Source organism: Streptomyces sp. NPDC000880, assembly GCF_053599675.1.
Window position 1 is genome coordinate 1 of the sequence record NZ_JBSFMS010000016.1, and the last position, 56201, is coordinate 56201.

At 71.3% G+C, this 56201-nt stretch carries 51 protein-coding genes and 2 pseudogenes (1 of these 53 running past the window's edge); 32 read left to right on the forward strand and 21 right to left on the reverse strand.

The features are described from left to right. Window positions 1-120: 120 nt before the first annotated feature. The gene (locus ACWDO5_RS07905; protein ID WP_450529350.1) at window positions 121-960 is read right to left on the reverse strand and encodes a TetR family transcriptional regulator; all 840 of its coding nucleotides are present in this window, start codon (window positions 958-960) and stop codon (window positions 121-123) included. 118 nt (window positions 961-1078) lie between these two features. Continuing rightward, window positions 1079-2860 (reverse strand): 3-hydroxyacyl-CoA dehydrogenase family protein, encoded by a 1782-nt coding sequence (locus tag ACWDO5_RS07910; protein WP_450529351.1) that lies wholly within the window; start codon window positions 2858-2860, stop codon window positions 1079-1081. A gap of 323 nt (window positions 2861-3183) precedes the next feature. On the opposite strand from ACWDO5_RS07910, the gene ACWDO5_RS07915 reads away from it, so the two are divergent. Next, a complete protein-coding gene (locus tag ACWDO5_RS07915; protein ID WP_450529352.1) occupies window positions 3184-3750 on the forward strand; it encodes an adenylosuccinate lyase in 567 nt (188 codons plus the stop codon). Window positions 3751-3790: 40 nt separating this feature from the next. Here the strand turns inward: ACWDO5_RS07915 and ACWDO5_RS07920 are convergent, their stop codons facing one another. Genes ACWDO5_RS07920 through ACWDO5_RS07930 form a run of 3 tightly spaced genes read right to left on the reverse strand, consistent with a single transcriptional unit; the run spans window position 3791 to window position 5801 of the window. Further along, window positions 3791-4312 (reverse strand): N-acetyltransferase family protein, encoded by a 522-nt coding sequence (locus tag ACWDO5_RS07920; protein ID WP_450529353.1) that lies wholly within the window; start codon window positions 4310-4312, stop codon window positions 3791-3793. Between the two features lie 3 nt (window positions 4313-4315). Beyond that, window positions 4316-4723, reverse strand: coding sequence for a RidA family protein (locus tag ACWDO5_RS07925; RefSeq protein ID WP_450529354.1), 408 nt, complete (start codon window positions 4721-4723; stop codon window positions 4316-4318). A gap of 43 nt (window positions 4724-4766) precedes the next feature. Further along, complete coding sequence (locus ACWDO5_RS07930) at window positions 4767-5801, reverse strand: Rv2578c family radical SAM protein (protein WP_450529356.1); 1035 nt, start codon at window positions 5799-5801, stop codon at window positions 4767-4769. A 134-nt stretch (window positions 5802-5935) separates the two neighbouring features. Here ACWDO5_RS07930 and ACWDO5_RS07935 point away from each other — a divergent pair, with 134 nt between their 5' ends. From ACWDO5_RS07935 to ACWDO5_RS07980, 10 genes and pseudogenes are all read left to right on the forward strand, one after another. Next, window positions 5936-6379 (forward strand): SRPBCC family protein, encoded by a 444-nt coding sequence (locus tag ACWDO5_RS07935; protein ID WP_450529358.1) that lies wholly within the window; start codon window positions 5936-5938, stop codon window positions 6377-6379. A gap of 189 nt (window positions 6380-6568) precedes the next feature. Next, window positions 6569-8947, forward strand: a complete 2379-nt coding sequence (locus ACWDO5_RS07940; protein ID WP_450529465.1) for an MFS transporter — start codon at window positions 6569-6571, stop codon at window positions 8945-8947. 121 nt (window positions 8948-9068) lie between these two features. Then, window positions 9069-11468: an ATP-binding SpoIIE family protein phosphatase gene (locus tag ACWDO5_RS07945; protein WP_450529360.1), complete on the forward strand. Its 2400-nt coding sequence runs from the start codon at window positions 9069-9071 to the stop codon at window positions 11466-11468. A 143-nt stretch (window positions 11469-11611) separates the two neighbouring features. Beyond that, complete coding sequence (locus ACWDO5_RS07950; RefSeq protein ID WP_450529361.1) at window positions 11612-12337, forward strand: class I SAM-dependent methyltransferase; 726 nt, start codon at window positions 11612-11614, stop codon at window positions 12335-12337. 75 nt (window positions 12338-12412) lie between these two features. After that, window positions 12413-13246 carry a M55 family metallopeptidase gene (locus tag ACWDO5_RS07955; RefSeq protein ID WP_450529363.1) on the forward strand — a complete coding sequence of 278 codons (834 nt, stop codon included), beginning with the start codon at window positions 12413-12415 and terminating at the stop codon, window positions 13244-13246. Beyond that, window positions 13239-14573: a M20/M25/M40 family metallo-hydrolase gene (locus tag ACWDO5_RS07960; protein ID WP_450529365.1), complete on the forward strand. Its 1335-nt coding sequence runs from the start codon at window positions 13239-13241 to the stop codon at window positions 14571-14573. The genes ACWDO5_RS07955 and ACWDO5_RS07960 overlap by 8 nt, the downstream gene beginning before the upstream one ends. A gap of 12 nt (window positions 14574-14585) precedes the next feature. Next, window positions 14586-16613, forward strand: coding sequence for a S9 family peptidase (locus ACWDO5_RS07965; RefSeq protein ID WP_450529367.1), 2028 nt, complete (start codon window positions 14586-14588; stop codon window positions 16611-16613). Further along, window positions 16610-17551 (forward strand): S66 peptidase family protein, encoded by a 942-nt coding sequence (locus ACWDO5_RS07970; protein WP_450529368.1) that lies wholly within the window; start codon window positions 16610-16612, stop codon window positions 17549-17551. Before ACWDO5_RS07965 ends, ACWDO5_RS07970 begins: the two co-directional genes overlap by 4 nt. 130 nt (window positions 17552-17681) lie before the next feature. After that, a pseudogene (locus ACWDO5_RS07975) lies at window positions 17682-17954 on the forward strand (GNAT family N-acetyltransferase); the annotation flags it as partial. A gap of 149 nt (window positions 17955-18103) precedes the next feature. Beyond that, complete coding sequence (locus ACWDO5_RS07980) at window positions 18104-20074, forward strand: DUF5107 domain-containing protein (RefSeq protein WP_450529369.1); 1971 nt, start codon at window positions 18104-18106, stop codon at window positions 20072-20074. Between the two features lie 227 nt (window positions 20075-20301). On the opposite strand, the gene ACWDO5_RS07985 is transcribed toward ACWDO5_RS07980, so the two are convergent. Continuing rightward, entirely contained in the window at window positions 20302-20655 is a 354-nt protein-coding gene (locus tag ACWDO5_RS07985; protein ID WP_450529371.1) for a VOC family protein, read from the reverse strand. 128 nt (window positions 20656-20783) lie between these two features. Between ACWDO5_RS07985 and ACWDO5_RS07990 the strand changes: the two genes are divergently transcribed. Beyond that, complete coding sequence (locus tag ACWDO5_RS07990; protein ID WP_450529373.1) at window positions 20784-21461, forward strand: class I SAM-dependent methyltransferase; 678 nt, start codon at window positions 20784-20786, stop codon at window positions 21459-21461. Between the two features lie 33 nt (window positions 21462-21494). Here ACWDO5_RS07990 and ACWDO5_RS07995 read toward each other — a convergent pair whose 3' ends face one another. The 3 genes from ACWDO5_RS07995 to ACWDO5_RS08005 form a co-directional block, all read right to left on the reverse strand. Beyond that, window positions 21495-22304 carry a class I SAM-dependent methyltransferase gene (locus tag ACWDO5_RS07995; protein WP_450529375.1) on the reverse strand — a complete coding sequence of 270 codons (810 nt, stop codon included), beginning with the start codon at window positions 22302-22304 and terminating at the stop codon, window positions 21495-21497. Between the two features lie 195 nt (window positions 22305-22499). Continuing rightward, window positions 22500-22667, reverse strand: a complete 168-nt coding sequence (locus tag ACWDO5_RS08000) for a hypothetical protein (protein WP_450529377.1) — start codon at window positions 22665-22667, stop codon at window positions 22500-22502. Window positions 22668-22742: 75 nt separating this feature from the next. Next, the gene (locus tag ACWDO5_RS08005; RefSeq protein ID WP_450529379.1) at window positions 22743-24266 is read right to left on the reverse strand and encodes a phosphatase PAP2 family protein; all 1524 of its coding nucleotides are present in this window, start codon (window positions 24264-24266) and stop codon (window positions 22743-22745) included. 278 nt (window positions 24267-24544) lie between these two features. Here ACWDO5_RS08005 and ACWDO5_RS08010 point away from each other — a divergent pair, with 278 nt between their 5' ends. The 3 genes from ACWDO5_RS08010 (at window position 24545) to ACWDO5_RS08020 (ending at window position 28106) form a co-directional block, all read left to right on the forward strand. Further along, entirely contained in the window at window positions 24545-25735 is a 1191-nt protein-coding gene (locus tag ACWDO5_RS08010; protein WP_450529380.1) for a sulfite oxidase, read from the forward strand. A 106-nt stretch (window positions 25736-25841) separates the two neighbouring features. Then, window positions 25842-27059: an aminotransferase class I/II-fold pyridoxal phosphate-dependent enzyme gene (locus ACWDO5_RS08015; protein ID WP_450529381.1), complete on the forward strand. Its 1218-nt coding sequence runs from the start codon at window positions 25842-25844 to the stop codon at window positions 27057-27059. Between the two features lie 12 nt (window positions 27060-27071). Then, complete coding sequence (locus ACWDO5_RS08020) at window positions 27072-28106, forward strand: MBL fold metallo-hydrolase (RefSeq protein ID WP_450529383.1); 1035 nt, start codon at window positions 27072-27074, stop codon at window positions 28104-28106. Here ACWDO5_RS08020 and ACWDO5_RS08025 read toward each other — a convergent pair. Both ACWDO5_RS08025 and ACWDO5_RS08030 read right to left on the reverse strand, forming a co-directional pair. Continuing rightward, entirely contained in the window at window positions 28086-28733 is a 648-nt protein-coding gene (locus ACWDO5_RS08025) for a DedA family protein (RefSeq protein WP_450529468.1), read from the reverse strand. The genes ACWDO5_RS08020 and ACWDO5_RS08025 overlap by 21 nt on opposite strands. A gap of 5 nt (window positions 28734-28738) precedes the next feature. Further along, window positions 28739-29521 carry an MBL fold metallo-hydrolase gene (locus tag ACWDO5_RS08030; protein WP_450529384.1) on the reverse strand — a complete coding sequence of 261 codons (783 nt, stop codon included), beginning with the start codon at window positions 29519-29521 and terminating at the stop codon, window positions 28739-28741. A gap of 117 nt (window positions 29522-29638) precedes the next feature. Here ACWDO5_RS08030 and ACWDO5_RS08035 point away from each other — a divergent pair, with 117 nt between their 5' ends. The 5 genes from ACWDO5_RS08035 to ACWDO5_RS08055 all read left to right on the forward strand — a co-directional run bounded on the left by ACWDO5_RS08035 (window position 29639) and on the right by ACWDO5_RS08055 (window position 34048). Then, window positions 29639-30043, forward strand: a complete 405-nt coding sequence (locus ACWDO5_RS08035; protein ID WP_450529385.1) for a hypothetical protein — start codon at window positions 29639-29641, stop codon at window positions 30041-30043. An 83-nt stretch (window positions 30044-30126) separates the two neighbouring features. Next, complete coding sequence (locus ACWDO5_RS08040) at window positions 30127-32226, forward strand: phage holin family protein (protein ID WP_450529387.1); 2100 nt, start codon at window positions 30127-30129, stop codon at window positions 32224-32226. A 70-nt stretch (window positions 32227-32296) separates the two neighbouring features. Further along, window positions 32297-33349 (forward strand): zinc-dependent alcohol dehydrogenase family protein, encoded by a 1053-nt coding sequence (locus ACWDO5_RS08045; protein ID WP_450529389.1) that lies wholly within the window; start codon window positions 32297-32299, stop codon window positions 33347-33349. Window positions 33350-33451: 102 nt separating this feature from the next. Beyond that, on the forward strand, window positions 33452-33829 hold the full coding sequence (locus ACWDO5_RS08050) for a hypothetical protein (protein ID WP_450529390.1): 378 nt from the start codon (window positions 33452-33454) through the stop codon (window positions 33827-33829). A 57-nt stretch (window positions 33830-33886) separates the two neighbouring features. Further along, window positions 33887-34048 carry a hypothetical protein gene (locus ACWDO5_RS08055; RefSeq protein ID WP_450529392.1) on the forward strand — a complete coding sequence of 54 codons (162 nt, stop codon included), beginning with the start codon at window positions 33887-33889 and terminating at the stop codon, window positions 34046-34048. A gap of 550 nt (window positions 34049-34598) precedes the next feature. Here the strand turns inward: ACWDO5_RS08055 and ACWDO5_RS08060 are convergent. Together ACWDO5_RS08060 and ACWDO5_RS08065 are read right to left on the reverse strand one after the other, a co-directional pair. Next, a complete protein-coding gene (locus ACWDO5_RS08060; protein WP_450529394.1) occupies window positions 34599-36011 on the reverse strand; it encodes a tannase/feruloyl esterase family alpha/beta hydrolase in 1413 nt (470 codons plus the stop codon). 34 nt (window positions 36012-36045) lie between these two features. Next, window positions 36046-37464, reverse strand: a complete 1419-nt coding sequence (locus ACWDO5_RS08065; protein WP_450529469.1) for an extracellular catalytic domain type 1 short-chain-length polyhydroxyalkanoate depolymerase — start codon at window positions 37462-37464, stop codon at window positions 36046-36048. A 367-nt stretch (window positions 37465-37831) separates the two neighbouring features. On the opposite strand from ACWDO5_RS08065, the gene ACWDO5_RS08070 reads away from it, so the two are divergent. Further along, on the forward strand, window positions 37832-38251 hold the full coding sequence (locus ACWDO5_RS08070; protein ID WP_450529396.1) for a hypothetical protein: 420 nt from the start codon (window positions 37832-37834) through the stop codon (window positions 38249-38251). On the opposite strand, the gene ACWDO5_RS08075 is transcribed toward ACWDO5_RS08070, so the two are convergent. Continuing rightward, window positions 38241-39068 carry a helix-turn-helix domain-containing protein gene (locus ACWDO5_RS08075; RefSeq protein WP_450529397.1) on the reverse strand — a complete coding sequence of 276 codons (828 nt, stop codon included), beginning with the start codon at window positions 39066-39068 and terminating at the stop codon, window positions 38241-38243. The two genes, ACWDO5_RS08070 and ACWDO5_RS08075, sit on opposite strands and share 11 nt — an antisense overlap. A 712-nt stretch (window positions 39069-39780) precedes the next feature. Here ACWDO5_RS08075 and ACWDO5_RS08080 point away from each other — a divergent pair. Next, the gene (locus ACWDO5_RS08080) at window positions 39781-41319 is read left to right on the forward strand and encodes an ATP-dependent DNA ligase (protein WP_450529399.1); all 1539 of its coding nucleotides are present in this window, start codon (window positions 39781-39783) and stop codon (window positions 41317-41319) included. Between the two features lie 16 nt (window positions 41320-41335). On the opposite strand, the gene ACWDO5_RS08085 is transcribed toward ACWDO5_RS08080, so the two are convergent. Further along, window positions 41336-41842: an FBP domain-containing protein gene (locus ACWDO5_RS08085; protein ID WP_450529401.1), complete on the reverse strand. Its 507-nt coding sequence runs from the start codon at window positions 41840-41842 to the stop codon at window positions 41336-41338. An 86-nt stretch (window positions 41843-41928) separates the two neighbouring features. Between ACWDO5_RS08085 and ACWDO5_RS08090 the strand changes: the two genes are divergently transcribed. The 3 genes from ACWDO5_RS08090 (at window position 41929) to ACWDO5_RS08100 (ending at window position 43790) form a co-directional block, all read left to right on the forward strand. Continuing rightward, window positions 41929-42234: a 4a-hydroxytetrahydrobiopterin dehydratase gene (locus tag ACWDO5_RS08090; RefSeq protein ID WP_450529402.1), complete on the forward strand. Its 306-nt coding sequence runs from the start codon at window positions 41929-41931 to the stop codon at window positions 42232-42234. Between the two features lie 279 nt (window positions 42235-42513). Beyond that, window positions 42514-43377, forward strand: a complete 864-nt coding sequence (locus ACWDO5_RS08095; RefSeq protein ID WP_450529403.1) for a class I SAM-dependent methyltransferase — start codon at window positions 42514-42516, stop codon at window positions 43375-43377. Between the two features lie 20 nt (window positions 43378-43397). Continuing rightward, window positions 43398-43790: a hypothetical protein gene (locus ACWDO5_RS08100; RefSeq protein ID WP_450529405.1), complete on the forward strand. Its 393-nt coding sequence runs from the start codon at window positions 43398-43400 to the stop codon at window positions 43788-43790. Here the strand turns inward: ACWDO5_RS08100 and ACWDO5_RS08105 are convergent. From ACWDO5_RS08105 to ACWDO5_RS08120, 4 genes and pseudogenes are all read right to left on the reverse strand, one after another. Further along, window positions 43749-43913: pseudogene (locus ACWDO5_RS08105) on the reverse strand (RICIN domain-containing protein); the annotation flags it as partial. The gene ACWDO5_RS08100 and the pseudogene ACWDO5_RS08105 sit on opposite strands and share 42 nt — an antisense overlap. Window positions 43914-44026: 113 nt before the next feature. Continuing rightward, entirely contained in the window at window positions 44027-44863 is an 837-nt protein-coding gene (locus ACWDO5_RS08110; RefSeq protein WP_450529406.1) for an aldo/keto reductase, read from the reverse strand. Between the two features lie 241 nt (window positions 44864-45104). Then, entirely contained in the window at window positions 45105-46904 is a 1800-nt protein-coding gene (locus tag ACWDO5_RS08115) for an AMP-dependent synthetase/ligase (RefSeq protein ID WP_450529407.1), read from the reverse strand. 323 nt (window positions 46905-47227) lie between these two features. Further along, complete coding sequence (locus ACWDO5_RS08120; protein WP_450529409.1) at window positions 47228-48100, reverse strand: LysR substrate-binding domain-containing protein; 873 nt, start codon at window positions 48098-48100, stop codon at window positions 47228-47230. Window positions 48101-48224: 124 nt separating this feature from the next. Here ACWDO5_RS08120 and ACWDO5_RS08125 point away from each other — a divergent pair, with 124 nt between their 5' ends. From ACWDO5_RS08125 to ACWDO5_RS08135, 3 genes are read left to right on the forward strand one after another with little or no spacing between them, the layout of a single operon-like run. Next, complete coding sequence (locus ACWDO5_RS08125) at window positions 48225-49319, forward strand: bile acid:sodium symporter family protein (RefSeq protein WP_450529411.1); 1095 nt, start codon at window positions 48225-48227, stop codon at window positions 49317-49319. A 56-nt stretch (window positions 49320-49375) separates the two neighbouring features. Then, window positions 49376-49780, forward strand: coding sequence for a (2Fe-2S) ferredoxin domain-containing protein (locus ACWDO5_RS08130; protein ID WP_450529413.1), 405 nt, complete (start codon window positions 49376-49378; stop codon window positions 49778-49780). Between the two features lie 42 nt (window positions 49781-49822). Continuing rightward, the gene (locus ACWDO5_RS08135; protein ID WP_450529415.1) at window positions 49823-49951 is read left to right on the forward strand and encodes a hypothetical protein; all 129 of its coding nucleotides are present in this window, start codon (window positions 49823-49825) and stop codon (window positions 49949-49951) included. Window positions 49952-50029: 78 nt separating this feature from the next. On the opposite strand, the gene fdhD is transcribed toward ACWDO5_RS08135, so the two are convergent. Next, complete coding sequence (gene fdhD / locus ACWDO5_RS08140; protein WP_450529416.1) at window positions 50030-50869, reverse strand: formate dehydrogenase accessory sulfurtransferase FdhD; 840 nt, start codon at window positions 50867-50869, stop codon at window positions 50030-50032. An 82-nt stretch (window positions 50870-50951) separates the two neighbouring features. Then, the gene (locus tag ACWDO5_RS08145; RefSeq protein ID WP_450529418.1) at window positions 50952-51947 is read right to left on the reverse strand and encodes a 2-dehydropantoate 2-reductase; all 996 of its coding nucleotides are present in this window, start codon (window positions 51945-51947) and stop codon (window positions 50952-50954) included. A 236-nt stretch (window positions 51948-52183) separates the two neighbouring features. Between ACWDO5_RS08145 and ACWDO5_RS08150 the strand changes: the two genes are divergently transcribed. From ACWDO5_RS08150 to ACWDO5_RS08165, 4 genes are all read left to right on the forward strand, one after another. Then, a complete protein-coding gene (locus tag ACWDO5_RS08150; RefSeq protein ID WP_450529420.1) occupies window positions 52184-53131 on the forward strand; it encodes a beta-ketoacyl-ACP synthase III in 948 nt (315 codons plus the stop codon). 39 nt (window positions 53132-53170) lie between these two features. Next, entirely contained in the window at window positions 53171-53641 is a 471-nt protein-coding gene (locus tag ACWDO5_RS08155) for an NUDIX domain-containing protein (RefSeq protein ID WP_450529421.1), read from the forward strand. Window positions 53642-53739: 98 nt separating this feature from the next. After that, on the forward strand, window positions 53740-54417 hold the full coding sequence (locus ACWDO5_RS08160) for a GntR family transcriptional regulator (RefSeq protein WP_450529470.1): 678 nt from the start codon (window positions 53740-53742) through the stop codon (window positions 54415-54417). A 700-nt stretch (window positions 54418-55117) separates the two neighbouring features. Then, window positions 55118-56201, forward strand: the 5' portion of a protein-coding gene (locus ACWDO5_RS08165) for an ROK family protein (RefSeq protein ID WP_450529422.1). 98 nt of this gene lie beyond the right edge of the window; the window shows 1084 of its 1182 coding nt (coding positions 1-1084); the start codon lies at window positions 55118-55120; the stop codon falls past the right edge of the window.

The window sequence follows — 56201 nt, forward strand, 5'->3', positions numbered from 1 at the left end:
TCCTACCGCGGTCTGATCGAGATCGGCGAGGGCGCGCCGGGCGCGAAGTCCAATGTGCTCTGTGACGCGCTGCTGGTCGACACGATCTCGCGGTCCGGGGCCGGGGCCGGAGCCCCGGGGTCAGCCCCTGCGGTCGCCCAGCGCCCGCTCGATGGTGCGCATGACCTCGGCGAGAGGAGCGTCGGTCCGGGCCACCGTCACCAGCACGTCGCCGCCGGCGCGCGTTGACACCGCCGCCGGACCGGACCGCTCGGTCCATTCGGTCCGCTCGCTCTGCGGGGCGCGGCCCGCGCCGATCCCGGTGCCGAACGTGTCGCGGACGATCGCGAACGCATGGTCCAGCTGGGACTCCACATCGCCCTGGCCGCCCGCCCGCAGCCAGCGGCGCAGGACATGGTTGTGCGCGGTGACGACCGCGGACGCGGCCACCTCGGCCAGTAGCGGGTCGTCGTTGCCGTCGTGGTGGTCGCGCTCGTCGAAATGGCCCAGCAGATAGCGCGTGAACAGGCGCTCGTAACGGGCCACCGAGGCGATCTCCCGCTCCCGCAGGGTGGGCACCTCACGGGTCAGGCGGTAGCGCTCCACGGAGACCGCTGGGGAGGCCGCGTACATCCGCATGACCTCCTTGATGCCCCGGCACACGGTGTCCAGCGGGTGCTCGTGGGCCGGGGCGGCGTTCAGCACCGCCTCGGCGCGTACGAGCGTGTCGTCGTGGTCCGGGAAGATCGCCTCTTCCTTGGAGCGGAAGTGGCGGAAGAAGGTCCGGCGGGCGACCCCGGCCGCGGCGGCGATCTCGTCGACAGTCGTCGCCTCGTACCCCTTGGTCGCGAACAGTTCCATCGCCGCGGCAGCCAACTCGCGCCGCATTTTGAGGCGTTGGGCCGCGGCGCGACTGCCTGCGGCACTTTCCGGAGCGTCCGGCGTGGCTTTGGCACGGGTGGGCTTGGCGGGCTGGGGCATGAGCTGAACGTACTGCATTCGTGCAGCGGAGTGCGCCTGCGGGTCGGGGACGCCCCCACCCGGGGCGGGGGGCGGACCGTCCGGAGGATCGAGCAGCCCGCCCCAGCCCGCGGTGCCATCAGCGCCGGGCATATTCGCGGAAGCCACGCCCCGTCTTCCGGCCGAGGCAGCCCGCGGCCACCAGGTGCTCGAGCAGCGGCGCGGGAGCCAGGCCCGGGTCGCGGAACTCGCGGTGCAGAACCTTCTCGATGGCGAGCGAGACATCGAGCCCGACCACGTCGAGGAGTTCGAAGGGCCCCATCGGATAACCGCCGCCCAGCTTCATCGCGGCGTCGATGTCGTCCAGCGTCGCGTAGTGCTCCTGGACCATCTTGATCGCATTGTTGAGGTACGGGAAGAGCAGGGCGTTCACGATGAAGCCGGCCCGGTCGCCGCAGTCCACCGGGTGCTTCTTGATCTTCGTTGTCACCGCGCGGACGGTGGCGTGGACCTGGTCGGAGGTCAGGACCGTACGGACCACCTCGACCAGCTTCATCGCCGGCGCGGGGTTGAAGAAGTGCATGCCGATGACGTCCTGCGGCCGCGAGGTGGCGCGGGCGCAGGCGACGACGGGCAGCGAGGAAGTGGTGGTGGCGAGCACCGCGCCCGGCTTGCAGATCTTGTCGAGGGTGGCGAAGAGCTGCTGCTTGATCTCCAGGTCCTCGGCCACCGCCTCCACCGCGAGGTCGACCTCGGCGAATGCGTCGAGCGAGCCGGCCGGGGCGACGCGGGCCAGCGTCGCCTCGCGGGCCTCGGCCGTCATCCTGCCCTTGTCGACCGAGCGGGAAAGGGACTTGGCGATACGGGACTTCGCCGTCTCCGCCTTCTCCAGGCTGCGGGCGGCGAGCACCACGTCGTAACCGGCCTTGGCGAAGACCTCCGCGATGCCGCTCGCCATCGTGCCGGAGCCGGCGACGCCGACCGAGCGGACCTCGTGGCCGGCCACCGCCTCGGCCGCCGACTGCGGGGTGAGGGCGTCCGGGAGCGGGTCCGAGGTGCCGGGGGCGGCGTAGGTGTAGAAGCCGCGGCCCGACTTGCGGCCGGTCAGGCCCGCCTCGCTGAGCTGCTTGAGGATGGGGGCCGGGGCGTGCAGCCGGTCGCGGGACTCCGCGTACATCGCGTCCAGGACGGTACGCGCGGTGTCGATGCCGATCAGGTCGAGCAGCGCGAGCGGGCCCATCGGCAGCCCGCAGCCCAGCTTCATCGCGGCGTCGATGTCCTCGCGGGAGGCGTACTTCGCCTCGTACATCGCGGCGGCCTGATTGAGATAGCCGAAGAGCAGCCCGTCAGCGACGAAACCGGGACGGTCACCGACCGCGACCGGCTCCTTGCCGAGCTCGCGGGCGAGCGCGGTGACGGCCGCGACGGCGTGCGGCGAGGTCAGCACCGAGGAGACGACCTCGACCAGCTTCATCGCCGGCGCCGGGTTGAAGAAGTGCAGGCCGAGCACGCGCTCGGGGTGGGCGGAGTCCGCGGCCAGCCGGGTCACCGACAGGGCGTTGGTGCCGGTGGCGAGGATGGTGCCGGGGCGCACGATGGAGTCCAGCGCGCGGAAGACCTGCTGTTTGGCCTCGTACGACTCGGACACGACCTCGATCACGAGATCGGCGTCCGCGGCGGCCTGCAGATCGGAGAAGGTGCGGAAGCGGGCGAGGGTGTTGCGCCGCTCCTCCTCGGTGATCCGCTCGCGCGCGACGGCGCGGGCGGTGGAGGCTTCGAGCGCGGTGACGGCCTGGCGGGCGGCGGCGTCGCTGATGTCGATGCCGATGACCTCACGGCCGGCGCGGGCGAGCACTTCGGCGATGCCGGTGCCCATGGTGCCCAGGCCGACGACGGCAATGGTGTGGAGAGGGGTGTCCATCGGGGGACTCCAGGGATGAGTGACGACTGATGAGGGGCGCGGGCGGCCGAGAACGCCAAGGGGGGCGGGGCGCACGCCAATTGCGTGTCGTGGGTGCGGGGCCGACGGACTCTGTCCCAAAGTCGAGTCGTACTCACGCATGTGCGGAACTCATGTGCAGAACTACCGAACCGACAAGCACTCGCGGCGGCTGCGTCACCAGGCCACCGTGAGCTGTGCGGGGGGTTACCCGCTCACTTGAGGTTAACCCGCGAGTAACGAGCGCGCCAGACTTGGGCGAGTGTGATCTGGATCGCCGCGGCGTCGCCGATACGCTGGCCGCCATGGATGAGGAGTTACGGTCGCTGGCGCGGCGACTGCGGGGCGAGTCGGGCGGCTCGGTGGCCTACGAACGGCTGCTGGCCACGGAGGACCGGGAGGAGCTCGTCGGAGTCCTCACCGAACATGAACGGCCCCTGTGGGCACGGGAGATGGCGGCATTCCGGCTCGGTTGCACGGGGGACCGGCGGGCCTTCGAGGCGCTGGTGCTGCTCCTGAACCACCGCGACCCGGAACGCTGCGTCTCGGCGGCCCACGCCCTGTCCCGCCTGGCGGACCCCCGCACCCCCCGCGCGGCGGCGGCGCTCGCCACGAATGAGCTGCGCGCCGCCTACGCCCTGGTCCCGGTCCGGCTGCTCACCCGCCTGCGTGCCCCGGAGTCGGTCCCAGCACTGATCACGGTCCTCCGCCGCCGGCTGACCCCGGGCGACCCCCACTGGCGCCTGGCCCTGGCCTGCGTCGAGGGTCTGGGCGCACTGGGCGACAAACGAGCGGGGGACGTGCTGAGACTGGCACGCACGCACCCCAGACTGACGGCAGCGGCGGAGGCGTCGCTGGCCCGCCTCGACTGACGGGGGTCCGGGGGCGTGAGTTCGGCCCATGCCGTCGCGGCTACGCGGTCAGCGCGCGGGCGTACCGCACCTCCGGTACGGCGACCCCGTCCACCTCGAACGTCTCCTCCGCGCCGTCCGGTGCGAAGCCCGCCTTTTCGTAGAAGCGGCGGGCGCGGTGGTTCTCCTTCAGGACCCAGAGCAGCATCCCCGGGAACCCGTCAGCCACGGCCCGCCCCATCAGCTCCTCCATCAGCGCCCGCCCCACCCCCGTGGAGACCTGCTCGGGCAGCACATATATCGCGTACAGCTCGCACTGGCCGACCGTCGCGTCCTCGTCCCGGCTCGGTCCGCAGCAACCCCACCCGACCACCTCGCCGTCCCGCTCGGCCACCGCATTGGTCACCCGGCCACTGCCCTTCGCAAGGAAGTCACGACGCCTTGCCGCGTCCTCTTCCACGCTCATGGCGTCCAGGTACGACTGCGGCATCAGCCCCGCGTACGCGTACTGCCAGCCCCGCACCCGGACCGTGGCGACCGCCTCGCAGTCGTCCGCGGTCATCTCCCGGACCCGTACGTCCATCGGTTACCCCTCCTCCCCGAGCAGCGCGAACGCCTCTATCTCGACGAGCAGTTCGGGCCGGAACAGCGCGGCGACCTGGACAGCCGAACTCGCCGGGAGCCGTCCGGCGTCGATCACCTCGTCGCGCGCGGCGCGGACCGCCGGGAGGTGTGTCACATCGGTGACGAAGTACGTCAGCTTGACCACGTCATCGAAAGTCGCGCCCGCCGCCGCCAGACAGCGGCGGAGGTTCTCGAAGACCTGCCGCGCCTGCGCCGCAGGGTCGCCCTCGCCCACCACCTTGCCGTCCTCGTCGAAGGCGCACTGCCCCGATATCGCGACGAACCGCCCGGTACCCCATACGACATGGCTGTAGCCGGTGCCGGCGGCGACGCCTTCGGGGGCCTTCAGATGGGTGAGCTGTGTGGTCATGCGGCCATCCTTGCGCACGCCACTGACAATCCGGCTGCCAGGCTCAGAGCAGGGTGAGCTGGGTGGGTTCAGATCCCACCGGGTCCGGCTCCGGCGGCATCGGGATACGCCGAGGCACACCCCGGTCCGCCGGGCCTATCCCGAACTCCGCGGCCAGTTCGTGGACATGGCGGGTGATCCGGCGCTGGTACCACTTCGGCGGGTACGCCCCCTCCGCGTACAGCCGCTCGTACCGCCGCACCAGATGCGGATGGTGCTGCGCGAGCCATGCCATGAACCACTCACGCGCGCCGGGCCGCAGATGCAGCACCAGCGGGGTCACCGACGTCGCCCCGGACGCGGCGATCGCGCGTACCGTCGCGCGCAGCTGGTCAGGATGGTCGCCGAGGAAGGGGATGACCGGCGCCATCAGTACCCCGCAGCCGATGCCGTGATCGGTGAGGGTGCGTACGACATCGAGGCGGCGCTCGGGCGACGGCGTGCCTGGCTCGACCGTGCGCCACAGCTCGGGGTCCGTGAAGCCGACCGAGACCGAGATCCCGACCTCCGTCACCTGTGCCGCCTGCCGCAGCAGATCCAGATCGCGCAGGATCAACGTGCCCTTGGTGAGGATGGAGAACGGATTCGCGTGGTCGCGCAGGGCCGAGATGATGCCCGGCATCAGTCGGTAGCGTCCCTCTGCCCGCTGATAGCAGTCGACATTCGTCCCCATCGCGATATGCGCGCCCTGCCACTGCCGCGAGGCCAGCTGCCGGCGCAGCAGCTCCGGCGCGTTGATCTTCACGACGATCTGGGAGTCGAAGCCGAGCCCCGTGTCGAGGTCCAGATAGCTGTGTGTCTTGCGGGCGAAGCAGTACACACACGCGTGCGTACAGCCCCGGTAGGGGTTGACGGTCCACTCGAACGGCATCCGTGAGGCGCCCGGCACCCGGTTCAGGATCGAACGGGCGCGGACCTCGTGGAAGGTGATGCCGCGGAATTCGGGCGTGTCGAAGGTCCGGGTCCTCACCGCTGACGTACCGAAAAGCGCGGTGTCCCCGGCCGTGGTGGGGTTCTCGACCAGATTGTCCCAGCGCATGGCGCCTCCTGAGTAGCAGTGACCACAGAATAGAACACATGTTCCCTTGATCGCTGCTACCCCGGTTTCTGCCGGCCGCACCCGAGGTGGTTGGCTAGCCGCACCCGAAGACCCCGAGTGCTGGAGGAACAGGAATGGCGCAGGTCGAGGCCACCACGGAACGGATCATCGCGGCGGACGCGGAGAAGGTGTTCGACGCGCTGGCCGACTACGAGAGCACCCGCGCGAAGCTCCTGCCCGAGCACTTCAGTGAGTACGAGGTCCGGGAGGGCGGCGACGGCGAGGGCACCCTCGTCCACTGGAAGCTCCAGGCCACCAGCAAGCGCATCCGCGACTGCCTGCTCGAAGTGGCCGAGCCGACCGAGGGCCAACTGGTCGAGAAGGACCGCAACTCCTCCATGGTCACCACCTGGACCGTCACCCCGGCCGGCGAGGGTAAGTCCAAAGCTGTCGTCACCACCGTCTGGAACGGCGCAGGCGGCATCGGCGGATTCTTCGAGAAGGCCTTCGCCCCCAAGGGACTTGGGCGGATCTACGACGAGTTGCTCGCCAAGCTCGCCGCCGAAGTCGAGAAGTAGCCCGCAGGGGTTATTCTCCCGCTCACCGTTTCGAGTGGTTTTCCGTACGGGTCTGTTGTACGCCGTAGGGGCTCCGACCGGCGCTTAAGCCGCTCACCCGCACCTCCCCAGTAACTCGTCGCGCTTGCTCGCAGTTGTTGCGTAATGCGAGAAATGAGCCCGCGCAGGCGCGACGAGGGGAGCAGGGACGTGGGCGGGATCACTCTGGTGAAGGACGAGCCGACGGCTCCGGCCGCTCCCTCGCCGCCTGCGCATACCGATCCGGCCGAGGCCACCGCGCTCAGCCCGCGCCGCGTACGCCTCGTCTTCTTCGGCCTGATGCTCGCGCTGCTTCTCGCCGCGCTCGAGCAGATGATCGTCGCCACCGCCCTCCCGAGGATCGTCGGCGAGCTCCAGGGCCTGGACCGGATGCCCTGGGCGATCACCGCCTATCTCCTCACCGCCACCATCGGCCTGCCGATCTACGGCAAACTCGGCGACCTCTTCGGCCGCAAGGGCGTCTTCCAGTTCGCGATCGTCGTCTTCGTCATCGGCTCCGCGCTTGCGGGCTGGTCACGCAGCATGGACGAGCTCATCGCCTTCCGCGCCATCCAGGGCATCGGCGCCGGCGGTCTCCTGATCGGTGTGCAGGCGATCATCGCCGACATCGTCCCGGCCCGGGAGCGCGGCCGGTTCATGGGACTCATCGGTGCGGCCTTCGGACTCGCATCCGTCGCGGGCCCGCTGCTCGGCGGCTTCTTCACCGACCATGTCTCCTGGCGCTGGTGCTTCTACTTCAACGTCCCCTTCGGCGTGGTGACCCTGATCGTCGTCACCGTTGTGCTCAAGCTCCCCAAGCCCGCCGCGCGCGCCCGGCTCGACGTCCTCGGCGCGCTGTTCCTCGCCGCCGCCTCCACCTGCCTGGTGCTGCTGACCAGTTGGGGCGGCACGGAGTACGCCTGGGGCTCGCGAGTCATCCTGGGACTGGCGGCCGGGGCGGCGGGAACCATCCTGCTCTTCACGGTCGTTGAGCACTTCGCGCCCGAACCGATCATCCCGCTGCGGCTGTTCCGCGACTCGATCTTCAACATCACCAGCCTCGTCGGCGCGGTCGTCGGCGTCGCACTCTTCGGCGTGGCCGGCTATCTGCCGACCTTCCTGCAGATGGTCGACGGCGCCGGCGCCACCGAGTCCGGGCTGCTGATGCTCCCGATGATGGGCGGCATCGTCGCCGCCTCGATCGTCTCCGGCCGGCTGATCAGCCGTACCGGCCGCTACAAGATCTATCCCGTAATCGGCAGCGCGTTCTCGGTGGCCGGCATGTGGCTGCTGTCGCGGCTCGAGGCCGACACGCCGCGGCTCGAATACGGCATCTGGCAGGCCGTGCTCGGCGTCGGTATCGGACTGGTGATGCCCGTCCTCATCCTCGCCGTGCAAAACGCCGTGCCGCCCGCCGACGTCGGCGTCGCCACCAGCGCCAACAATTACTTCCGGCAGATCGGCGGCAGCGTCGGCGCCGCTGTCTTCGGCACACTCCTCACCGACCGCCTCACCGACGCACTCGCCGACCGCATCCCGGCCGGGGCGGGCCTGCCCGACCCAGAATCCATCACTCCGCAACTGGTCCATGCCATGCCGCCCGCCCTGCGCGACGGCTACATCCAGGCGTACGCAGACGCGATGCCGCGGATCTTCCTCTATCTGGTGCCGGTGCTCGCGCTCGGCCTCTTCATCGCCTTCTTCCTCAAGGAGAAACCGCTGGTGTCCTACAACGCATCCGCCGCAGAGACCACGTCAGTACCGCAGGCCCGCAGCGCACCCGCGTACACCTCGGGCGTCCCGGTCTGCGGCATCGTCCAGCACCACGACGGCAGCACAGTCCCGCGCGCCGCCCTCACCCTCATCGACGTACAGGGACACCAGATCGGACGCGGCGCGAGCGGCGAGGACGGGCGGTACGCGCTGAGCGTGCCCGGAGCCGGCTCGTACGTCATGATCGCGGCGGCCGGCGGGCATCAGCCACAGGCAGTCACCGTCACCGTCGGAGAGCGGCCGGTCGAGCTCGATGTGGTCCTCGGCGGCGCGGGCCGGCTCGCCGGGTCCGTTCTGACGGCGGACGGCTCGCCCGTGCGGGACGCGGCTGTGACCCTCACCGACGTACGCGGCGATGTCGTCGCCACCGCCCGCAGCGGCCGCGAAGGCGGGTATGTGATCACGGAGTTGGTGGCGGGGGAGTACACCCTCGCCGCGAGCGCCCCCGCCTTCAGGCCCGCCGCGCTCCCGGTGAGCGTGCAGGCGTCGCGCGAGACCCGGCAGGACGTCGAGCTGGCAGGCGGAGCGGTGCTGCGGGGCACGGTGCGGGCCGGCGGCGGCCGCCCTGTCGAGGAGGCGCGTGTCACGCTGCTCGACGCGGCCGGCAATGTGGTGGACACCCTCACCACGGGCCCCGACGGCACCTTCCGGTTCGTCGACCTGTCATCGGGGGAGTACACGGTGATCGCGGCGGGCTATCCGCCGGTGGCGACAGTCCTGCAGGTCGCCGGCGGCGGACGCACCGAACGCGATCTCCAGCTGGGTCACGAGGACTGACTGCCGGTCAGTTGGGGCGGACACACGACCTATTCCGCTGTTGCCCCGCGCGCTGCCCGCACAGCGCCGTACCGTGGTGACAGGCCGCAGATGCCGGCGGCGGGGAAGGAGCCTGGCGCCCATGGACAGTGATGTTCCGCCGACACCGCCACAGCAGTACGCCGTGGCCGGCCGGATTCCGCTTGCCGTGGTCGTCGTGGACGGCGACGGCCGGGTGTCGCACTGGTCGACGGGCGCGCGGCGGCTCTTCGGCCCCACCCGGGACGAGGCGGTGGGCCGGCCCGCGGTGGACCTGCTCCCGGTCACCGGAGCGCTGGCGGCCGAGGGCGAGTACGACTCGTACGACGGATACAGCGGTCTTGGCCCCGGACTCGACGCCTCGCTGAACGGTCTGACCTCCTATCCGGCGGCCGGCCGGGCTCGGCTGTCGGAGCCCGGCCGCGACCGGGCCGATGTGCTCTGGTGGGCCTACCCCATGGTCGGGCCCGGCGAGGAGCGGCTGCTCGTACTGGCCGCGGACGCAGCCCTGTTCGGCGGCCAGGACGAGAGCGTCGAGCGGATGGCTCCGGGCTTCGCCCTGCACACCGAGTTCCCGGGCTTCGACGAACTGGCGCGCAGACTCCCCGAGATCCTGCCGAGCATGAGCGTCCACGAGTCGACGCGGATCGTCTCCCAGGTCCTCGACCTGGGCTATCCGGTGCTGGAGTTCAGCCATCACGACCGGGTGCCTGTCACGCCCGACTGGGGTGTGCCACGGCGCGCGGAGCGCAAGGCGCGACAGTGCGCCGCCGAGGCCGCGGCAGCCGCCGGACTGGCGGTGGACGAGGCCGATCTCGAACAGGACCTCGAGTACGCGGCGGTGCGCGAGCGGCTCGAATTCCTCAACGAGGTCAGCGGCCGCATCGGTTCTTCGCTCGACCTCTCCCGTACGATCCAGGAAGTCAGCGCGGCCGTCGTGCCGCGCTTCACCGATGTCGCGGGCACCTATCTGCGTGAACAGGTCATCGCGGGCGAGGGCTTCCCGGACGGACCGCCGGACGCGACCACCATGTGGCACCGCGTTGCCGTCGAGCATGTGGACGAGCCGGGACGCTGGGACGATGTGGTGCCGGTCGGCGAATCCATGCCGTTCCCCGAGCACACGCCGTTCTTCCAGTGCATGACCACCGGCGACCCGGTGCTGGTGCCGCGGATCAGCGAGCAGATGGGCACCGCCATCGCCTCGCAGTTCGAGAAGCGTGACATCCGTCCCCTCATCAGCGGACGCTCGATGCTCGTCGTGCCCCTCAAGGCGCGCAATGTGGTGCTGGGATTCATGATCCTGCTGCGCCACCCGGAGCGCGCCCTGTTCAACGACATGGACCGGGTCACCGGGGCCGAACTGGCCGCCCGCGCGGGTCTCGTCCTCGACAACGCCCGTATGTACACCTACCAGGAGAACGTCGCCGAGACTCTGCAGGACTCGATGCTGCCGCAGGTCACCCCGCGGATGGTCGGCTGCGACACGGCCACCCGCTATCTGCCGGGCACCCTCCTCGGCCGGGTGGGCGGCGACTGGTTCGACTCCGTCAAGCTGCCGGGATCGCGCACCGCGCTGGTGGTGGGCGATGTGATGGGGCACGGCCTGAACTCCGCGGCGATGATGGGCCAGTTGCGTACGGCCGTACAGACCATGGCCGCGCTCGATCTGCCGCCCGAGCAGCTGCTGCGCAACCTCGACGACCTCGCCCAGCGCCTCGGCGAGCACTACCTCGCGACGTGTCTGTACGCGGTGTACGACCCGATCCGGGGTGAACTGCAGATGGCGAACGCCGGCCATGTGCCCCCGGTGATCGTCCGCGCGGCCGACGGGCGCAGCGATCTGCTCGACCTGCCGACAGGCGCGCCGATAGGCGTCGGCGGGGTGCCCTTCGAGAGCGTACGAGTGCCCGTGGCGCCCGGCGATCGCCTGGTGATGTGCACGGACGGCCTGGTGGAGGTGCGGGGCGAGGACATCGGCGTCGGACTTGCGACGCTGTGCGAATCCGCCGCGCACCCCGCGGCGTCCATGGACGACGCCTGCGACACCATCATCCGCGCGCTGAACACTCGTGGCGGCCGCAAAGACGACGTCGCCCTGCTGATGGCCCGGTTGAACGGCATCGACGCCGAGTCGGTGGCGTCCTGGGAGCTGTCGCTGGAACCGCGCGAGGCGGCCAGGGCGCGTCGGCTGGTCCGTGGACAGCTGCGGTCCTGGGGCCTCGCCGGGCTGACCGAGACCGTGGAGCTGCTGGCCGGCGAGGTGGTCACCAATGCGGTGCGGCATGCGAGCGGCCGTCGCGCGGAGCTCCGGCTGGTTCGGGCAGGGTCGCTGCTGTGCGAGGTGGCGGACGAGGACCACACCCTGCCGACGCTGCTCGACGCGCGACCGGGCGACGAGCTCGGGCGCGGACTGCGGGTGCTGAGCACCCTGGCGCGGCAGTGGGGCACCAGCCGTACGGCGGACGGCAAGACCGTCTGGTTCGAGCTGGCGCTGCCGTAGGGAGTGTCTTTCGGATCTCGCCGGGCGCGTGCCGAAGTGCCGAGGATCGAACGCCACGTGAAGGAATGCGCCGGGCGCTTGTCGGGGTAACCCAGGAGCGATAGACCGATCTTGACGTTGTGTCACATCCTGGGGAGCTGGTCATGAGCGTGACGAGTCGGTACAAAGAGGCCTGGGAAGGCTTCTGGAGCGAGGCCTCCGACGAGCCCGGAGCGGTCCTCTGGGACGCGGAGCCGGCACTCACCGCGGGAATCCATCTCGCGCTCTACGAACCGCATGTGACGGACCCCGAACTGACCCTGGTGGATCTGGGCTGCGGCAATGGCACACAGACGCATTTCCTCGCCGACCGCTTCCCGCATGTCCTCGGGGTGGACCTGTCGGCGGCCGCGATCGAACTCGCCAGAAGGCGGGAAGGAGTGGGGGAGGCGCGGTTCCGGGAGATCGACGCGGTGGACGGGGCGGCGGTGGCGCAGCTGCACGCCGAACTGGGCGACGCCAATGTCTATATGCGCGGAGTGCTCCACCAGTGCGACCCCGAGGACCGGCAGGGGCTGGCCGACACCATCGCCACCCTGCTGGGGGAGCGCGGGCGGGCCCTTGTGGTCGAGCTGTCGGAGGCCGCCGGGCAGAAGCTGATGGGCCTGGCGAAGTCGCCGTCGGGGCCGCCGCCGAAGCTTCAGCCGATCTTCCGGCACGGCATCGTGCCGGGGGCGGTGGCCGACGCGGAGTTGGTGGAATTCTTCCGCTCAGCCGGGCTCGGCGTGCTCGCGAGCGGTGAACTGCCGCTGACGACAACGGAGTACGCGGCGGACGGATCACGCGTCGAGCTGCCATCGAAATGGCTGGTCATTGGCCGGAACGGGTGACGCCGGAGGTCTGGCCGTCGGGTAGTTGTCCACAGGGCTGGCCGGGCCGTCGGGCGGCGCGTACGGTTTCCAGGCATGAAGATCCTCATCAGCGCCGACATGGAAGGCGCCACCGGTGTGACCTGGCCCGCCGACGTGCTGCCCGGCACTCCCCAGTGGGAGCGCTGCCGGACCATGTTCACCTCCGATGTGAACGCAGCGGCTCTCGGCTTCTTCGACGGCGGCGCCGATGACGTGCTCATCAACGAAGCGCACTGGACCATGCGCAATTTGCTGCTGGAGCGGCTCGACGAGCGGGTGGAGATGCTCACCGGCAAGCACAAGTCGCTGTCGATGGTGGAGGGCGTGCAGCACGGCGACGTGGACGGCATCGCGTTCGTCGGCTACCACACGGGGGCGGGCGCGGAGGGGGTGCTCGCCCACACCTACCTCGCCAACTCGATCACGGGGGTCTGGCTGGACGGCGTCCGGGCGAGCGAGGGCCTGCTCAACGCCCATGTGGTCGCGGAGTACGGCGTGCCGGTGGTGCTGGTGACCGGTGACAACCTGACCTGCGTGGACGCCGACGGCTATGCGCCTTCGGCCCGCAAGGTCGCGGTGAAGGACTACGTCTCGCGGTACGCGGCGGTGTGCCGCACCCCGGGCCGTACCGCGTCCGACATCCGCGGCGCCGCGAAGGAGGCGGTGGCTCTCGCCGTGCGGCACGAGCCGGTGCGGGGCGGCCCGTTCACCGTGGAGCTGGAGTTCGACGCGGAGCATCTCGCGGCGGCGGCCACCGTAGTGCCGGGCGTGGCGGGCAGCGGCGAGCGGCGCGTCGCGTACACCAGCGGGACCATGTATGAGGGCATTCGCACCTTCAAAGCGGTCACGACGATCGTGTCGGCGGCAGTGGAGGAGCAGTATGGCTGACGTGACAACGCACATCGACGGCCAGGCGCTCGACGAGGTCGTGACCTTCACCTCCGAGCTGATCCGTATCGACACCACCAACCGCGGCGGTGGCGACTGCCAGGAGCGGCCCGCCGCCGAGTACGCCGCCGAGCGGCTGGCAGGCGCCGGCATTGAACCCACCCTGCTGGAGCGCACCCCGGGGCGTACCAATGTCGTCGCAAGAATCGAGGGCACCGACCCGTCCGCCGATGCCCTGCTCGTCCACGGCCATCTGGACGTGGTGCCCGCAGAGCCCGCCGACTGGTCCGTGCACCCCTTCTCCGGGGAGGTCCGGGACGGGGTGGTGTGGGGCCGTGGCGCGGTCGACATGAAGAACATGGACGCGATGGTCCTCGCCGTCGTCCGGGCCTGGGCACGCGCCGGCATCAGGCCCCGGCGCGACATCGTGATCGCGTACACCGCCGACGAGGAGGCGAGTGCCGCCGACGGCGCGGGCTTCCTCGCCGACCATCACCCCGGCCTCTTCGAGGGGTGTACGGAAGGGATCAGCGAGTCCGGGGCCTTCACTTTCCACGCCGGACCCGAGATGGCGCTCTACCCGATCGCGGCCGGGGAGCGCGGCACAGCCTGGCTCAAGCTCACCGCGCACGGCAGGGCCGGACACGGCTCCAAGGTCAACCGGGCCAACGCCGTGAGCCGGCTCGCCGCTGCCGTCGCCCGGATCGGCGAGCACCAGTGGCCGGTGCGGCTCACGCCGACCGTGCGGGCCGCGCTGGCCAAGCTCGCCGTGCTGCACGGCATCGAGACCGATGTGGAAGCGGACGACTTCGACGTGGACGCTCTGATGGCGAAGCTCGGGCCGGCCGCCGCGCTGGTCGAGCCGACCGTGCGCAACAGCGCCAACCCGACCATGCTGGAAGCCGGTTACAAGATCAATGTGATTCCGGGGCATGCCACCGCGTACGTCGACGGGCGGATGCTGCCCGGCGGCGAGGCCGAGTTCCACGAAACGCTGGACCGGCTGACAGGACCGGACGTCGAGTGGGAGTTCCAGCATCGCGAGGTGGCCCTGCAGGCTCCCGTCGACTCCCCGACATTCGCCAAGCTGCGCGCGGCTGTCGAGCGTTTCGACCCGGCCGGGCACGTCGTGCCGTTCTGCATGCCGGGCGGCACCGACGCCAAGCAGTTCTCCCGGCTCGGCATCACGGGCTACGGCTTCTCGCCGCTGAAGCTACCTGTCGGCTTCGACTACGCGGCGCTGTTCCACGGGGTCGACGAGCGCGTTCCGGTCGAGGCGCTGCACTTCGGCGTGAAGGTTCTCGACCACTATCTGCGGTCCGCATAGGGGGAGTCGGTAATGGTACCCACGGGAGCCTACGGAACCTGGCCGTCACCCATCGACGCGGCGCTCGCCGCCTCGCGCGACGGGCGCCCGGAGTTCCTCGGCATGGTCGCCGACGAGGTGTGGTGGACCGCGCCACGCCCCACCGAGGGTGGCAGACGAGCCCTGATTCGCCGGCGGGCCGACCGCGGCGAGGAGTCGGTGCTCCCCGCCCCGTGGAATGTTCGCAGCAGAGTCATCGAGTACGGCGGGCACCCCTGGGCCGGGGCGGGCCGCGCACACGGCGGCCCGCTCGTCGTCTTCGTCCACTTCCCCGACCAGCGGCTGTACGCCTATGAGCCCGACGTGCCCGACGCCGCGCCGCGTCCGCTCACCCCGGTGTCCGCGGTCGGCGGCGGGCTGCGCTGGGCCGACCCGCAGCTCCGGCTGGAGCGCGGCGAAGTCTGGTGCGTACTGGAGGAGTTCACCGGCGAGGCACCCACGGACGTACGCCGGTTGATCGCGGCCGTGCCGCTGGACGGCTCGGCGGCCGAGGACCGAGGAGCGGTGCGGGAGCTCTCCGACGACCGGCACCGCTTCGTCACCGGGCCCCGGCTCTCGCCGGACGGGCGGCACGCCGCCTGGATCGCCTGGGACCATCCGCAGATGCCCTGGGACAGCACGGTCGTGATGCTCGGCGAGGTGACGGCGGGCGGCCCGTTCAGTGGCGTGCGGCCGGTTGTCGGGGACACGGACGAGTCGGTTGCCCAGGTCGACTGGGCTCCGGACGGCTCGCTGCTTTTCGTCTCCGACCTCGGCAACTGGTGGGAGCTGCAGCGGATCCGGTTGGAGGCGCTGGTTCCCGGCGTCGTGCGCGAAGTGGCGCCCGGCGTCGTGCCGAGCACTGGCCTCTGCCCCGGCCGCGGCGAGGAGTTCGGCGGGCCGCTGTGGAAGCTCGGCCTCAAGTGGTTCCACCCGCTGGACAACGGACTGATCGCCGTCATCCACGGCAAGGGCGCCACTGCCCTGGGGATACTCGACCCGGAGACCGGCGAACTCGTAGACGCCGCGGGGCCCTGGACCGAGTGGGCGTCCACCCTCGCCGTGCACGGCGACCGGGTCATCGGGGTCGCGGCAAGCCCCCGCAGCGCGTACGAGGTCGTCGAGCTCGACACTGCCACCGGGCGGACCCGCGTCATCGGTTCGGCACACGACGACCCGGTGGACCCGGTGTACTACCCGGAGCCGCAGATCCGCACCTTCACCGGCCCCGACAACCGGGAGATCCACGCTCATATCTATCCGCCCCACAGCCCCGACCGCATCGCGCCCGACGAGGAGCTGCCGCCCTTCGTGGTTTGGGCCCACGGCGGCCCCACCAGCCGTGCCCCGCTCGTCCTCGACCTGGAGATCGCCTACTTCACCTCGCGCGGCATCGGCGTCGCCGAGGTCAACTACGGCGGCTCCACCGGGTATGGCAGGGAGTACCGCGACAGGCTGCGTGAGCAGTGGGGCGTCGTCGACGTCGAGGACTGCGCGGCCGTCGCCGAGGCGCTGGCCGCCGAGGGCACGGCCGACCCGGCGCGGCTCGCCATCCGCGGCGGCAGTGCGGGCGGCTGGACCGCCGCCGCCTCCCTCACCACCACCGATGTCTACGCCTGCGGCACCATCATCTATCCCGTCCTCGACCTGGTGAGCTGGGCCGGCGGCGAGACTCATGACTTCGAGTCGCAGTATCTTCAGTCGCTGATAGGTCCGCTCGCCGAAGTCCCGGGACGCTACCGCGAGCGCTCGCCGCTGCAGCACAGCGACCGGATCAGCACACCGTTCCTGCTGCTCCAGGGCCTGGACGATGTGATCTGCCCGCCCGTGCAGTGCGAGCGGTTCCTGGCGCGGATGGCGGGGCGCGGCATCCCGCACGCGTACATCGCTTTCGAGGGCGAGGGCCACGGCTTCCGCAGAGCCGAGACCGTGATCCGCGCACTCGAGTCCGAACTGTCCCTGTACGCCCAGATTTTCGGCATCACCCGCCCCGACGTTCCCCAACTGGAGCTCAAGAAGTGACCCGCACGCCTCTGACGCCCTTGACCCGCCCGGCGCGACTGCGGCCCGGGGCCAAGGTCGCCGTCGTGGCGCCCAGCGGCCCCGTACCGGGCGAACGGCTCGACGCGGGCCTGGAGATCCTGCGCGGCTGGGACCTGGACCCGGTCGTGCTGCCCCACGTCCGCGACCAGCACCCCGAGTTCTGGTATCTCGCGGGGGCCGACCGGGACCGCGCCCGCGATCTGACGGAGGCATGGTGCGACCCGTCGGTCGCCGCCGTCATCTGCGCCCGCGGCGGCTATGGCACCCAGCGCATGGTCGACCTGCTCGACTGGACGGCGATACGCGCGGCCGGCCCCAAGGTCTTCGTCGGCTACAGCGATGTCACCGCCCTCCACGAGGCCTTCGCCGTCCGGACGGGCCTGGCCACCTTGCACGGCCCCATGGTCGGCGCCGCCACTTTCCTCAAGGACGCCCCCACCCAGGAGTCGCTGCGGGCCACGCTCTTCGAGCCCGAGTCGGTGCGGACCCTCGGCCTGGACACGGCCCGCACGATGGTGCCGGGACGCGCCCGGGGCATCACACTCGGCGGCTGCGTCAGCCTGCTCGCCGCCGATCTGGGCACCCCGCACGCCAGGCCATCCGCCCGCGGCGGCCTGCTGCTGATCGAGGACGTGGGCGAGGAGGACTATCGCCTCGACCGCATCCTCACCCAACTCCTGCGCTCCGGCTGGCTGGAGGGGGTCACCGGCATCGCGCTCGGGTCCTGGGCCGAGTGCGGACCGTACGAACGGGTGCGCGCGGTGCTGCTCGACCGGCTCGGCGGACTGGGCGTACCGGTGGTCGAGGAGCTGGGGTTCGGGCACGGTGAGACGGCACTGACGATGCCGCTGGGGGCTCTGGCGGTGCTGGACGCGGAGGCGAGGACGCTGACGCTGGACGAGCCCGCGCTGCTCTGAGGCGTTCCCTTGCCCCAACTCCCCTGTGGCAAAGGCGAGGTGATCCGCTGGACGTGATGACACCATGGGATGCATGAGGGGGCCGGTGGGGGAGTGGGCGTGCGCACAGCGATCGCCGAGCAGGACGGTCCGCAGCGGGGCCCTCGGATACGGCGCCTTCGCGCACGCCGTCGGCCGTGGCCTGATGAGCGAGGGGCTCGGCCTGGTCATGCGGTACGCCTTCGGCCCGCTGCGCCTGCACCGGCTGGAAGCCAACATCCAGCCGGGGAACGCCGCGTCGATCGGACTCGTAAGCCGTGCGGGTTTCCGGCTCGAAGGCTTCTCGCCCGACTTCCTCCTCATCGACGGGACCTGGCGCGACCACGAACGCTGGGCGATCACGGCGGAGATGCTCGACCGCTGATCGGCCCGGTCCTCGGCGATCGGTGGCCGCCTTTGCCGAAGACTGACCCACGGAGCCCCTGGTCAGGCCGGAGCCCACCGTGTTCCATGGTCACCGGGGGGCGTCGGCCAAAGGAGCTGCCGACGGCCCGTGCGAGGAGCGAGGTTGCCTTGGCCACAACCGTGCGGCGAACCGTACTGACCCTGCCCGCAGCCCCGGTGGGGCCGCCGAACCCGCTGCCCGCCCTGCGGCCGCTGGACGAGATGCACTCGCTCGATGAGCGCGCCGAGCGTGAACTGCCGCGCGAGATGGCACGGCAGATCGGATACGAGCCGCTGCGCACGTTGCTGCCGGTGCGGGTGCTCGACGGCTACGGCCGCGAGCGCAACGAGACCGGTCTCGACGCGATCGTGATCGAGAACGAACGGCTGCGGGTCACCGTGCTGCCGGGCCTCGGCGGCCGCATCCACTCGCTGCACCACAAGCCCACCGGGCGTGAACTCCTCTACCGCAACCCGGTGTTCCAGCCCGCCGACTTCGCGCTCAACGGCGCCTGGTACTCCGGCGGCATCGAGTGGAACATCGGCGCGACCGGCCACACCACCCTGTCCTGCGCCCCCCTGCACGCCGCCCTCGTGCCCGCGCCCGACGGCGGCGAGATGGTCAGGCTCTGGGAGTGGGAGCGGCTGCGCGATCTGCCGTTCCAGGTGGACCTGTGGCTGCCCGCCGACTCCGACTTCCTCCATGTCGGCGTACGGATTCGCAATCCGCACGAGCGGCCCGCGCCGGTCTACTGGTGGTCCAACATCGCCGTCGAAGAGCATGAGACGACCCGCGTGCTCGCACCGGCCGAGGAAGCCTGGCACTTCGGCTACGAGCGGAGCCTGCGCCGGGTGCCCGTGCCGGAGTTCCGCGGCGCGGACCGTACGTACCCGCTGCGCAGCGAGTACCCCGCCGACTACTTCTATGAGCTGCCGGCCGAGGCACGTAAGTGGATCGCCTCGCTGGACGCGGACGGACAGGGTCTCGTACAGACCTCGACCGATGTGCTGCGCGGCCGCAAGCTCTTCCTCTGGGGCTCGGGGCGCGGCGGGCAGCGCTGGCAGGAGTGGCTGACCGAGCCGGGTACGGGCGGTTACGCCGAGATCCAGGCGGGGCTGGCGCGCACGCAACTGGAGCACGTACGGCTGGAGGGGGGCGGGGAGTTCAGCTGGCTGGAGTCGTACGGACCGCTCGCCGCCGACCCCGCGGCGGTGCACGGTGACGACTGGGGCGCGGCGCGCGCCGAGGCCGAGGCGCGGCTGGCGGACGCCCTGCCGCGGGCGGCGGTGGACGCCGCGTACGAGGCATGGCGGCCCTGCGCCGACGCCGAACCGGGAGAGTTGCTCGCCACCGGATCCGGGTGGGGCGCGCTGGAGGTGCTGCGCGGCGGACACAAGCTGCCCGGCACGCCCTTCCACGAGGCGACGCTCGGCGAAGAGCAGGAGCCATGGCGGGAGTTGCTGCAGACCGGTGTCTTCCCCGCGCCCCGCAAGGTAATCCCGCCCGGCCCCTCGCTCGTCGCGCCGCACTGGCGCGACATGCTGGAGACCGCCCCCGCCGAACCGCTCACCGAGTACCACCTAGGCGTCGCCCAGTGGCACGCGGGCGACCTCGCCCAGGCGGTACGCAGCTGGGAGCGCGGCCTCGGGCTCGCCCCCTCCCGCTGGCCGTTGCTGCGCTGCCTCGCCCTCGCCGACCAGGAGGGCGGCAATGCCCAGCGCGCCGCCGAACGCTACGCCGAGGCCTTCGACGACCTGTGCCAGGAGCGCCGTGACGACGGCGAGACCTGGACGTCGGCCATGGCCGCCCTCGGCCGCGAGGCGATCGACGCCCTGCTCGCCGTGCACCGCACCGTGGACGCCCGCGCGGTCTGGGACCGGCTCGGCCCGGCGGTCCAGCAGCGCGGCCGCTTCCGCCTGATCGACGCCCGACTGCTCATCGCCGAAGGCCGCTCGGAGCAGGCCCGCGCCGTCTTCGACGCGGGCTTCGAGGTGGCGGACCTGCGCGAGGGCGCGGAAATCCTCGGCGAGGTGTGGTCGCAGCTCACCGAGGAGCCGCTGCCCGACGCGTACGACTACCGGATGCGGCCTCAGGGTTGAGGCTCCGAGGCGAGGCTCATGGGGCAGGATCCGAGCTGAGACCCAGGGGCGAGGCTCAAGCTCGGGGTTCAGGGCTGAGGCTCAGGACTGGGGCTCAGGACTGGGGCTCAAGGCTGAGGCTCAAGTCTGGGGCTCAAGTCTGGGGCTCAAGTCTGGGGCTCAAGGCTGAGGCTCAAGTCTGGGGCTCAAGGCTGGGGCTCAAGGCTGGGCAGAAGCGACCAGGGAGGTCAGGCGGCCGCATTTCGGTCGACGTACTCGAAGACCGACCCGTCCGGGTGGACGGCGATCAGATTGCGGCCCACCGGGGTCGGCACCGGGCCCGCGATGATTCTCGCGCCGACCTCGGAGAGCGTGGCGTATGCCTCGTCCACGTCCTTCACGGCGATCGTCGCCGTCACCTTGCGCAGCACCTCCAGCTCCGACTCCGGCCCGCTCATCAGCAGGAAGCAGCCGACCGCGGCGACCGAGACCCCGCCGCGCTCGAAGCGCAGTGGTGTGGCGCCGGTGAGGCGTTCGTAGAACGCTGCCGCGGCCTCCAGGTCGTCGACGCAGATGCGGAGCGTGGTTCCGAGGATCTCCATACGGGCGAGCCTAGTTCGCGGCGGCGAGAGGTGAAATCAGTTGCCCGATTGTGGGTGGCTCCGCCCCCCGCGCAGTAGGGTGCCGGACCGCGTGGGTGGCTCCGCCCCCGCGCAGTAGGTGCCGGACCGTGACCGAACCGGACTTCCTGCGCACCACCCGGGCGTCCTACGACGCCGTGGCCGCCGACTGCGCCGAACGCTTCCGCGAGGAGCTGGCGGCCAAGCCGCTCGACCGGGCGATGCTCACCGGGTTCGCCGAACTCGTGCGGGCCGCCGGTGCCGGCGCGGTCGCCGACCTCGGTTGCGGTACCGGCCGAGTGACGGCACATCTGGACGGCCTGGGGTTGTCCGTGTTCGGGGTCGATCTGTCGCCGCAGATGGTTGCGGTGGCCCGGCAGGCGCACCCGGGCCTGCGGTTCGACGCGGGTTCGATGCCGGCCCTGGATCTGCCGGACGGCGCTCTCCTCGGCATCATGGCCTGGTACTCGATCATCCACATCCCACAGGAACAACTGCCGGAGGTCTTCGAGTTCCACCGGGTGCTGGCTCCGGGCGGCCACCTGCTGCTCGCGTTCCAGGCCGGCGACGAGCCGTTGCACCTGACGGAGGCGTTCGGTCACGCGATCTCGCTCGACTTTCACCGGCGGCAGCCGGACAGTGTCGCCGAGCTGCTGAGCCAGGCCGGGCTGGTCATGCGCGCCCGGCTGCTGCGCGAGCGCGACGACGACGGCGACTTCACCGAGAAGACGCAGCAGGCCTTCCTGCTGGCCCGCAAACCGGCCGACGTCAGCGGCCATGACGCCTAGCGGTCCCCACGCGGCACGTCGTCGACGCGTTGGTCATGCGCGGCAGAGCACTTCGCCGTGCGGAACCATGAACCATGCGTCGGCCCGGCCGCCCCACTCCCGCCAGCCGTCGGCGATCGCCGCCAGCTGCCCGGCAGTGGCATGGCCGCCGTCGACAGCGAGCTTCGCGTACACCGACGCGGTTGTACGGTCCGCCCACAGATCGCTCCACCACGCGCGCTCGTCCGGCGTGGCGAAACACCAGGCGGCGGCGGTGGCGGTGATGTTGGTGAAGCCCGCGGCGCGGGCCCAGGACAGCAGCCGGCGACCGGCGTCCGGCTCACCGCCGTTCCCCCGGGCAACCCGGTGGTAGAGCTCCTGCCACTCGTCCAGCGCCGGGACCTCGGGGAACCAGGTGAAGGCGCCGTAGTCGCTGTCGCGCGCCGCGACGACGCCGCCGGGCCGGCAGACCCGCCGCATCTCGCGCAGCGCCCGCACCGGGTCGCCGACGTGCTGCAGCACCTGGTGGGCGTGGACGACATCGAAGGAGTCGTCGGGGAAGTCCAGCGCGTGGACGTCGGCGACCGCGAAGCGGACGTTGTCCCGGCCGCGCACGGCGGCGGTCTCGCGGGCCTGGCGCAGTACGTCCTCGGCGGTGTCGACGGCCGTCACCTGCCCCGGCGCGACCAGCCCGGCCAGATCGGCGGTGATGGTGCCGGGACCGCAGCCCACGTCCAACACGTCCATTCCCGGGCGGAGTTCACCGATGAGGTACGCCGCGGAGTTGGCGGCGGTCCGCCAGCGGTGCGAACGCAGCACCGACTCGTGGTGCCCATGGGTGTAGACGGCGGTCTCCTTCGACATGGCCGGACTCCTTCTGCTGAAGCGGGTACGGCAACGGTACGCCGCTGTTCCGCAATGCGAGACCCATGTCTTGCAATATGGGCACGTCGGACCTCGGACCGCGGCCGTCCTGGCCGAGCGGCTGCACCTCCTCCAGCCGGGGGAGCGGCGTGCGGCTCTGGACCCGGGTGCCCACCGGGAGAGCCGCCTGCCATCTCACCTCCCCGTCCTGTACCCGGCCGCGGCGACGACCTCCGAACGCGCGCGGCCGAGCGCGTCGAGATGCTCCAGCGGTACGAGACCGGAGAACGCCGCCTGCCCGGACCGTACGTGGACCGCGGCGATGCCCGCTGCGTCATGGGTCTGTGCGCGGCGTATCTGCATGCGCTCATGGTGCGCGAAGCAGCCTGAGCCCGTCGGGTCGGGTTTTCCGCGGAGCCTCGAAGCGGCCCCGAGCGCTCAGAGCAGGGCTTGCGGGCGGTAGACCGTGAGCGCCTGGACCTCCTTGTCCACCACCAACTCCTTCGGGGCCACCATGACTTCACCGTCGTACGCCAGCAAAGTGCCCGGCGCGAGCCCGGAGATCCGCAGCTGCCGCAGCTTCTGCGCCGCATGCACCGGCGAGCGGCTCAGCGGACCGGCGAGCGCCGCGGCCAGCAGCCGCAGCCCCGGCCAGCGGCCGCCGTGCACCACCCGGACATCGAGCAGGCCGTCCGCCAGATCCTGACGGCGGCCGGGCGCCGGACCCAGCCGCTGGTAGATGCCGTTCCCGGCGAACAGCAGCCACATCGGGCGCCGCCGGCCCTGGACCTCGGCCTCCAGCGGGTGCTCGCCGCGCAGCACAACCGCAGCCGCGAGCACTCCGGCGGCCCAGCTGCCGATCCGCGGCGACCAGCGCTCGCGGATACGCACCAGCTCCGGATAGACGCCCAGGCTGAAGGTATTGAGGAAATAGCCGGACTCGCCGTCGCCGTCGCCGCCGCCGTCCGGACCCGGCCTGAAACGCCCCAGATCGACCCGGATGGCCTCGCCGCCCTCGACGGCCCGGCAGGTGTCGTCGACCGACTCGACGCCCAGGTCGTACGCGAAGTGGTTGAACGTGCCGCCGGGGAAGACGGCCAGCGGCATCCCGTGCGCGACCGCGACGGTCGCCGCCGTGTTGATCGTGCCGTCTCCGCCCAGAATCCCCAGCGCCCGGCAGCGGCCCACCGCCTTCTCCAGCTCCGCCGACAGCTCGTCGGGCGCGCACTCCACGACCTCGGCGAGCGGCATCGTCTCGCGCACGAGAGCCGCCGAACGCGCCGAGCCCGCCTGCCGGTTGACCACCACCACCAGTCCTTCGCCGCCGGGCAGCGTGGGCGCGTCGGCCTGCGGCCGGCCCGGCGCGGGCAGCTGCGACCTGGTCGGCACCGCGCCCCGTACCGCGAAGGCCGCACCCACGCCCAGAGCCGCGCCCACCAGCACGTCGCTCGGGTAGTGCACGCCCGTGTAGACGCGCGAGAGGGCGACGGACGCGGCCACGGGCGCGACGACCGCGCCCCAGCCCTTCGACTCCAGCGCGACGCCCGTCGCGAAGGCCGCCGCCGACGCGGCGTGCCCGGACGGGAACGACGTCGTGAACGGCTGCCGCTTCAGCCGTCGTATCACCGGCACCGCGTCGAGCACCGGCCGTGCCCTGCGCACCGTGCGCTTGCCGACGGTGTTGATGACGGCGGAAGCGAGTGCGAGCGACGCCACCCCCCGTACGGCGGCCCGGCGCGAGCGTGGCCCCCGCCCCAGTGCCGCTATCCCCGCGGCCGTACCGAACCAGAGCAGCCCGTGATTGGCGCTGCGGCTCAGCCGGGGCAGCACCGGCTCCGCGCCCGGCCAGTGCTGGGTGGCGACGTTGTGCAGCAGCTGCCGGTCCCACCGGCTGAGGTGCGCCGCGATCCGGGTACGGAGCTGCGGCATTGCCTGTGAGGTCTGTGCGTAAGCGTCGGACATGGGTCGCGGGTACCCCGTGGACGGCGTTGTCAAGCGGAAGGCGACCCATTCGGCCACACGTGAGACAGGTCGGCGGAAGGCAGTGCCGGCCGCATGCCGTGCGCCTAGGATCGCGGACATGGTCGTCGACGACATGGACAACTGCGCGCCTCCGGCTGCCGATTCGCGCCGCGCGCTGTCCTGTCCCTGTTCCTGTTGACCTTCTCCCTGCCGGTCGTGTCCCTGCTGACACCGGCGATCCCTTTCCGCGTACACCCCTTCTGCCGAGGAGACCCGCGTTGTCCCCTGCCCTGGACCGCCGTGATCTGCTGAAGCTGCTCGCCGCCGCGCCGGTCGCGGCCCAGTTCGCGGCCGCCGCACCCGCCGTAGCGGCCCCCGCACCCGCCGCTGCGGGCATCGTCAAGCCGCTGCCGCCCGAGCTGTTCACCATCCGCGGCACCAACGCCGAGACCAACTTCCCCGCGCTGCGCTCCACCGCACTGCACACCCCGGTCGGCCACTTCTTCGTACGCAACCACACCTCCACCCCCGTGATCTCCGAGTCGGACTGGAAGCTGACGGTGTGGGGCAGCGGACTCCACGGCCGCCGCCCGGTCGAATTCAGCTACGGCCGGCTCCGGTCCCTGCCCTCCGTCACCCGCACCGCCGTCGTCGAGTGCGCCGGCAACGGCCGCAGCTTCTACGCCACCCAGCAGGGCGAGACCGTCACCGGCACCCCCTGGACCCTCGGCGCGATCGGCGCGGCCCGCTGGCGCGGGGTGCGGCTCGGCGACGTACTGCGCCAAGCGGGCATCTCATCGTCCGCCGTGGACGTCATGCCGCGGGGCCTGGACGACGAGTTCATCAGCGACGGAGTGAATCACGGCCGGGTGCGCCGCCCGCTGCCGGTAGCCAAGGCGCTCGACGATGTGATCCTCGCGTACGAGATGAACGGCGAGCCCCTCCCGTACGACCACGGCTTTCCGGTGCGGGTGATCGTGCCGTCCTGGGTCGGCATCGCCTCCGTCAAATGGCTCGGCGACATCGAGGTGAGCGACACTGCGCTGTCGTCGCCCTGGACCACCGACTTCTACCGCCTCTTCGGCGCGGCCTACCCGCCGGGCGGCAGCGCGCCGCTCAGCAGCCAGACCGTCAAGAGCGCCTTCGAGCTGCCGCTCGGCGCGAGCCTAGAGGCGGGCGAGACCCACCGGCTGACCGGTCGCGCCTGGTCGGCGGCTGCCCCCGTCCGGCACGTCGAGATCAGCACCGACGGCGGAGCGCACTGGCACCGGGCGCAACTGCGCGACACCCCGCGCCGCGACGGCTGGGTCCGCTGGACGGCCGACTGGCTCCCGCGCCGCACCGGCAAGACCGAACTGCTGTCCCGTACTACGGACCGAGCGGGCAACACCCAGCCGGACCACAGCGTCCACAACACCCAGGGCTACCTCTTCGACGCGGTGGTCCGCCACCCGGTCACGGTGGTCTGACTCCCGCCCGTCCGACGCTCCCGCGCGGCGGGCTCGCGCAAACCTCCGTATAAAGGGCTCGTGGGCCGGGCAGTTGTCCCGGGATGCGAGCAGCGGAGGTGACGGCATGCAGCGGACGGCTCCGGAAGACCGCGGCCCCGTCCGATACGGACCGCACGCCCCCGAGTCCGGACTGCCCGTACTGCCCGAGCTCGCCGCGGTGCTCGCGGCCGCATCGGACCGGGCCGCCGGCGAGCCGCCCGGCGGCGGCCCCGAGCTGCGCGAGGCTGCCTGCGGCTACTGGTGGCGGCGCGGGCTGCGCTCGCACCCCGAGGAGCTGGCGGCGGCGTCCGGCGCGCAGGCCCTGCTGTTCGCGCTGATCGGCGCGTACGGCGGGGATGTGCTGATGCCCCGTCCGTGCCCCGCCTGGTGGACTCCGCAGGCCCGGCTGCTCGGGCGGCCCGCCTACCATGTGCCGACCCCGGCGGAGTGCGGCGGCGTGCCCGATCCGTACGCGCTGCTCGAGACCGTACGCAGAGTGCGCGCCGAGGGCGGCATACCCCGTCTGCTGTTGCTCTCCGTCGCCGACGACCCCACCGCGACCGTCGCCCCGCCCGAGATCGTGCGCGAGGCGTGCGAGGCCGCGGTGGGCGAGGGACTGCACATCATCAGCGACGAGACCTGGCGGGACACCATCCACGAGCCGCACGAGACGGTGTTGGTCAGCCCCGCCGAGATGTGCCCCGGCGACGTCACCGTCATCAGCGATCTGGCGGTGGCGCTCACGCCCGACTCCTGGCCGGTGGCCGTCGCCCGCTTCCCGCCCACCGAGGAGGGCGCCGTCCGGCGGGCCAGGACCCTCGACATCCTCACGGCACTCGGCGCGGTGGTGGCGGCACCGATCGCCGCAGCCGCCGCACAGGCACTGGACGAGCCAGGACCGGTCACCGTCAGGGCGCGGCAGGCGGCCGCGCTCCACGCGCGCGTGGCGGCCGCGGCGCACCACAGGGTGCTCGTCTCCGGCGCGCTGGCCCTTCCTCCGCAGGCCGGCCGCCATCTGTACGCGGACCTCGGTCCGCTGCGCGCGCGCCTCGCCGACCGGGGCGTCACCGACTCCATGGAGCTGGAGGAGTATCTGACCCACCGCCTCGGGGCGCCCGTGCCCGGCGGACACCGGTTCGGCGACGAACTGGGCGCGCTGCGCGTGCGGCTGGCCACCGGACCGCTGCTGGGAGCGACTCCCGAGCAGCGGCTGGAATCTCTCACTTCACCGGCACCTCTGGAATTGCCGCATGTGGCCGGGGCGTTGAGCATTCTTGAAACGGCCTTCGACGAACTGCGTTGAACGGAGCCCCGGATGACGGAACAGACGGAGCAGACAGAGCACTCGGGACAGCCCGCAGGCACACCGGGCGGCGTACGGCCCCGCTCCCTCCCCCGCCCTCTCGGCGAGCACCGCCGCTGGCCCAGATCCTTCGCCGACCGGCTGACCGCTCCTCTCCCCGGGGTACGGGCCATGGCCCGCCTCGCCAGGGAGGGCGCGGTGCGCCCCGGCCCCGACGGGCTGAGGGACATTCCGCAGCTGCCCTTCGCTCCGGGGCCGCTGCCCGCCGTGGACACCACGACCGTCGCCGTCACCTGGGCCGGACACGCCAGTTGGGTGCTGAGCATCGGCGGGCTGACCGTCCTCACCGACCCGGTCTGGTCACGCCGGATCCTCGGTACCCCGGCCAGGATCACGCCCGTCGGGGTGCGCTGGGAGGATCTGCCGCCCGTCGACGCGGTGGTTATCAGCCACAACCACTTCGACCATCTGGACGCCCCCACCCTCAAAAGGCTTCCGCGCCACACGCCGGTGTTCGCGCCGGCCGGGCTCGGCCGCTGGTTCCGGCGCCGCCGTTTCACCCGGGTGACCGAACTCGACTGGTGGGAGAGCGCAAAACTCGCCGCCGTCCGCTTCGACTTCGTACCGGCCCACCACTGGTCCAAGCGCACCCTCATCGACACCTGCCGCTCGCTGTGGGGCGGCTGGGTGCTCACCGACCGGCTCGGCCAGTCCGTCTACTTCGCGGGCGACACCGGCTACGGCCACTGGTTCAAGGAGATCGGCCGCCGCCACCCCGACCTCGACCTGGCGCTGCTGCCGATCGGCGCGTACGACCCCCGCTGGTGGCTCAGCGATGTGCACACCGATCCGGAGGAGGCGGTGCGCGCCTTCGAGGACCTCGGAGCGCGGAACATGGCCCCGATGCACTGGGCGACGTTCGTACTCTCCGCCGAGCCGGTCCTCGAGCCCCTCACCAGGGTGCTGGCCGCCTGGGAGCGCACCGGCCGCCCGCGCGAGCAGCTGTGGGACCTGCCGGTCGGCGGCTCACGGCTGCTGGCCGGGTGACCGCCGCACCCTGCGCCACAGCGCCGGAGCCCCGCTGATCACCACCGTCAGCGCCACCGCCACCACCACGCCCTTCCACGGGTCGTCGAACAGAGAGCCGCCCAGAATCCCGATCAGCTGGTACGTCGCCGCCCACGCGAGGCACGCCGGGACAGCCCCGCGGACGAACCCGCGCAAAGGCAGCCTGGCGAACAGACAGGCCAGCATCACCGGGATCCGCCCGGCCGGCACCAGCCGGGAGACCACCAGCACCGTCACCCCGTGCTCGTCGAGCTTGCGCTGCGCCTGCTCGATCCGGTCGGGCGCGGCACGGTCGCGCAGCGCGGCCAGCCACCGGGAGCCGTTCTTGGACCGGACCCCGCGCTGCCCGAGCCAGTACAGCGCCACATCCCCCAGGAACGCGGCGAACGACGCCACCAGAAAGACGAACAGCAGCGTCAGCGGAGCCGTCTGATGGAAGGCCACCACCGTCGCCGAACTGACCACCGCCCCCGTCGGCACCACCGGCACCAGCGATCCCAGCGCCACCAGCAGAAACAGCGACGGGTAGCCGACGGCCTGCTGCGTCGACTCCGGCGGCAGCCCTCCCACGGCTTCCGACAACTGCCCGAGCACATCCGACACCATCGAGCTCACCGGGCGGCCTCCGGTCTGACCCGCTCACCGTGGACCAGCCGGTGCACCGCCACCTGCGGTGCCAGCCGCGCCGCCTTGCGTACGAACTCCTCGCCCGGAGCGTAGAACTCGTGCGGCCGGATCCCGTCCATCCCGATCGGCCAGTACGTGCCGTAGTGCACCGGCACAGCCGCGCGCGGCGCGAGCGAGACCAACGCCTGCGCCGCGCGGTCCGCGTCCAGATGCCCGTGCCCGAGATAGGGCCCCCAGCCACCGACCGGCAGCAGCGCCACATCCACCGGGCCGACCTCGTAGGCCATCGACTCGAAGAGCCCGGTGTCCCCGGCGAAGTACGTACGCGCCTCACCGCTGATCACATAGCCGAGCGCGGGCGAACGGTGCGGCCCGACCGGCAGCCGCCGCCCGTCGTGCAACGCCGGCACGGCCCGCACCACCAGGTCCTCGACCCGCACCTCGTCGCCCGGCGCCACCTCGGTGACCCGCAGCCCGGTCGAGCTGACGAGCCGCCGCAGCCCCGGCACCGAGCGCCCCGCACCGCTCGGCACCACCAGACGGGTTCCGGGAGCGAGCCGGGCCAGCGACGGCAGATGCAGATGGTCGGAGTGCAGATGGGAGACGAGGACGGCCTCGGCCCTCGCGGCCTCGGGCGGCGGCAGCTCACCGCGCCGCCTGCGCAGATGCGCGAGCCGGCGCACGAACAGCGGATCGGTCAGCACCCGGACGCCGGAGTCCTCGACCGTGCAGCTGGCATGACCCCACCAGGTGACCTCCACCGGCACGCAGTGCCTCCTCGTTTCCGCTCGCCGATCCCGTTCGCCCCTCCCGTTCCTCGTACTCGTACGAGCGTAGTTGCGGAGTAGGGTCGGCGGCGACGGCGAGCGTACGGGGGGATGTCCATGGGTGACTTACGAGTGGCGGCGATCGCCAGCCTGACGCCTCTCGAAGAACTCGACCGCGACCCGTTTCTGGTCGACACCCGAAGGCAGCACGCGATGTGCGCCCGCTGGGCCGCCGACAAGGGCTTGGTCGTCACCCGGCAGCTGCTCTTCTACCGGCTGCGGCCCGACCACCACGGGCTGTGGACCGATGTCGTGGCCGGCCACGTGGACATGTTCGTCGCGCCCAACGAGCGAGTGCTCGCACGGGCGTTGACGTCGGTGCGGGGCTTCGTCGCGGAGTGCGAGCGCAGAGGGGTGCCCCTGGAGACCGCGGGCCTGGACGAGCCGGCGTACGACGCGGCGATGAAGGCCAGCGTGCATCGCAGACTCTCCATGCCCACGGCCGGGTACGACGGCTGCTGAATGTGCCGCCCCGGCGCGCCACCGGGTCGCGCTCGCCCCTGTGCCAGGCTGGAGACCTGATCCAGGGGTGAGGTGAAGACAGCGTGGGCCAAGGGCGATGGCGTACGGCCGGCAGAGCCCTGTTGCGCGTGATCATCGTGTGGGCGGTGTCCACGCTCACGATGCTGGCGCTCGCCGGGCTGCTGCCCGACTTCCAGCTGCAGTCCGACGACGGCGACAGCATCACCCGGACCGCCGTCACCGCCGCCTGGGGCGCCGGCGCCTTCGGTCTGCTGACCGCGCTGGTCTGGCCGGTCGTCGTACGTGCCTTGCTGCTCGTACCTGCCCTGGTGCTCGGCCTGTTGGTGTTCTTCCTCAACGGCTCGCTGCTGCTGGTCGCGCTCTGGCTGATCCCCGACGGGCGCGGCGCGGCCGACCCGGAGACCGCGGTCGTCGTCGCCGCCGTGATGTCCGCCGTCGCCTCCGCGACCTCCACCGCGCTCGCCGTCGGCGACGACAACGCCTACCGGCGCAGGCTCTCCCGGCTCGCCGACCGTCGCAGACGGCGACGCGGTGAGGACGGCGCCCGTGCGGGACCGCCCGGCACGGTCTTTCTGCAGCTCGACGGGGTCGGGCACGAGGTCCTGCGGCGCGCGGCCGACGACGGTGTGATGCCCACCGTCGCCGGCTGGATCGGCACGAGCCACCGGCTCACGCCCTGGCGCACCGACTGGTCCAGCCAGACCGGCGCCAGCCAGCTCGGCATGCTGCACGGCACCAACCACGATGTCCCCGCCTTCCGCTGGTACGAGAAGGACAGCGGCCGGGTCATGGTCTGCAACCGGCCCGCGAGCGCCGCCGAACTCCAGCGCCGCGCCATCGAGCGCACCGGCGACGGCGGGCTGCTCACCGTCGACGGAGCCAGCCGCGGCAATCTCTTCAGCGGCGGCGCCGAGGAACTCGCGCTCGTGCTGTCCATGGCCGCCAGACGCGGCCGGGCCACCCGCTCCAGGGCCGGCTACTTCGCGTACTTCTCCGACCCCGCCAACGCCGTGCGCACTGCGCTGTCCTTCGTCGCCGAAGTAGCCCGCGAGATCGGCCAGTCGACGCGGGCGCGGCTGCGCGGCGACCGGCCGCGGGTCGGGCGCGGTGGGCTCTACCCCTTCATCCGGGCGTTCGCGACCGTCGTCGAGCGGGATGTGGTGGTCGCCGCGGTGATGGGGGACATGCTCGCCGGACGCACCGCCGTCTACGCCGACCTCGTCGCGTACGACGAGGTGGCGCACCACTCAGGGCCGCACAGCCGGGACGCGTCGCTGGTGCTCGAACGCCTCGACCGTTCGATCGCGCTGATCGCGAAGGTCGCCGAACACGCGCCCCGCAGCTACCGGATCGTGCTGCTCTCCGATCACGGCCAGAGCCCGGGGGAGACCTTCGAGGGCGCGTACGGACTGACCCTCAAGGACCTCGTGCGCGCGGGTTGCGGGCTGCCCGTCTCGCGCCGGGCGCGACGTTCCAAGAGCGGCGCGGAGGCTCGCGACGCGGCGGGTGACGCCCTGCGGAGCGCGCTGCACCGGCGGCTGGCGGATGGTGAGGACGAGCATCCGGAGCCGGGCTCCGACCCGATCGTGCTCGCCTCCGGGAACCTCGCGCTGATCTCCTTCCCCGACGCGACCGAGCGCCTCAGCCGCGAACAGATCGAGCGCCGCCACCCGGCGCTGCTGAGCACGCTCGCCAACCACCCGGGCATCGGCTTCCTGCTGGTGGGCAGCGAGGAGCACGGCTCGGTGGTGCTCTGCCCCGGGGGCGCGGAGGTGCCCGTCACCGAGCTGTCCGACGACGGGCCGCTGGCGGCCTTCGGCCCGGGCGCGGCCGAAGCCGTACGCCGTACCGACGGCTTCCCGCACGTCGCCGACATCATGGTCAACTCGATGTACGACCCGCGGACGGGCAATGTGCACGCCTTCGAGGAGCAGATCGGCTCGCACGGCGGGCTGGGAGGCGAACAGTCCCAGCCCTTCCTGCTGCCGCCGCTCGACGTGTCGGCGCCCCTCTCGTCGGGTGCGCCGGGCGTGGAACTGGTCGGCGCCGAGCGGGTGCACCGGGTGCTGCGGCGCTGGCTGCGTGAGTGCCAGGGTCCGCAGGTGCCGATCGGGCCGCTGGAGGCGGCCAGGCCGGACGGGCCAGGTCAGGGGTTGCCGTAGAACCCGTCCTTCCGGATACGTTGAGCCGGCTGAGCCCAGGCAGGATCCGCCGGACGAAGGAGTTGGCCCGTTGCGTGCTGTGGTGTTCGAGGAGTTCGGGAAGCCGCTCGAGGTACGAGAGGTGCCCGAGCCCGCGCTGTCCAGCGCCGGTGCTGTGATCAGGGTCGAGGCCACGGGGCTGTGCCGCAGCGACTGGCACGGCTGGATGGGGCACGACAGCGACATCACCCTCCCGCACGTCCCCGGCCACGAACTGTCCGGAGTGATCGAGTCCGTGGGCGACGACGTCGCCAATTGGCTCCCCGGGGACCGGGTCACGGTGCCGTTCATCTGTGCCTGCGGCCGGTGCGCGGCGTGCGCGCGCGGCGCCCAGCAGGCGTGCGAGCGCCAGGAGCAGCCCGGCTTCACCCACTGGGGGTCTTTCGCCGAGTACGTCCCCGTCCACCACGCCGACACCAATCTGGTGGCCTTGCCCGAGTCGATGTCGTTCGCCACGGCCGCGAGCCTGGGCTGCCGGTTCGCGACCGCCTTCCGGGCCGTTGTGGGCCAGGGCCGGGTGCGGCCGGGGGAGTGGGTCGCCGTGCACGGCTGCGGCGGAGTGGGCCTGTCCGCGGTGATGATCGCCGCGGCGTGCGGGGCCAGGGTCGTCGCGGTCGACGTCTCGCGGGGCGCGCTGGAACTGGCCCGGACGTTTGGCGCCCAGGTGTGCGTGGACGCCTCCGCGCTGACCGGAAGCGTCGCCGATGCGGTCCGCGAGGCCACCGGCGGCGGCGCGCATCTCTCGCTGGACGCCCTTGGCGCGCCGGTGACCTGCGTCAACTCCGTCCAGAGCCTGCGCCGCCAGGGCCGCCATGTGCAGGTCGGCCTGCTGCCCCAAGGCGTACAGCTGCCGATGGACCGGGTCGTCCCGCTGGAGCTGGAGATCCTGGGCAGCCACGGCATGGCAGCGCATGCGTACCCGGAGATGATGGCGATGGTCGCCTCCGGCGCTCTCCGTCCCGACCTGCTGGTGACGACGGCGATCGGCCTGGATGACGTGCCCGCGGCGCTGGCCGCCCTGAGCAGCGCCTCGGGGACCGGCGTCACCGTGATCACCCCGCACGCGGCGGTGAATTCGGCGTAATGGGCGTACCCCGGTAGGGCGGATCTCGGCCCTACCGCGGCACGGCGTGGCACTTCCTGGGCAGGCAGTGTGCAGTGGACGCATCCAGGAGGTCGCGTCGCCATGAACCTGCCCCACTCCCAGCCTCTCGCTGCCGCCGCCCGCGCGGCCACGCGCCGGACCGCGGCGGTCGTCGTGCTGGTGCTGCTGGCTCTTCTCGGTACGTCCTTCGGCTCCGGCGTCGCGGCGACCGGGGGCGCCGCGACCTGGGCGCTCGCCTCCGCGCCCGCCCCGGCGGGCGGCGACCAGCCGGAGGAGACCGACACCGACGTGTCACCCGCGGGCTCCGGCCTGGCCCGTCCCGTGGCACGGTACGTCGCGCCGGACACCCAAACGGGTCTGGCGACGGCCGAGCCCGTCCCGTACCGCCCTGGCAGGAGCCGGCAGGCGGAACTCGCCCTCCCGCTGCGCGCCGTGCGCTGTGTGGTCCTGCGCTGCTGACAACCACCGACACCCATCCGTAGCCATCAGCCACTTCACACCGCGAGGTGCACAGCCATGCCCATCGACCCTCTCGCAGCGCTCAACGCCATGATCCGCGCCGAAGCCGCCCGCTCCTCTGAACCGGAGGACGGGCCCCATACCGCCGATCCCGATACCGAAGCCGGCGGATCGGCATCCGACGAACACCGCGCGGCATCCGGCGACGGCGCCCCCTGACCTCTGCGGCCATCGGCGGTACCCCCTCACCCGGGGGCCGGGCCGCCCCTCGCGCCCAACGCCGGGAGGCTGAAGCCGGTGAGTGGCCACCGCACCGATGCCGTGGCCACTCCCGCGTCGAGGGGCCGTTCACCCACGCCTGCCATGCCTCGGCGGCTCCCGTATGGAAGACGAACCGTGGATCGTCGCGCGGCTCCCGTCGGAGGCCGTCGGCCGGGCCGATGATGTGGAACGTCAGCTTCTTGCCGCTCGGAAACACGTCCCGTATCTCATCGAGGGTCAGCTCCCAGTCGTCGGCGAGGGTGCTGACATCCACGAAGAGCGCGGTGAACCCTTCGGCCTCACGCAGCCGCAGCAACCGCCTGAGCATCGGAGCCGTGGACCTGGCCAATCGGCCGCCCACAGCGATCCACACCTGTGGTCCGTCCACCGCCAGTACTCGTACCCGTATGGTCGCTCGCACCTTGCCCCCAGCAGCCGGGTCCGGCGCACCGCCGACCGGTGCGCCGCCGCACGACTGGTATTCGGGGCGGGGCGAGCTCCGGATTGCTCAGGATCCGGCCGCCCGGCGGCCGGGCGGATCGTCGAGCGGACACTCGCTGAGCAGCGTGCGCGGATCGGCCGGTTCCGGGCGGGCCAGCGTGCGGCTGGACACCGGCTGCTTGCCGTGTCCGATCCATGCCTCCAGGGCGGTGAACGCCGAGCGGTGACAGGGCGTCAACGGCCGCAGCCTGTCCGGAAAGACGTCGTAGAGCGAGTCGACGTGCGTGCCGCCTTCGACGCGGTAGTAGCGGAAGAGCCCGCCGCGTCCGGCGTCGCGCACCATCTTTGCGTACACATCGGAGTCACGGCCGATGGGCAGCAGCATATCGAGGGTGCCGTGCAGGGTGATCAGCGGTTTGCCGATCCGGCCGGTCAGCTCGATCGACGCGACGGCCCGGCGCACCTCGGGCGGCCGGGACGCGTAGTCGTAATCCGCGTCACACGCGCGCGTGCCAGGTGCGCAGTACGGAGTTCCCGCCTCGGTCTCCCCGTCGTAGCCCGGGTCCAGCTCCTCCCGGTAGATCCGCTGGGTCAGATCCCAGTAGTACTGATGGTGGAAGGGCCACAGAAACTCGGACCCCGCCGGATACCCGGCGGCGACCATTGCCCTGTGTGCCTCGTCCGCGCCCGGGCCGCCGGAGGCGTACACGGGATAGTGGCGCAGCGCGGGCGGCAGGAAGGTCAGCAGATTCGGTCCGCTCGCCCGCCAGAGTGTCCCCTCCCAGTCGACGCCGCCGTCGTACAGCTCGGGGTGGTTCTCCAACTGCCAGCGCACCAGATAGCCGCCGTTGGACATGCCGGTGGCGAGCGTGCGGGACGGCGGGCGGTGGTAGCGCTGGGCCACCACCGCGCGGGCCGCCCTGGTCAACTGCGTGACCCGGTCGTTCCATTCGGCGATCGCCGCGCCCGGCGCGGCGCCGTCGCGGTAGAAGCCCGCGCCCGTGTTGCCCTTGTCGGTGGCGGCGAACGCGTAGCCGCGGGAGAGGACCCAGTCGCCGATGGCGCGGTCGTTGGCGTACTGCTCGCGCACGCCGGGGGAGCCCGCGACGACCAGGCCGCCGTTCCAGCGGTCGGGCAGCCGGACGACGAACTGCGAGTCGTGGCTCCAGCCGTGGTTGGCATTGCCGGTCGAGGTGTCGGGGAAATAGCCGTCTATCTGGATGCCGGGCACCCCGCTGGGCGTGGCCAGTCCCGCCGGGGTCAGCCCGGCCCAGTCGGCCTGATCGGTATGTCCGGAGGCGACCGTCCCGGCCGTCGTCAACTCGCCCAGACAGGAGACCTCTTGACGCTCGGCGCCGGGCATGTGCAGCCGCGCGATCCGCGCACAGCGGTGCTCCGTTTCCGGCTGCTGCCGGGCGACGGCCGGTGCGGCGGTGACGGCGAGCAGCAGCGCGGCCGCGTACGGAAGGACGAAGCGCAAGGGGAAACCTCCTGGGGGGTGTACGGACCTTGGGTCAAGGGCAGTTGCTGTCGGCGACGACGTAGTAGCCGGCCGGGGATTCCTTCAGCGTGTGGGTGACGAAGGTGTTGTAGAGGCCCATGTTCTGCGCGGACCCCTTGGCGTACGCATAGCTGCCGTCGGTGGTGGCCCGCCCCGCTGCCACCTGGTGGTAGTTGTCGGTCGTCCAGCAGGCCGCCGCGGAGCCGGTGGTGACAGCCCTGACCGGCGCGGAGCGTGCGCCTTCGGCCCCGTTCGTGTCGCGGGCGGCCACGCTGTAGTCGTGGCCCGTGCCCGGGCTCAGCCCCGTGTCCGTGAAGGGCGGGCCCGCCGGAGTGGCGACACGCGCCCCGTCCCGGTACACCGCGTAGCCCGCCGCACCCGCAACCGCATTCCACTTCAAGGTGATTGAGGTGTCGGTGGCTCCCGTGGCCGCGAGCCCGCCCGGCGTCGGCAGGCCGCCGGGATCCGGCGTGGAGCCGCTCAGGCCGAAGAACTCGTTGATCCAGTAGCTGGAGCAGATCGAGTCGATGAAGTTCGCGGTGCCTCTCTGACCGCACTGCTGCGGCCCGCTGCCCGGGTCAACCGGCGTGCCGTGGCCGATGGCGGGCACCCGGTCGACCTCGACGACGACCCTGCCGTCGGCCCCCAGATACTGCTCCCGGCGCGTCTGGTTGGGCCCGATCGTGGACGTGCGGTCCGGGTTCTGGTCCACCCCGTGCACGGCGGTCCACTGGTCCCGCAGCTCATCCGCGTTCTTCGGGGCGACCGTCGGGTCATTGTCGCCGTGCCAGACCGCCACCCGGGGCCACGGCCCGGCGTACCCGGGATAGGCGTCGCGGACCCGCTGCGCCCACACCGCCGGCGTACGGTCCACGCCCGGGTTCATGCAGGTGAAGGCCCCCGTGTCCTTGGTGCAGTCGTACGGCAGCCCGGCGATCACCGCCCCCGCCTCGAAGACGTCGGGGTAAGCGGCGAGCATGACCGCGGTCATGCCGCCCCCCGCCGAGAGCCCGGTGACGTACGTACGCGCCGCATCGGCCCCGTACGCGCTCTCCGCATGGGCGACCATCTGCCGGATCGACGCGGCCTCGCCCTGCCCGCGCCGGTTGTCGGCCGTCTGGAACCAGTTGAAGCAGCTGTTGAGGTTGTTCGCCGACGTCGTCTCGGCGAGCACCAGCACAAACCCGTGCCGGTCGGCGAACGTCGTCAGTCCGGAGTTGTCGGCGTAGACCTGGGCGCTCTGGGTGCAGCCGTGCAGGGCGACCACGACCGCGGGATGCGCGGGGAGAGCGGCCGGCCGGTACACGTACATGTTCAGAGCGCCCGGATTGGCGCCGAAGCTGCCCACCCTCTGCAGGGGTACGGCCGCATGCGCGGCGGGCGCGGGGGCGAACCACACAAGGGCCGCGAGCAGAACGAGGACAGTGCCCATGCCGGCCGGCTTGGGGTGTTTGCGCAACCGCAACCGCAACCGCATCCGCATCCGAGACCTCCCGCAGGCGTACCGATGTGCCGGTCACAGTAGGAACCGGCCGGTCGCCGGCGGAATGGTGACGCGACCCATAGCGAGGGCCGCGGACGGCAGTGCACGGACCGTTGCCCGTGCGGCGTACGCCTGCTAAGAGCGAGGCTCGCCTCCGCCCACCCTGAGCGTCCCATCCTCTCGTCATTACCTCGCACGTAATCGACGCCCCCCGCTTCGCTCGGCACCCTTGCGGTACCGGAACTCGGGCGGCGCACTCCGTCCGAGGTTCGGTTCCCCGACCAGCCCGTACGACGTCGATGGAGGCTGATTCGCCATGTCCGCAACTCTGCTCGCCGGCATCTCCCGCACCACTGAGCCGCAGACGATGCTGCGCCGGTTCCTCGCTCTCGACGCCCTCGTCACCGGCGTCAACGGACTGGCGTACGTCGCGGCATCCGGCCCTCTCGGTCGGCTCCTCGGGGTCGACGCCACCGTCCTGGTCGAACTGGGCGTATTTCTCGCTCTGTTCGGGGCCGGAGTCGGCTTTCTCGCCACCCGTCGGCAGCCGCCGCAGCTGCCCGTGAAGGTCGTCGTCGACGCGAATCTGCTGTGGGCCGTCCTCAGCATTGCCGCGCTCGCGCTCTGGTTCGAGCCGACCACGGCCGGCGCCGTCTGGATCCCGTTGCAGGCGCTGACCGTCGCCGGTTTCGCGGTCCTGCAGTGGTCCGCGCTGCGCGCCGCCACTAGGGCGTGAGTGACTGCAGGTACTTGACCGTCGCCGGGTCGGCCGGGAGAAACGTCTCGATCGCCAGTTCGGCGACGGTCACATCCATGGGGGTGTTGAAGGTCGAGATGGACGACACGAAGGACAGCACCTGGCCGTCGTGCTCGATCCGCAACGGAAGCGCGAGGTAGGGGTACGGGGTGGGGTCCTCCCGGTCCTTCGGTCCGGCGCCGGTCTCCGTGATCTCCGTGATCTCCGGAAGGGGATAGGCGGCGACCTCGTCGTACAGCTCGCGCAGCTGCTCGGAGCGGGCCGGCGCGATCTGGCGTTCCATCTGGGCCAGCAGATGGCCGCGCCACTCCCGCAGATTGCGGATCCGCGGGGACAGCCCCTCCGGGTGGAGCGTGATCCGCATGGCGTTCAGCGGCGGCGTGAGCAAATGCTCCGGCAGGCCTTCGAGGAGCATCGCGATACCGCGGTTGGCGGCCACCACGGTGTACGTGCCGTCGACGACGACCGCCGGATACGGCTCGTAGCCCTGCAACAGCCGCTCCATGCCCTCGCGCAGTGCCCCCATCGCCGGGTCGTCGAGGGAGGTCTCGGCATACCGGGGCGCGTAACCGGCCGCCAGCAGCAGGGCGTTGCGCTCCCGTACGGGGACATCGAGGTGCTCCGCGAGGCGCAGGATCATCTCCTCGCTCGGGCGGGAGCGTCCCGTCTCGATGAAGCTGATGTGGCGGGCTGACGAGTCGGCACGCAGGGCCAGCTCCAGCTGGCTGATCCGCTGCCGCTCGCGCCAGCCGCGCAGCAGCGGCCCTACTCCCGTGCCGGACTCGACAGTTGTCATACCCCGAAAGGTAGTACGGCAGGAAGAGCCCCGCCCGGACGGGGGTTTCCGGCCGGGGCGGCAAGAGGTGGGTGCGAACGGCGGTCGCCTCTCGGCGAAACGCTCCACAGGGCTTCAGCCGAACGATCGTCCCTGTGGGCAAAAGGTGAGGCCCGGGGACACTGTCCCATCCACACCCACGTATAGATGAACGGTAAAGCGTGGCGGCGCGTTCCGCGGCACCCCAGGCCCCGCTGTGACATGCCTTACGCCTATTACTGGCCACTGCCCCGCGGCACCACTGTCGCCGGCACCGACGGTAGCGGGTACCAGTAGGCCGAGACCACGCCCGCGCGGCGGCCCGCCGGCGCGTCGACGCTGTGGATGCGATGCACCGGCACGGTGCGCAGACGCCGGTTCAGGTGTCGGCGGTGACCTGGTACCGCGTACGGGACCAGCGGATCAGGGCGAGAGCGGTGACGACGGCGAACAACAGCGCGGAGAGCAAGGCGAGCGTGAAGGCCGTCAGCAGCATCGGCCCGCTTACCGGCACCAGCGCCTGGCCAGTCCACCAGCGCCGGGTCGCCGGCCACGAAAAGTCGAGCCCGGAGGGCCCGGAGCCCGCACCGTACGGCACCTCGCGACCCGTGGACCCGCGCCGCCGACCCCCGCGCAGAGCAGCGACCCGCGCGCAACACGTGCGCCTCCCGCCCCCGCCGTGCACCATGGCCCCATGCTGCTGGCCCGGCTCGTCGACGTGTCCCGAGAAGTCGCCGCCACCTCCGCGCGGTCGCGGAAGATCGCCGCGCTCGCCGGGCTGTTCGCCGACGCGCAGCCTGACGACGTCGCCCTCGTCATCGCGTACCTCGCCGGGCGCGTCCCGCAGGGCCGCATCGGCGTCGGCTGGAGCGTGCTCAAGGAAGCCGTACCGCCCGCCGGTGTCCCGAGTCTGAGCGTCGCCGACGCGGACGCCGCGTTCACCCGTCTCGCCGAGGTCACCGGATCCGGTTCCCAGGCCGAGCGCAAGCGCCTCGTGCGGGAGCTCATGGCCCGCGCCACCGCCGAGGAGCAGGAGTTTGTGATGCGGCTGCTGATGGGCGAGGTACGACAGGGCGCGCTCGACGCGATCGCGCTGGAGGGCGTCGCCCAGGCCGCCGGCGTGCCCGCCGCCGATGTGCGGCGGGCCGTGATGCTGGACGGGTCGCTGCCCCGCGTCGCCCGCGATCTGCTCGCCGAGGGGCCCGCCGCGCTCCAGCGGTTCCAGTTGCGCGTCGGCAGCCCCGTGCTGCCGATGCTCGCCCACACCGCGAAGTCGGTCACCGAAGCGGTCGACGCGCTCGGCACCGCCTGCGTGGTCGAGGAGAAGCTCGACGGCATCCGCGTCCAGGTGCACCGCAGCGGTGAGGACATCCGGATCTACACGCGGTCCCTCGACGACATCACCGCCCGTCTACCCGAAGTCACGGACGCCGCCCGGCGGATGACGGGCGACCAGTTCATCCTGGACGGAGAGGTGATCGCCCTGGACGCCACCGGTCGCCCCGTCCCCTTCCAGGACATCGCCTCCCGTGTCGGCTCCCGCGTCGACGTGGACGCGGCACGCGCCGCGCTGCCCCTGTCGCCTGTCTTCTTCGACGTCCTCGCCGCCGACGGGGAGCCCACGCTCGACCTGCCCGGCAGCGAACGGCGCACCGTCCTCGCCCGCCTCGTCCCCGAGCCGATGCGCGTACGCCGCGCGGTCGTCGAGGACCCCGCATCCGCCCAACAGGTCGCCGACGCCGAGGAGTTCTTCGCCGAGACGCTGCGCCGAGGCCACGAGGGCGTCCTCGTCAAAGCCCTCGACGCGCCGTACGTCGCGGGCCGCAGAGGCCGCTCGTGGCTCAAGGTCAAACCCGTCCACACCCTCGACCTCGTCGTCCTCGCCGCCGAGTGGGGCCATGGCAGACGCACCGGCCTGCTCTCCAACCTCCACCTCGGCGCACGCGCCGCCGACGGTACGTACGTCATGCTCGGCAAGACCTTCAAGGGCCTCACCGACGAGATGCTGCGCTGGCAGACGCAGCGACTGCGCGAACTGGCCGTCGACGACGACGGATTCACCGTCACGGTCAGTCCCGAACTCGTCGTGGAGGTCGCCTTCGACGGCGTGCAGCGCTCCCCGCGCTACCCGGCCGGCGTCACCCTGCGCTTCGCCCGCGTACTGCGCCACCGCCCCGACAAGCCGGCCCAGCAGGCCGACACCATCGAGCAGGTCCTGGACTCGCGCGGCTGAACCGCGCACCCCGCACTCAGCGCAGGCCCATCACCTTGTCGGCGAAGGCGGTGAGGTTGCCGACCGTACGGGTGATCCGCTCGTCCAGGGTGAGGGTCTCCTCGTGGAGGCCGCCGCGCAGCTTGGGCTGCTTCCTGCCGCGGATGTACAGCGAGCAGGCGAGGTCCGCGCAGAGATACGTGCCAACGGTGTTCCCCTCCCGCCCCGCCGCGCCGGCCAGCGGGGCGGCGAAGAGGGTCACCCCGGACGAGGCGTGTCCCGTGAGGCAGGCATGGCACATGCTGGACTTGACGGCGCTGGTCCGTCCGGTCGACGGCACCCGCAGGGTGACGCCGACAGGGCCGTTTGCGCGCGGGAGGACGATATGCGCCCGCAGCGGGGCACCCGGATCGGTCCAGCCGAGGAAGTCGAGGTCCTCCCAAGGGAGTTCGGCGAAGTCCATCGGGAGCTTCAGGCGGGTCGCCTCGCCCTTCGTACAGTTGACGAAGGATCCGCGTATCTGCTTTTCGGTCAGAGCTTCCACCGGTGGAACGTACACAGAGCGCCGTCGGACGGGCATCCCATTTATGGTGGCCGAAGCCGCCGCCGTTTTCTGAAGGGATCCGGGTCATGCCCACAGAGCCGCTGTCGCAGAAGGACATCGAGGACCGCTTGCGGGAACTTCCCGGCTGGTCCCTTCAGGGCGACCGCATCGCCCGCGCGTACCGCCTCTCCACGCACTTCGCGGCAACCGCGATGGTCGTGCACATCGCGCAGATCCAGGACGAGCTGAACCACCACTCGGATCTGACCCTCGGCTACAACACGCTCGCCCTGTCGGTGAACTCCCACGACGCGGGCGGCGCGGTCACCGAGAAGGACTTCGAGCTCGCCCAGCGGGTGGAGCAGATCGCCCCGGGGCACGGCGCGAACTGACGAGCCGTACATGCCGGCCGGCCGCACCCGCCGTGCTCATGAGCCCGGCGGCGCCGGTACGCGCGCCGGCCGAGCGGTACGCCTCCGGATGACGGTCAGGGGCCCGGGCCAGTACGGGCCCAGGCCCCTGCGCCCTCCTGATCAGGCGTTCCACGCGCCCGACTCCGCCGTGTGCCGGGCGAAGCCCACGAAGTCCTCCGGCGCGCGGCCGGAGGCGTCGCTTTGCCGAAACCGCAACAACAGTCGCCGTAACCGCACTGCCGCGCGAACCTTGAGTCCATGAGCCATCACCACGACACGACGCATATCGACTGGGACGAGTTCGGCCCGCTGCTGGAGCGCGGGGCGGAGCTCCAGAGTCCTCTGTACCGCCAGGCCGCCGCCTGGCTGGGCGAGCTGCTGCCTGCGGCCGGCGTCCGGCGGATCCTCGACATCGGCAGCGGCCCGGGAGTGCTGACCACGCTGCTCGCCGAGGCGTTCCCGTACGCCGAAGTGGTCGCCGTGGACGCCACCGAGCCACTCCTCGCCCGGGCCCGCGCTCGTGCGGAGGACGCCGGGCTTGGCGACCGCATCCGTACACTCCATGCCGAACTCCCGGACAAAATCGAGGAGTTGGGCGAGGCGGATCTGATCTGGGCCGGCAACTCGGTGCACCACATCGGCGACCAGCGCGCCGCGCTCGCCGGCTTCGCCCGGCTGCTGCGCCCGGGCGGGCTGCTCGCGTTGGCCGAGGGCGGGCTGCCCTCGCGTCACCTCCCGCGCGACATCGGCATCGGTGAGCCGGGGCTCGAGGGCCGGATCGAAGCGGCCCTGGGCGAGTGGTTCACCCGGATGCGGGCGGAGCTGCCGGGCACGAAGGACGAGGTCGAGGACTGGCGGGCGCTGCTCGGAGCGGCCGGTCTCACGCCGAGCGGGACCCGTTCCTTCCTGCTCGACATCCCCGCGCCGGTGCCTGAGGTGGTGCGCGAACAACTCGTCTCCGCCTTCGCCTGGCAGCGCAAGATCATGGACGGCCTGCTGTCGGCCGAGGACCTCGCGCTGGTCGACCGGCTGCTGGACCCCGAGGACCCGCAGGGACTGCGGCACCGCCCGGACGCGTATCTGCTCACCGCGCGCACGGTGCACACCGCCCGCCGGGGCTGAATCAGGGGCAGGATGACCCCATGGCCAAGAAGTGCAAGAAGTCCAAGAAGTCCGCGGCGTCCACCTCGCTGCTGTCCCTCTGGTCGAAGGACTCCGTGCTGTCGATCGGCTCCGTCGGCTCGGTGCTCTCCATCGGCTCCGTCGGCTCGGCGCTGTCGGTCGGATCGGTCGGCAGCGCGCTGTCGGTCGGCTCGATCGGATCCAGCCAGTCGCTGTTCTCGGCGGGGTCGTGGATGAGCACGGGGTCGATGCTGTCCGCGCAGTCGCGGTGGTCCGCGCTCTCCCGGCGCTCCTCCCACGGCTTCCTGGCCGCGGGCGCGGTCGGCGCGGGTGCGGTCGCCGTAGCCGTCGCCGGAGCGGTGCTCCTCTGGTCAGGGAGTGACGGGCTCCAACTGCCACGACTGGCCGGGTGAGTCGGTGTCCTCCCATTGCTGCACATTCGCGCCTTCGTCCATGCTGCCGTCGGCGACCTCGAGCAGCAGCCCGCTGACGAAGCTGACGATGGCGACGGCGCCCGGCGCGTCCAGTTGCCGCTCGTCCTCGCCGCCGCAAGGCGTTCGCCGAAGGCTGCGTCCGAGGAGCGCGGCCGTGATAACGACACATCGCCGCCCGGCATGAACCGGGCGGCGATGTGTCGTTCAGGCAGCGATCAGGCGCCGTAGGAGAACGTCGCCGGGTCGGGGCCGAGCCGCTTGCCCTCGTCCAGCGCCGCGAACGCCGCCAGATCGTCGGCGTCCAGCTCGAAGCCGAACACGTCGAGGTTCTCCTTGATCCGGGACGGGGTCACGGACTTGGGGATCACGATATTGCCGATCTGCAGATGCCAGCGCAGCACCACCTGGGCGGGGGTGCGGCCGTGCTTCCGCGCGACCGCGACGACCGTCGGGACCTCCAGGAGGCCCTTGCCCTGGCCCAGCGGGGACCAGGCCTCGGTCTTGATGCCGTGCCTGTCGTGGAAGGCGCGCAGCTCGCCCTGCTGGAGCTGCGGGTGCAGCTCGATCTGGTTCACGGCCGGGACGACCGAGGTCTCGCCGATCAGGCGCTCAAGGTGCTCCGGAAGGAAGTTGGAGACGCCGATCGCCTTGGCGCGGCCGTCCGCGTAGATCTTCTCGAAGGCCTTGTACGTGTCCACATAGGCGTCCTTGGACGGCAGCGGCCAGTGGATCAGGTACAGGTCGACGTAGTCGAGGCCCAGCTTGTCCAGCGAGGCGTCGAAGGCGCGCAGGGTCGAGTCGTAACCCTGGTCGCTGTTCCAGAGCTTTGTGGTGATGAAGAGTTCCTCGCGGCGGATGCCGGAGGCGGCGACGGCACGGCCGGTGCCCTCTTCGTTCTCGTAGATGGCCGCAGTGTCGATGCTGCGGTAGCCGGCCTCCAGGGCCGTGGCAACCGCCTGCGCCGCCTCGTCATCGGGCACCTGCCAGACACCGAAACCGAGCTGCGGCATGGCGACGCCGTTATTGAGGGAGATGGAGGGGACCTTGCTCACGAGCCTTCGATCCTTACGTCGTCGGTTGGTACTGCCAGGATCAACGATCACGCTTGCGGACGCATTCCCGACCTCGAAGTTGGCCTGATACAGCTCCGGCCTTATCGGTCCGGACCATTGACCGAGTCTCGTCAAGACACAACTCCATGGCTGGGCCCTGCGCAACCGGGACGCCCCGGCAGCGCAGTCGCGGCGGGACTGCCGCAGCTCGCGACTGGCGCGCCCCCCGGCGAGCACGTGCTCAGCGGTAGAGCGCGTCCACCTCGACCGCGTAGGCCGCCTCGATCGCCTTCCGCTTGAGCTTCAGGGACGGGGTGAGCAGCCCGAGCTCCTCGCTGAAGGGGTGCGCGAGTATCCGGAACGTACGGATCGACTCCGCCTTCGACACCAGGGTGTTGGCGGCCACCACCGCCCGGCGGATCTCCATCTCCAGATCCGGGTCCCGCACCAGCTCGGTCGGTGGAAGCGGCGCCTTGTTCTGCATGGCGAGCCAGTGGTCGACGGCCTCCCGGTCCACGGTGACCAGGGCCGCGATGTACGGACGGTCATTGCCGACGACAATGCACTGGGCGACCAGCGGATGGCTGCGCACCCGCTCCTCCAGGCCCACGGGCGAGACACTCTTGCCGCCCGAGGTCACCAGGATCTCCTTCTTGCGCCCGGTGATGGTCAGATAGCCGTCGTCGTCGAGCGCCCCGAGATCGCCGGTGGCCAGCCAGCCGTCGTGCAGCACGGCGTCGGTGGACTTCGGGTCGCCCAGATATCCGGAGAAGACATGGGCGCCGTGCAGCCACACCTCGCCGTCCTCCGCGATGTGCACCGTGGTCCCGGGGATCGGCTGGCCGACCGTGCCGTACCGCGTGCGCTCGGGCGGGTTCGCCGTCGCCGCCGCGGTCGACTCGGTGAGTCCGTATCCCTCGAAGACGGTGACGCCCGCACCCTCGAAGAAGAGGCCGAGCTGCCGGTTCATGCCGGAGCCGCCAGACATCGCGTGCCGGACGCGGCCGCCCATCGCGTCGCGGACCTTGCCGTACACGAGCTTCTCGAAGAGCTGGTGCTGCAACCGCAGTCCGGCGGATGGGCCGGGGCCGAGCCCGCAGGCCCGGTGCTCCATCGCCTCCGCGTACCTCACCGCCACATCGACGGCCTTGTCGAAGGGGCCCGTCTTCCCCTCGGCCTCGGCCTTGCGGCGGGCGGCGTTGAAGACCTTCTCGAAGATGTACGGCACGGCCAGGATGAACGAGGGCCGGAAGGCCGCCAGATCCGGCAGCAGGGCGCTCGCCTGGAGCACCGGCTGATGGCCGAGCTTGACCCGGCCGCGTACCGCCGCGACCTCGACCATCCGCCCGAAGACATGCGCGAGCGGCAGAAAGAGCAGCGTGGATGCCTCGTCGCCGGGCTTGGAGTGGAAGACCGGCTCCCAGCGGTCGACCAGGGTGTCGGTCTCGAACATGAAGTTGGCGTGGGTGATCACACAGCCCTTGGGGCGGCCGGTGGTGCCGGAGGTGTAGATCACGGTGGCGACCGAGTCGGGGGTCACCGCCCGCCGGTGCCGGTGCACCACCTCGTCGTCGATGCGGCCGCCCGCCCGGAACAGGTCGTCGACCGCCCCGGCGTCCAGCTGCCAGAGCCGATTCAGCTGCGGCAGCCGGTCGATCACCGAGCCGACAGTCATGGCGTGGTCCTCGTGCTCCACCATGCACGCGGACACCTCGGCGTCGTACAGTATCCAGAAGACCTGCTCGGCGGACGAGGTGGGGTAGATCGGGACGGACTGGGCGCCGACCGTCCAGAGCGCGAAGTCGAAGAGCGTCCACTCGTAGCGCGTAGGGCACATCAGCGCGACACGGTCCCCGAACCGCACACCGTGCGCGATCAGTCCCTTGGCCAGCGCCAGCACTTCGTCGCGGAACTGCGCGGAGCTCACGTTCTGCCAGTTGCCCGCCGCGTCCTTGCGGCCGAGAGCGACCCGGTCAGGATCGTCCGCGGCATGGTCGAAGACCGCGTCCGCAAGTCCGCCGACCTGAGGCGCTGCGGCCATGGGTGGGACAGTGAACTCGCGCAATGGCTGCTCCTTGTGGCGCTCCCCGCACAGCGCCGTGACGCTACCCCACCCGGCGGCCCGGCGGGAGAGCCTTTCAGAACTGTGGACGAATGGCATCACCACAGGTCAGCAGCGCATATCCGGCCACATGCGGAAGGCTCGGACGAGGTTCTGACCCTAGAGTAAGTAAGCTGCGCCGGAATCTCCACCGAATCTGTACGGTGCGATCACCGCCGCTCTCTACGAGGACGGGATCTTGGTCCGTACCTTCCCGGGACAACCAGGGCGAGCGGGGCAACGGGCGCGGGTGGTGATCGTACTCAGTGGCCGACCGGTCCGTGCAGCCGGTCACCGCTCGCCAGGATCGCGGAGGCCAGCGCGTCGGCTGCCTCCTGCGCCGCGTTCCGGCGGCGGCCGTGCAGCAGTACGAAGTCCACCGTGCCCAACTCCGGCAGCCCGGCGCGGTCGTGGACCGGCACCAGGCCCGGCGGGACCAGTCCGCGGCTGTGGGCCATCACGCCGAGACCCGCGCGGGCGGCGGCGACCAGGCCGCTGAGGCTGCCACTTGTGCACGCGATGCGCCACGGGCGGCCGTGCCGCTCCAGAACGTCGAGCGCACGGGCCCGGGTCACGGCCGGCGGCGGGAAGAGGATCAGCGGGACCGGGCGATCCGGATCGACGCGTACGCCGTCGGCCGAGATCCAGATCATGCGATCGCGCCAGACCAGCTCGCCGTGCGATTCGCCCTCCCGGCGCTTGGCGAGCACCAGATCCAGCCGACCCGCAGCCAACTGCTGGTGCAGCGTGCCGGACAGCTCGACGGTGAGCTCCAGATCGACCTGGGGGTGATCGCGCCGGAACGACTCCAGGATCTCCGGGAGCCGGGTCAGCACGAAGTCCTCGGACGCCCCGAAACGCAGCCGCCCGCGCAGCCGCGTACCCGTGAAGAACGCGGCCGCGCGCTCGTGCGCGCGCAGGATCGTCCGGGCGAAGCCGAGCATCGCCTCGCCGTCCTCGGTGAGCTCCACGCTGTGCGTGTCCCGGGTGAACAGCTGCCGCCCGGTCGCGTCCTCCAGCCGCCGCACATGCTGGCTCACCGTCGACTGCCGCAGCCCGAGCCGGCGGGCGGCCTGCGTGAAGCTCAGGGTCTGGGCAACCGCGAGGAAGGTACGGAGCTGGACCGGGTCGTACATCCTTCGAGGTTAGCGCGTCATCGCGATCCGTGATGACAGTCAGAATGGTACGTGGGATTCCCGATCGCGCCGATCCGGAGGAGCATGGGAGAGCACGATCCTGAACCGAGAGCAAGTGGAGCACATGAGCCGCCGCGCGTTGCAGTTCCCGTCCTGGCTGCCGATCGATCCGTACATCATGGCGCTGCTCGGGACCGTGGTCCTCGCGGCCCTGCTCCCGGCGTCCGGGGCCGCGGCCGATGTGGCGGGTGGGGCGTCGACCGGAGCAGTGGCGCTGCTGTTCTTCCTCTACGGAGCGCGGATGTCGACGCGCGAGGCGCTCGACGGGCTCAGCCAGTGGCGGCTCCATCTGACGGCGCTGGCCACGACGTTCCTGCTCTTCCCGCTGCTGGGTCTCGCGGCGCGGGGCCTCGAGCCACTGGTGCTCACCCCGCAGCTCTACAGCGGTCTGCTTTTTCTCTGCCTGGTCCCCTCGACCATCCAGTCGTCGATCGCCTTCACCTCGATGGCCCGCGGCAATGTCCCGGCGGCGATCTGCGCGGGCTCCTTCTCCAGCCTTGCCGGCATCTTCGTGACACCGCTGCTCGCGGCCCTGCTGCTGGGCGGCCGCGCGAGCGGCTTCTCGGCGGACTCGCTGCTGAAGATCGTGCTCCAGTTGCTGGTGCCGTTCCTGGCGGGGCAGCTGCTGAGGCGGTGGGTCGGCGGCTTCCTGACCCGCCACAAGATGGTGCTCGGGTATGTCGACCGCGGCTCGATCCTGCTGGTCGTCTACACGGCCTTCAGTGAAGGCATGCTCGCGGGCGTCTGGCACCAGGTGACGCCGCTGCGGCTGGGGGCGCTGCTGCTGGTCGAGGCCGTGTTGCTCGCGGTGGTGCTGGGGCTGACGTGGTACGGCTCGAAGCGGCTCGGCTTCGGGCGTGCGGACCGGGTCGCGATCCAGTTCGCGGGCTCGCAGAAGAGCTTGGCGGCGGGCCTGCCAATGGCGAGCGTGCTGTTCGGGGCGCAGGCGAGCCTGGCCGTGCTGCCGTTGATGCTGTTTCACCAGATGCAGCTGATGGTGAGCGCGGTGATCGCGAAGCGGCGGGCGCGGGATGCGGAGGCGGTGTCTTCCCCCTCCGCGCCGCTTCCCGGTGTGTCGACCGTGCGGCACCACCACGTGGTGGATGAAGCCCCGGCCACCGAGGAGTACGAGGGCGCTGACGCCCCTGTGTCCCGCTGAGTGCCGCCGCCCACGCACCCGGGCAACCCGCACCGCCCGTCTGACAAGATCACCCGGTGACGACGTACGCCATACGCCCCTTCCGTGCCCGCCCCTGCACTCTGGTCGTCTGCCGCGGATGCTGCTGCGGCGACGGCCGCAAGAACCCCGGCACCGACCACGAAGGGCAGTTGGCCAGGCTGCGCGGCGCCGCCGCGGGCTCCGGAGGGCGGCTTGCCGTCCGGACCAGTGACTGCCTCGGGCCCTGCGGACAGGCCAATGTGATCGTGGTCCAGCCCTCCAGCGAGGGCCGGCGCCGAGGGGCGCGCGCGGCCTGGGTCGGCTGGGCGCTCGACGACGACGCGACGGACGACGTCCTGGCGTGGGCCGTCGCCGGCGGCCCCGGACTCGCCGAACCCCCGGCCACCCTCGCGCTCCAGCTGATCCCGCCGCCCTCCGAAGCGCGCCGTCGTGCCCGCTGAGGCACCGTCACGGCGGCCTTTCTCGCGTGGGCCAGGGACGTCATGGCCAAGCATCCGAAGACCCCGGTCGTCGTCCTCACGCTCAACGGCCACTACTGGCCCGCCGCCCGCACGAACACCGCCGGCCACGACGTGCATCTGCGCATCGAACTGACCTCTCACGCGATTTGACCTCTCCCACGGAGGGACCCGGCCGATGCAGGGGGCGCTCCCCATCGGCCGGGCCCTTTTCCCGTGCAGCGGGGCGCTTCAGACCCCGGTGTGCAGGGCGATGCGCTCGTCGCCCGCGTACACGTTCATATTGGCGCCGCGCAGAAAGCCGACCAGGGTCAGACCCGTCTCGGCAGCCAGGTCCACGGCGAGCGAGGACGGTGCGGAAACCGCCGCCAGCACCGGGATTCCGGCCATCACCGCCTTCTGTGCCAGCTCGAACGACGCCCGTCCCGAGACCAGCAGGATCACCCGGGACAGCGGCAGCCGGCCGTCCTGGAGCGCCCGGCCGACCAGCTTGTCGACCGCATTGTGGCGGCCGACGTCCTCCCGGATGTCGAGCAGTTCGCCCTCCGGTGAGAACAGCGCCGCCGCGTGAAGACCCCCGGTCCGGTCGAAGACCCGCTGTGCCGCCCGCAACCGGTCGGGGAGGCCGGCGAGCAGGGCGGGCTCGACGCGGACCGGGGGAGTGTCGGCGATCGGGAAGCGGGTGGTGGTGCGGACGGCATCGAGGCTGGCTTTGCCGCACAGTCCGCACGAGGACGTGGTGTACACGTTGCGCTCGAGCGTGATGTCGGGGATGGGTACGCCGGGCGCCAGTTGCACGTCGACCACGTTGTAGGTGTTCGATCCGTCGTCCGTGGCGCCCGCGCAGTACACGATGTTCCGTACCTCGGTGGCCGCCCCGATCACGCCCTCGCTGACCAGGAAGCCCGCCGCGAGCGCGAAGTCGTCGCCCGGGGTGCGCATGGTGATGGCGAGCGGCTTGCCGTTGAGGCGGATTTCGAGCGGCTCCTCGGCCACAAGAGTGTCGGGACGGGTTGACACCGCCCCGTCCCGGATACGGATGGTGCGGCGGCGCTCGGTGACCCGTCCCATGGCGATAAATTCCGATTCTGTTTTTGTGCGTGTGGGAAGCCGAAGCGACCCTTGACGACTTCATTGTCCCGCACAGGCAGACTCATGCTGCGGTGCCCGGCGACGAGGCCGAGGTGGTGTTTGCGGCGAGGAGATCGGCGAGTGCGTGCACGGCGCACAGCTTCGGTACGGGAGTCCTGGTCAGAGCGGCCAGTTCGACGACGGCCGCGAGCAGCACGTCCAGTTCGAGCGGCTTGCCCTTTTCCAAGTCCTGGAGGGTGGAGGTCTTGTGGTCACCGACGCGCTCGGCGCCGGCGATGCGCCGCTCCACGGAGATCTTGGGGTGGCAGCCGACCGCGGCCGCGACCTCGAGCGTCTCGCGCATCATCGTCTCGACCAGCGCCTTGGTGTCCCGGTGGCGGCAGATCTGCGCCATCGTGGCCCGCGAGAGCGCGCTGATCGGGTTGAAGGAGATATTGCCGAGCAGCTTGATCCAGATGTCGTTGCGCAGATCGGGCTCGACGGGGCACTTGAGCCCGCCCGCCACCATCGCCTCGCTGAATTCGAGACAGCGCTGCGACACGGTCAGGTCCGGCTCCCCGATGGAGAACCGGGTGCCTTCCAAGTGGCGTATGACACCGGGGGCTTCGAGCTCGGTGGCTGCGTAGACGACACACCCGATGGCGCGCTCGGGCGGCAGTGTCGCGCTGACCGCGCCGCCCGGGTCGACACTCTCGATGCGGCGTCCGGTGTACGGCCCGGGCAGACCGTGGAAGTACCACCAGGGGATGCCGTTCTGCGCGGCGATGACGGCCGTACGGTCGTGCAGCAGCGGATGCACCAATGGGCCCGATGCCGCATAGGAATTGGCCTTCAGACCTAGGAAGACGTAGTCGACGGGCCCGACCGAGGCCGGGTCGTCGGTGGCAGCCGGACGCGCGGTGAAGTCGCCGCGCGGGCTGAGAACCCGCACGCCGTCACGGCGCATAGCCGCCAAGTGCGGGCCACGGGCGATGAGGTGGACCTCGGCGCCGGCGCGATGGAGCGCGGCACCGACATATGCGCCGATGGCACCGGCGCCGACAATTGCGACTTTCACGGGGGCTCTCCGTTCGGGTGAGCGACCGAGCGAGGGTAGGACGCTGGTAGTTGACACCGGGGGTTGGTCGACAGAATATTGTCTACAGTATCCCGTTCGGGCGGTCAAGGGTCGGCACATACTTCGGGAAAGCTCCAAAGTCCGGCCCTGGAACCTGTGGGATCACATGCCGTCGTACCGGGTGGTAGCAGCCAAGACTGGGTGATTCCACTGTCTGTATCGAGGGGGAACCGCATATGACCGGCTCACGCATCGTCGCGCTCGGGCACTACCAGCCCGCCAAGGTGCTCACCAATACAGACCTGGCCGCCATGGTCGACACCAGCGACGAGTGGATTCGCAGCCGCGTCGGGATCGAGACCCGGCATGTGGCCGGACCCGACGAGCCGGTCGACGAGCTGGCCGCGCACGCCGGCGCGAAGGCGCTCGCCTCCGCCGGACTCGTGCCCGACGACATCGATCTCGTCCTGGTCGCCACCTCAACCGCGATCGACCGCTCGCCCAACACGGCGGCGCGCGTCGCGGCCCGTCTCGGTATGGGCTCGCCCGCCGTCATGGACCTCAATGTTGTCTGCGCGGGCTTCACGCACGCGCTCGCCACGGCCGACCACGCCGTACGGGCCGGAGCTGCTGCCCGTGCCCTGGTCATCGGCGCCGACAAGATGGCCGATGTCACCGACTGGACCGACCGCACCACCTGTGTGCTCGTTGGCGACGGGGCGGGCGCCGCGGTCATCGAGGCGACCGGTCCCGGCTCGGACGGAGAGATCGGCCCGGTCCTGTGGGGCTCGGTCCCGCAGATGGGCCACGCCGTACGGATCGAGGGCACCCCACCCCGCTTCGCGCAGGAGGGCCAGTCCGTCTACCGCTGGGCCACCACGCAGCTGCCGCCCATCGCCCGCAAGGTCTGCGAGCGCGCGGGCGTCACCCCGGAGGAGCTCGCCGCGGTCGTCCTGCACCAGGCGAATCTGCGGATCATCGAACCCGTCGCCCAGAAGATCGGCGCGGTGAACGCCGTGATCGCCCGCGATGTGGTGCAGTCCGGCAACACCTCGGCCGCCTCGATTCCGATGGCGCTCTCCAAGCTGGTCGAGCGCGGCGAGATCGAGTCGGGCGACCCGGTGCTGCTCTTCGGCTTCGGCGGCAATCTCTCGTACGCGGGTCAGGTCGTCCGCTGCCCCTGAGGGCGGCCGCGCGGCCGCCCCCGGGGCAGACTGAACCGCATGGCAGCGAAGCGAAGCGCGGGCCTGTTGCTGTTCCGCAGGCGGGGTACGGACACCGAGGTGCTCACCGGCCATATGGGAGGGCCGTTCTGGCAGTCCCGCGACGACGGGGCCTGGTCCGTGCCGAAGGGCGAGTACACCCCGGACGAGGAGCCGAGGGCCGCCGCCCGGCGGGAGTTCGTGGAGGAGCTCGGTGTCCCGCCGCCCGAAGGGGAGTGGCTGCCGCTCGGCGAGGCACGGCAGACCGGCGGCAAGATCGTCACAGTCTGGGCACTCGAGGGCGACCTCGACACGGGCCTGGTGGTGCCGGGCACCTTCACCATGGAGTGGCCGAGGGGCTCGGGCCGGATGGAGGAGTTCCCCGAGATCGACCGGGCCGAGTGGGTCTCCGTGGCGGAGGCGAGGGAGAAGCTGGTGACGGGGCAGCGGGTCTTCCTCGACCGGCTGGAGGAACTGCTCGATTCCGGCTGAAGGTGACGAGGATCTCGACCCAGGGGGGGATTGCGCTCGGTAGACTGTAGACGATAGCCAATTGTCGCTCACTGTTGCTCGCCAGGAGGGGAACCGTGATGTTGTCCACAGGACTGCCGCAGGGAACCGTGCCCAAGCTGGAACGCCCTGGGCCGCTGCGTGAGCGGGTCTACGAGGCGCTGCTCGAACTGATCACGACCCGCGCACTGAGCCCCGGCCAGCACCTGGTCGAGAGCGAACTCGCCGGCCATCTCGGGGTGTCCCGCCAGCCCGTGCGCGAGGCGCTGCAGCGGCTGAACACCGAGGGATGGGTCGATCTGCGCCCGGCGCAGGGCGCGTTCGTCCATGAGCCGACCGAGGCCGAGGCGGACCAGTTGCTCTCGGTCCGTACCCTGCTCGAGGCAGAGGCCGCCCGGCTCGCCGCGGCGAACTCGGGCTCCGCGGGCATCGCCGCGCTCGAAAAGCTGTGCGCACAGGGCGAACAGGCCGTCGCGGACGACGACGTCGACCTGACTGTGGCCACCAACGCCGCCTTCCACGCCAAGGTGATGGAGCTCGCCGGGAACCTCGTACTCGCCGAGCTGGCGGCACAGGTGGACCGCCGGGTGCGCTGGTACTACACGCCCGTCGCGCGACAGCGCGGCCGTCAGTCCTGGATCGAGCACCGGGCTCTGATCGCGGCGATCTCGGCCCGCGACGAGCAGCGGGCGACGGAGGTCCTGCGGGCGCACACGGAGCACACCCGCAGGACCTACCACCAGCGCGAGCGCTCGTAGCCGGGGCTCCGCCGAATCCAGCCCGCCGGGCGTCCCAAGCGGACGACGTCCGGGGGAGTTCGAGACCGCGCCCGAAGGGCGTACGGGGTCTGGGGACTTGCCCCGCTCGGCCCCCGGTTACGGGAACGAACCCCTGGGCGAACGCGGCCGCGTTGGCATCCGCCCACTGCTGGAACGTACGCGGCTCCCTGCCCGTCCCCTCCCGTACCGTCGGCAGCACCCGCGACTCATCGAGCGTGCCGTCGGAGTAGAAGCTGAAGAAGGCGTCGACGTACTTCGCCGGCATCTGCGCGCTCATCTCGGCCCGCGCCTCCTCGTCGGACTGCCCCTCGAAGCGCAGTTCGCGGCCGAGCACCTCGCCCAGGATCCGCACCAGGTCCGCCGGCAACAGCGATTCCGGTCCGGACAGGGCGTAGACGCGGCCCTCGTGCTCCTTGGAGCGCAGGGCCGTCGCCGCGACCGCCGCGAAGTCCCACGGGTCGCATGCGTTTACCCTCTCGCAAGCCCTCACTCTCACCAGTGTCTTCGGGCGATCAGACCTTTGTCGTGGCTCCGGGCGATCAGATCTTTGTCCCGGGTGTGGAGAAAGTTGTGCCGGAACTCTGCGCAAGTTCTTCCCAGTTCGGGAAAGCGCTGCTACGTTCCCCTCGAAAGCCCGACGGAAACGGCCTGGAATGGCGGGGAGGGGCACGTGAGACGTATGACCGCTCGACCCGCGAACGCGCACCAGGAGCGATTGCTCAGGCTGTTGCGCGACGGTGGGCCCAACTCCCGTGCGCAGCTGGGCGATCAAGTGGACCTGTCCCGTTCCAAGCTCGCCGTGGAGGTCGACCGGCTCCTTGAGACCGGGCTCGTGGTCGCCGACGGCCTCGCCGCCTCGCGCGGCGGGCGGCGCTCGCACAACATCCGCCTGGCCCCCGCGCTGCGCTTCCTCGGCGTCGACATCGGCGCCACCTCGATCGACGTGGCCGTCACCAACGCCGAGCTGGAAGTGCTCGGCCACCTCAACCACCCCATGGACGTACGCGACGGCCCGGTCGCCGTCTTCGAGCAGGTGCTGTCGATGGCGGCCAAGCTCAGGGCCTCCGGACTCGCCGAAGGCTTCGACGGCGCCGGCATCGGCGTCCCCGGGCCGGTCCGCTACCCCGAGGGCGTGCCGGTCGCGCCGCCGATCATGCCCGGCTGGGACGGCTTCCCGGTACGCGAGGCGCTCAGCCAGGACCTCGGCTGCCCGGTCATGGTCGACAACGACGTGAACCTGATGGCGATGGGGGAGCAGCACGCGGGCGTCGCACGTTCCGTGGGCGACTACCTCTGCATCAAGATCGGTACGGGCATCGGCTGCGGCATCGTCGTCGGCGGTGAGGTCTACCGCGGTACGACGGGCAGCGCCGGCGACATCGGCCATATCCAGGTGGAACCGGACGGCCGCGCCTGCGCCTGTGGCAACAAGGGCTGCCTGGAAGCCCACTTCAGCGGTGCCGCGCTGGCCCGCGACGCCGAGGACGCGGCCCGCGCCGGTCAGTCGGAGGAGCTCGCCGCCCGGCTGGAGGCGGCGGGACGGCTCACGGCCGCGGATGTCGCGGCCGCTGCCGCCGCGGGCGATGCCACCTCGCTCGACCTCATCCGCGAGGGCGGCAATCGCGTCGGTCAGGTCATCGCCGGACTGGTCAGCTTCTTCAACCCCGGGCTGGTAGTGATCGGCGGCGGGGTGACCGGCCTCGGTCACACGCTGCTGGCGAGCGTACGCACCCAGGTCTACCGCCAGTCGCTGCCGCTGGCGA

What these genes read in the sequence shown, in the direction of transcription:
- ACWDO5_RS07905 (WP_450529350.1), bottom strand. Translation starts at nt 960, where the DNA reads ATGCCCCAGCCCGCCAAGCCCACCCGTGCCAAAGCCACGCCGGACGCT.
- ACWDO5_RS07910 (WP_450529351.1), bottom strand. Translation starts at nt 2,860, where the DNA reads ATGGACACCCCTCTCCACACCATTGCCGTCGTCGGCCTGGGCACCATG.
- ACWDO5_RS07915 (WP_450529352.1), top strand. Translation starts at nt 3,184, where the DNA reads ATGGATGAGGAGTTACGGTCGCTGGCGCGGCGACTGCGGGGCGAGTCG.
- ACWDO5_RS07920 (WP_450529353.1), bottom strand. Translation starts at nt 4,312, where the DNA reads ATGGACGTACGGGTCCGGGAGATGACCGCGGACGACTGCGAGGCGGTC.
- ACWDO5_RS07925 (WP_450529354.1), bottom strand. Translation starts at nt 4,723, where the DNA reads ATGACCACACAGCTCACCCATCTGAAGGCCCCCGAAGGCGTCGCCGCC.
- ACWDO5_RS07930 (WP_450529356.1), bottom strand. Translation starts at nt 5,801, where the DNA reads ATGCGCTGGGACAATCTGGTCGAGAACCCCACCACGGCCGGGGACACC.
- ACWDO5_RS07935 (WP_450529358.1), top strand. Translation starts at nt 5,936, where the DNA reads ATGGCGCAGGTCGAGGCCACCACGGAACGGATCATCGCGGCGGACGCG.
- ACWDO5_RS07945 (WP_450529360.1), top strand. Translation starts at nt 9,069, where the DNA reads ATGGACAGTGATGTTCCGCCGACACCGCCACAGCAGTACGCCGTGGCC.
- ACWDO5_RS07950 (WP_450529361.1), top strand. Translation starts at nt 11,612, where the DNA reads ATGAGCGTGACGAGTCGGTACAAAGAGGCCTGGGAAGGCTTCTGGAGC.
- ACWDO5_RS07955 (WP_450529363.1), top strand. Translation starts at nt 12,413, where the DNA reads ATGAAGATCCTCATCAGCGCCGACATGGAAGGCGCCACCGGTGTGACC.
- ACWDO5_RS07960 (WP_450529365.1), top strand. Translation starts at nt 13,239, where the DNA reads ATGGCTGACGTGACAACGCACATCGACGGCCAGGCGCTCGACGAGGTC.
- ACWDO5_RS07965 (WP_450529367.1), top strand. Translation starts at nt 14,586, where the DNA reads ATGGTACCCACGGGAGCCTACGGAACCTGGCCGTCACCCATCGACGCG.
- ACWDO5_RS07985 (WP_450529371.1), bottom strand. Translation starts at nt 20,655, where the DNA reads ATGGAGATCCTCGGAACCACGCTCCGCATCTGCGTCGACGACCTGGAG.
- ACWDO5_RS07995 (WP_450529375.1), bottom strand. Translation starts at nt 22,304, where the DNA reads ATGTCGAAGGAGACCGCCGTCTACACCCATGGGCACCACGAGTCGGTG.
- ACWDO5_RS08000 (WP_450529377.1), bottom strand. Translation starts at nt 22,667, where the DNA reads ATGCAGATACGCCGCGCACAGACCCATGACGCAGCGGGCATCGCCGCG.
- ACWDO5_RS08005 (WP_450529379.1), bottom strand. Translation starts at nt 24,266, where the DNA reads ATGTCCGACGCTTACGCACAGACCTCACAGGCAATGCCGCAGCTCCGT.
- ACWDO5_RS08015 (WP_450529381.1), top strand. Translation starts at nt 25,842, where the DNA reads ATGCAGCGGACGGCTCCGGAAGACCGCGGCCCCGTCCGATACGGACCG.
- ACWDO5_RS08020 (WP_450529383.1), top strand. Translation starts at nt 27,072, where the DNA reads ATGACGGAACAGACGGAGCAGACAGAGCACTCGGGACAGCCCGCAGGC.
- ACWDO5_RS08025 (WP_450529468.1), bottom strand. Translation starts at nt 28,733, where the DNA reads ATGGTGTCGGATGTGCTCGGGCAGTTGTCGGAAGCCGTGGGAGGGCTG.
- ACWDO5_RS08035 (WP_450529385.1), top strand. Translation starts at nt 29,639, where the DNA reads ATGGGTGACTTACGAGTGGCGGCGATCGCCAGCCTGACGCCTCTCGAA.
- ACWDO5_RS08050 (WP_450529390.1), top strand. Translation starts at nt 33,452, where the DNA reads ATGAACCTGCCCCACTCCCAGCCTCTCGCTGCCGCCGCCCGCGCGGCC.
- ACWDO5_RS08055 (WP_450529392.1), top strand. Translation starts at nt 33,887, where the DNA reads ATGCCCATCGACCCTCTCGCAGCGCTCAACGCCATGATCCGCGCCGAA.
- ACWDO5_RS08065 (WP_450529469.1), bottom strand. Translation starts at nt 37,464, where the DNA reads ATGGGCACTGTCCTCGTTCTGCTCGCGGCCCTTGTGTGGTTCGCCCCC.
- ACWDO5_RS08070 (WP_450529396.1), top strand. Translation starts at nt 37,832, where the DNA reads ATGTCCGCAACTCTGCTCGCCGGCATCTCCCGCACCACTGAGCCGCAG.
- ACWDO5_RS08075 (WP_450529397.1), bottom strand. Translation starts at nt 39,068, where the DNA reads ATGACAACTGTCGAGTCCGGCACGGGAGTAGGGCCGCTGCTGCGCGGC.
- ACWDO5_RS08080 (WP_450529399.1), top strand. Translation starts at nt 39,781, where the DNA reads ATGCTGCTGGCCCGGCTCGTCGACGTGTCCCGAGAAGTCGCCGCCACC.
- ACWDO5_RS08090 (WP_450529402.1), top strand. Translation starts at nt 41,929, where the DNA reads ATGCCCACAGAGCCGCTGTCGCAGAAGGACATCGAGGACCGCTTGCGG.
- ACWDO5_RS08095 (WP_450529403.1), top strand. Translation starts at nt 42,514, where the DNA reads ATGAGCCATCACCACGACACGACGCATATCGACTGGGACGAGTTCGGC.
- ACWDO5_RS08100 (WP_450529405.1), top strand. Translation starts at nt 43,398, where the DNA reads ATGGCCAAGAAGTGCAAGAAGTCCAAGAAGTCCGCGGCGTCCACCTCG.
- ACWDO5_RS08115 (WP_450529407.1), bottom strand. Translation starts at nt 46,904, where the DNA reads ATGGCCGCAGCGCCTCAGGTCGGCGGACTTGCGGACGCGGTCTTCGAC.
- ACWDO5_RS08120 (WP_450529409.1), bottom strand. Translation starts at nt 48,100, where the DNA reads ATGTACGACCCGGTCCAGCTCCGTACCTTCCTCGCGGTTGCCCAGACC.
- ACWDO5_RS08125 (WP_450529411.1), top strand. Translation starts at nt 48,225, where the DNA reads ATGAGCCGCCGCGCGTTGCAGTTCCCGTCCTGGCTGCCGATCGATCCG.
- ACWDO5_RS08135 (WP_450529415.1), top strand. Translation starts at nt 49,823, where the DNA reads ATGGCCAAGCATCCGAAGACCCCGGTCGTCGTCCTCACGCTCAACGGC.
- fdhD (WP_450529416.1), bottom strand. Translation starts at nt 50,869, where the DNA reads ATGGGACGGGTCACCGAGCGCCGCCGCACCATCCGTATCCGGGACGGG.
- ACWDO5_RS08150 (WP_450529420.1), top strand. Translation starts at nt 52,184, where the DNA reads ATGACCGGCTCACGCATCGTCGCGCTCGGGCACTACCAGCCCGCCAAG.
- ACWDO5_RS08155 (WP_450529421.1), top strand. Translation starts at nt 53,171, where the DNA reads ATGGCAGCGAAGCGAAGCGCGGGCCTGTTGCTGTTCCGCAGGCGGGGT.
- ACWDO5_RS08160 (WP_450529470.1), top strand. Translation starts at nt 53,740, where the DNA reads ATGTTGTCCACAGGACTGCCGCAGGGAACCGTGCCCAAGCTGGAACGC.